At 32.2% G+C, this 40,669-nt stretch carries 31 protein-coding genes; 23 read left to right on the top strand and 8 right to left on the bottom strand.

What is annotated here, in order from left to right; all coding sequences use genetic code 11:
- Nucleotides 1-71: 71 nt before the first annotated feature.
- On the bottom strand, nucleotides 72-545 hold the full coding sequence (locus OM075_RS18740) for a hypothetical protein (protein ID WP_301192076.1): 474 nt from the start codon (nucleotides 543-545) through the stop codon (nucleotides 72-74).
- Between the two features lie 239 nt (nucleotides 546-784).
- Here OM075_RS18740 and OM075_RS18735 point away from each other — a divergent pair, with 239 nt between their 5' ends.
- Nucleotides 785-1,864 carry a helix-turn-helix domain-containing protein gene (locus tag OM075_RS18735; RefSeq protein ID WP_301192075.1) on the top strand — a complete coding sequence of 360 codons (1,080 nt, stop codon included), beginning with the start codon at nucleotides 785-787 and terminating at the stop codon, nucleotides 1,862-1,864.
- A 133-nt stretch (nucleotides 1,865-1,997) separates the two neighbouring features.
- Nucleotides 1,998-2,393: a cupin domain-containing protein gene (locus tag OM075_RS18730; RefSeq protein WP_301192074.1), complete on the top strand. Its 396-nt coding sequence runs from the start codon at nucleotides 1,998-2,000 to the stop codon at nucleotides 2,391-2,393.
- 108 nt (nucleotides 2,394-2,501) lie between these two features.
- On the opposite strand, the gene OM075_RS18725 is transcribed toward OM075_RS18730, so the two are convergent.
- The 4 genes from OM075_RS18725 to OM075_RS18710 all read right to left on the bottom strand — a co-directional run bounded on the left by OM075_RS18725 (nucleotide 2,502) and on the right by OM075_RS18710 (nucleotide 6,479).
- Complete coding sequence (locus OM075_RS18725; protein WP_301192073.1) at nucleotides 2,502-2,729, bottom strand: hypothetical protein; 228 nt, start codon at nucleotides 2,727-2,729, stop codon at nucleotides 2,502-2,504.
- Between the two features lie 103 nt (nucleotides 2,730-2,832).
- Nucleotides 2,833-3,486, bottom strand: coding sequence for a nitroreductase (locus OM075_RS18720; RefSeq protein ID WP_301192072.1), 654 nt, complete (start codon nucleotides 3,484-3,486; stop codon nucleotides 2,833-2,835).
- Between the two features lie 392 nt (nucleotides 3,487-3,878).
- A complete protein-coding gene (locus OM075_RS18715; RefSeq protein ID WP_301192071.1) occupies nucleotides 3,879-5,762 on the bottom strand; it encodes a serine hydrolase domain-containing protein in 1,884 nt (627 codons plus the stop codon).
- Between the two features lie 315 nt (nucleotides 5,763-6,077).
- The gene (locus OM075_RS18710; RefSeq protein ID WP_301192070.1) at nucleotides 6,078-6,479 is read right to left on the bottom strand and encodes a MotA/TolQ/ExbB proton channel family protein; all 402 of its coding nucleotides are present in this window, start codon (nucleotides 6,477-6,479) and stop codon (nucleotides 6,078-6,080) included.
- Nucleotides 6,480-6,642: 163 nt separating this feature from the next.
- Between OM075_RS18710 and OM075_RS18705 the strand changes: the two genes are divergently transcribed.
- The 20 genes from OM075_RS18705 to OM075_RS18610 all read left to right on the top strand — a co-directional run bounded on the left by OM075_RS18705 (nucleotide 6,643) and on the right by OM075_RS18610 (nucleotide 34,550).
- Nucleotides 6,643-7,794, top strand: coding sequence for a sensor histidine kinase (locus tag OM075_RS18705; RefSeq protein ID WP_301192069.1), 1,152 nt, complete (start codon nucleotides 6,643-6,645; stop codon nucleotides 7,792-7,794).
- Complete coding sequence (locus OM075_RS18700; RefSeq protein ID WP_301192068.1) at nucleotides 7,794-8,495, top strand: LytR/AlgR family response regulator transcription factor; 702 nt, start codon at nucleotides 7,794-7,796, stop codon at nucleotides 8,493-8,495. Before OM075_RS18705 ends, OM075_RS18700 begins: the two co-directional genes overlap by 1 nt.
- 25 nt (nucleotides 8,496-8,520) lie before the next feature.
- Nucleotides 8,521-8,913 (top strand): putative peptidoglycan-binding domain-containing protein, encoded by a 393-nt coding sequence (locus OM075_RS18695; RefSeq protein WP_301192067.1) that lies wholly within the window; start codon nucleotides 8,521-8,523, stop codon nucleotides 8,911-8,913.
- A gap of 89 nt (nucleotides 8,914-9,002) precedes the next feature.
- Entirely contained in the window at nucleotides 9,003-11,282 is a 2,280-nt protein-coding gene (locus tag OM075_RS18690; RefSeq protein WP_301192066.1) for an NERD domain-containing protein, read from the top strand.
- Between the two features lie 60 nt (nucleotides 11,283-11,342).
- Nucleotides 11,343-12,230: a viperin family antiviral radical SAM protein gene (locus tag OM075_RS18685; RefSeq protein WP_301192065.1), complete on the top strand. Its 888-nt coding sequence runs from the start codon at nucleotides 11,343-11,345 to the stop codon at nucleotides 12,228-12,230.
- A gap of 361 nt (nucleotides 12,231-12,591) precedes the next feature.
- Nucleotides 12,592-13,965, top strand: a complete 1,374-nt coding sequence (locus tag OM075_RS18680) for a site-specific integrase (RefSeq protein ID WP_301192064.1) — start codon at nucleotides 12,592-12,594, stop codon at nucleotides 13,963-13,965.
- Between the two features lie 117 nt (nucleotides 13,966-14,082).
- Nucleotides 14,083-14,832: a hypothetical protein gene (locus OM075_RS18675; protein ID WP_301192063.1), complete on the top strand. Its 750-nt coding sequence runs from the start codon at nucleotides 14,083-14,085 to the stop codon at nucleotides 14,830-14,832.
- A gap of 162 nt (nucleotides 14,833-14,994) precedes the next feature.
- Nucleotides 14,995-15,285, top strand: coding sequence for a helix-turn-helix domain-containing protein (locus tag OM075_RS18670; RefSeq protein WP_120271268.1), 291 nt, complete (start codon nucleotides 14,995-14,997; stop codon nucleotides 15,283-15,285).
- Nucleotides 15,285-15,467 (top strand): hypothetical protein, encoded by a 183-nt coding sequence (locus OM075_RS18665; RefSeq protein ID WP_301192062.1) that lies wholly within the window; start codon nucleotides 15,285-15,287, stop codon nucleotides 15,465-15,467. The genes OM075_RS18670 and OM075_RS18665 overlap by 1 nt, the downstream gene beginning before the upstream one ends.
- Before the next feature lie 17 nt (nucleotides 15,468-15,484).
- Nucleotides 15,485-15,799 carry a DUF4406 domain-containing protein gene (locus tag OM075_RS18660; protein WP_301192061.1) on the top strand — a complete coding sequence of 105 codons (315 nt, stop codon included), beginning with the start codon at nucleotides 15,485-15,487 and terminating at the stop codon, nucleotides 15,797-15,799.
- A 71-nt stretch (nucleotides 15,800-15,870) separates the two neighbouring features.
- Nucleotides 15,871-16,161, top strand: a complete 291-nt coding sequence (locus tag OM075_RS18655; RefSeq protein ID WP_301192060.1) for a hypothetical protein — start codon at nucleotides 15,871-15,873, stop codon at nucleotides 16,159-16,161.
- Nucleotides 16,162-16,164: 3 nt separating this feature from the next.
- Nucleotides 16,165-19,383 (top strand): DNA primase, encoded by a 3,219-nt coding sequence (gene dnaG, locus OM075_RS18650; RefSeq protein ID WP_301192059.1) that lies wholly within the window; start codon nucleotides 16,165-16,167, stop codon nucleotides 19,381-19,383.
- 370 nt (nucleotides 19,384-19,753) lie between these two features.
- Nucleotides 19,754-20,644, top strand: a complete 891-nt coding sequence (locus OM075_RS18645) for an Rpn family recombination-promoting nuclease/putative transposase (RefSeq protein WP_301192058.1) — start codon at nucleotides 19,754-19,756, stop codon at nucleotides 20,642-20,644.
- A gap of 409 nt (nucleotides 20,645-21,053) precedes the next feature.
- Complete coding sequence (locus tag OM075_RS18640) at nucleotides 21,054-21,287, top strand: DUF4248 domain-containing protein (RefSeq protein ID WP_301192057.1); 234 nt, start codon at nucleotides 21,054-21,056, stop codon at nucleotides 21,285-21,287.
- The gene (locus OM075_RS18635) at nucleotides 21,284-21,634 is read left to right on the top strand and encodes a hypothetical protein (protein WP_301192056.1); all 351 of its coding nucleotides are present in this window, start codon (nucleotides 21,284-21,286) and stop codon (nucleotides 21,632-21,634) included. The genes OM075_RS18640 and OM075_RS18635 overlap by 4 nt, the downstream gene beginning before the upstream one ends.
- 209 nt (nucleotides 21,635-21,843) lie before the next feature.
- The gene (locus OM075_RS18630; protein ID WP_301192055.1) at nucleotides 21,844-22,983 is read left to right on the top strand and encodes a cysteine desulfurase family protein; all 1,140 of its coding nucleotides are present in this window, start codon (nucleotides 21,844-21,846) and stop codon (nucleotides 22,981-22,983) included.
- A gap of 58 nt (nucleotides 22,984-23,041) precedes the next feature.
- Nucleotides 23,042-24,808, top strand: a complete 1,767-nt coding sequence (dptF, locus tag OM075_RS18625; protein WP_301192054.1) for a DNA phosphorothioation-dependent restriction protein DptF — start codon at nucleotides 23,042-23,044, stop codon at nucleotides 24,806-24,808.
- 2 nt (nucleotides 24,809-24,810) lie between these two features.
- A complete protein-coding gene (gene dptG, locus OM075_RS18620) occupies nucleotides 24,811-26,325 on the top strand; it encodes a DNA phosphorothioation-dependent restriction protein DptG (RefSeq protein WP_301192053.1) in 1,515 nt (504 codons plus the stop codon).
- Between the two features lie 8 nt (nucleotides 26,326-26,333).
- Nucleotides 26,334-31,595, top strand: coding sequence for a DNA phosphorothioation-dependent restriction protein DptH (gene dptH, locus OM075_RS18615; RefSeq protein WP_301192052.1), 5,262 nt, complete (start codon nucleotides 26,334-26,336; stop codon nucleotides 31,593-31,595).
- 48 nt (nucleotides 31,596-31,643) lie between these two features.
- Nucleotides 31,644-34,550, top strand: a complete 2,907-nt coding sequence (locus tag OM075_RS18610; RefSeq protein ID WP_301192051.1) for an ATP-binding protein — start codon at nucleotides 31,644-31,646, stop codon at nucleotides 34,548-34,550.
- Between the two features lie 6 nt (nucleotides 34,551-34,556).
- Here OM075_RS18610 and OM075_RS18605 read toward each other — a convergent pair whose 3' ends face one another.
- Genes OM075_RS18605 through OM075_RS18595 form a run of 3 tightly spaced genes read right to left on the bottom strand, consistent with a single transcriptional unit; the run spans nucleotide 34,557 to nucleotide 39,797 of the window.
- Nucleotides 34,557-35,741 (bottom strand): phosphoadenosine phosphosulfate reductase domain-containing protein, encoded by a 1,185-nt coding sequence (locus tag OM075_RS18605; protein ID WP_301192050.1) that lies wholly within the window; start codon nucleotides 35,739-35,741, stop codon nucleotides 34,557-34,559.
- Nucleotides 35,741-38,950, bottom strand: coding sequence for a P-loop NTPase fold protein (locus tag OM075_RS18600; protein WP_301192049.1), 3,210 nt, complete (start codon nucleotides 38,948-38,950; stop codon nucleotides 35,741-35,743). Before OM075_RS18600 ends, OM075_RS18605 begins: the two co-directional genes overlap by 1 nt.
- On the bottom strand, nucleotides 38,943-39,797 hold the full coding sequence (locus tag OM075_RS18595) for a DUF4007 family protein (RefSeq protein WP_301192048.1): 855 nt from the start codon (nucleotides 39,795-39,797) through the stop codon (nucleotides 38,943-38,945). The genes OM075_RS18600 and OM075_RS18595 overlap by 8 nt, the downstream gene beginning before the upstream one ends.
- A 299-nt stretch (nucleotides 39,798-40,096) precedes the next feature.
- On the opposite strand from OM075_RS18595, the gene OM075_RS18590 reads away from it, so the two are divergent.
- Nucleotides 40,097-40,669, top strand: a 573-nt coding sequence (locus OM075_RS18590) for a hypothetical protein (protein WP_301192047.1), incomplete at its 3' end; no start/stop codon positions are given.

The raw sequence follows: 40,669 nt of genomic DNA, 5'->3' as shown, positions 1-40,669 counted from the left end.
TTTTGTAAGATACTGAATATCAAGGTTTTAAACAAGAAAATTCACCTTTTAAATCATTGATTTTCAATTATTTATAGTTTTGTCATGTACTGAAAACTGGCAGACAACAGACTCGCTTTAACTTGCTCACCTATTTTCGGCTCCAAAGTACTATAGGTTCCTGTTATCATTACTGAAAAAGTAGAGTCTCCAAAAACCACATTAATAGCTATTAGATTTGCATCTGCCTTCAATACTACTAATTTTGCTTCATAACCGTCAATCTTTAATTCCTCAAATTCAGAGACGATCAATCCTTTTGCCTCAAATGTTTCTCGCTTAAAACTTGCAGCATTACTATAATAATTACCTCCATTTAAGTCCATTACATTTATTATGGCCTCCTCCCCTTTTTGATACCCTGTAAAATTTTTGGCTTTGATAAAATCTTCAGGTGGAGTTAACATCACATGTGTTCCGGCGACTATTTCTTTTGTTGTTTGTGCATTTGTTTCAATGCTTAAAGTCAGTGATAGTGTAAAGATTAATAAGGTTAGTGCTTTCATTGTTTGTTTATTTATTATCATTTATATATGATTTGTATATACAGTTTAAATTCAATCAAATACATTAATTACAATCTATCTAAATCCGTTAAACTAAAATCCTGATTTCGAAGATACATCTTTAAATTCCAAAAGTTTGAAAAACAACAATCCTTATTATCTGATTCTGTATTGATCTTATTAATAATAGTAATTAACTTGTTTACTTATTATAATCTGATTTAGATATGCCCATTTATATGTTTCAATATAAAATATCAGACCTTCCTGAAATTACTATTGATACATTAACCTATAAGCTAATAAGTAACGAGACAAAATATAATTATCATTATTTGTCCAATTGGGTTGATCTGGAATTGGAAAGGATTTTCTACTTATTTGAAGCCCCTAATATTGATACAGCTAATTCTATAAACAATTTTATTAATGATGTTAGCCTGCAAATAATTGAAGTAAACAAATTATTTACAGATTGCTATTTTCATCAAATACGTAGTAATAGACAAAATCTACAAGATCAATTATCTCCTAAAATAATAGTAGCCTTTTGTTTTAATTTTTTAAGTAATAAGGATGATGATAATATCTCTTTAAAAACCCTGAAGTATTTTAAATATACCGAACACCTAATAACAAAGCACAAAGGTGTAATAATAGAAAAACATGAGAATTCTATGGTATGCTTATTTAATTCTGCTAAAGATGCCTTAAAATGCACTCTTAAAACAAGAAATGTATATATCAATGATATAAATGACAACACGTTTCCGCCTATTATTAAAATTGGTATTGGTATTAGTAATTCTAAACTAAATCCAGAAAACGATCAGGTTTTTATTAACGACATAGACCATACAAAAAACTTATGTTCCTTTTCAATAGAAAACCAATTAATAATTACTGGAGCGTTTATACATCTGTTCAAAAAAGAAGCATATAAACTCATTGACCATAGCAAAGAAATTAGGTTTTTAAGTTTAGATGAAGAAAACTTCATACTTCAGTTGATACCAATTCTAGAAAAGAGTTTGAATACCCCAAAATTTAGTATACGAAAACTTACGCTTTCAATGGGGCTAAGTAAATCTAAATTTTATAGAACCATTGTATCTATAACAGGTATATCTCCACAGGATTTTATAAATGAATATAAATTATTTAAGGCTATGAACTTAATAATTAGCGAGAATAAAAATATTTCTGAAATAGCCTATGAAACTGGTTTTGGGAGTCCCTCCTATTTTTCTAAATGTTTTAAAAATAGATTTTCAATAACCCCATCCAAACTAAATGATATATACAGTAAAAACAATTAGTTGTATTAGCCTGGTATATGATCCCTATATACATATATTTGACTTCTATTTAATAGTCCGAATAGTGATTCTGCCTTAATTTGCACTATAAAGATTTGAAGGTCTTTTATTATTCTAACTAAAATTCAGTATTATGAAAATAGCAAAAGAAGATGTACCGGTAAGAATAGATTCACCGGCAGCAATAGCGCGACAGAAAAGAGATTTTGGTGATTCTACTGGATATGGAAAAATGGCAGGTGAGTTTTTTACTCTCTCAAAAGGAACTGATATTTCTCCATTATTGGAAGGATTAGAAGATAATATGTGTCAATCACCACATTGGGGTTATGTATTGAATGGTAATATCACTGTGAGATATACCAATAAAACGGAAGAAAATAATGTTACCGGCGATTTATTTTACTGGCCTCCTGGTCACACTGTAATTGCAAATGAAGATTCAAATATTATATTATTTAGTCCTCAGGATGAACACTGTCATGTTGTAGATCATATACTGGACAAAATGGGTGTACATCACGAATAAGAATTCACATGATAAATAAAGGGTAAAAGGGTTTATACATAAAAGGTGTATTATGTAAAATGTTATAATACACCTTTTATGTATTTTGCTTGCTTAATACTTTTAAGCCTAATGCTCAAGTAATTTAATATCTCTTAGATTATTAAAAGTGAAGGTTTTTACAGCTCCATGATCCGTGTATATACAAAAATCAGTAAGTTTTTCTGAACTTTCATTTTCTGTATTATAACTTATAAGCTTTCCCTTAAATGTAAATACATCATCTTCATCTCCCAACTCAACAATAACTTCTTTGTGCAATAACTGATCTAATGTTTCTTTTGTAAATTCATTCATAGGTATATTTTTTCAGAATAATGATTGTTTAATACACGATAAAATACAAAATATTTTTACGTATTTCAATTTAACTTAAGCAGATATAAATATTAAAGCAGCACTATTCTATAATTTTAACTCTATTTTCAAACCGCTTTTTAGTAACAGGCTTTTCATCTGCATAACCTAAGGATACGTTTATAGCGACTTCATAACCTTCAGGAATATCTAATTGTTCTAAAATATCTTTGTTTTCAGGTAAATTTAATACCGGAACCAGTGAACCAATAGGACAAGTTCCTAAACCAATGCCATGCGCACTAAGCAATATGTTTTGCAATATAATTCCGCAATCCAGTGTGCTTGTACCTATGTTTACATCACGAGCAATTACAATTAAACTTGGAGAATTATGAAAAATACTGAACCCTGGTTCTCTATATCTGGAAGCACTTCCCTGAAATTCTTTTCCCTCAGCAAAGTTTAAAAAACGTTGATTGATTTCATCCAATAACTTTTTATTTTGAATCACTCTTACTTGCCATGGTTGTCTGTTTAATGCACTTGGAGCATAGATAGCGCATTTTAATATGGTATCCAGTTGTTCTTTACTCACCTGTTGATCCGTATATTTACGAATAGCCCTTCTGGTTAACATGTTATCTATAATTACGTTACGCTTAGTTGTTTCACTAACATCCTGTTTCTGCGTAATTGTTGGCTGACAGGCAATAATTAAAAGCATAATAATGACTACGAAAAAATGTCGTTGCATAAGTTTTTATTAATTTATTTTTTAAAATTTCTGAGTCGGATATCCACAATTATTATTCCTAAATATGGGAAATATTAGGATCAATAAAGCATTTATAAGGAGGTAGATTCTCAAATACCTGAAAATAAGTCAGTGAACAGAAATAAAATATAACACTAAAAGGGTCAATCTGGTAGTAATAAAAACTCCTGACTAAAATAATCAATCAGGAGTTTCTGATCCATAAGCAGAGAAACTGACAATGGACAGGTTATGTATTTATACAAGATTTGAAAAGGTCACAAATAATGGATGGCTACAAGCAGGCTCTTGATATTTTTAAGCCTAACGCCATGATTGATATTCCAGTAATAACTGTAATTTTTAAATGGTTCTCAAAAGCTCTCCACTCATTAATAATTAAATCCAATTAAATTATAATACTGTAACCAGGGAATAAAAAGTAAAGCTGCAACAAGCATCAAAGATTGGTAGGCTATATCAACCGGTTTTAATTCTTTAAATCGAATAGCTTTAATCAAAGAATAGATGGCAGCACACTCCAATGGTATAATAATAAATGGTATTACTAAGGTAATTTTAAGTAGCAAGGGGATACCAAAGAAAAAATCGTTTAGCTCTGTTTTTGTTAAGGTATAAGCAAGCAGCCCTATAAAAAGAGCAATGGTTAAGGCCAATGCGAAGTTCATTTTTTTAATCAGATTACTTTTTTTGTGGCGACTAAATAGTTTACGTTCAACACTTGTAATAATGTATATCAACACAATAAGGATAATACTCCCTATCCAATACATCTGAAATGTAACAGGTTCGTACCATTTTAATTTTTGGTAGGAATAGATCTGAGTAAAGAAATAAAAAATCTCTCCTCTTGTATCTCTGTCAAAGGCAAAATGACCATATTTTGTATGGAAGGTTAAATCCGATACGGGCAGTAATTCCAGGTTCCAGTCAAGGACTTTAAGTATACTATCTTGTGAAACAATGGTAATTTCCGGAACTAAACCAATTAATACACCTAATTTACCTAAAGTTTTATGTGCATAAGCTGTTAATCTGTACTTACCTGCGAATTTATTCAATGGTTCGTCAACAGATCCACGCTTAGGGGTAACTTCTGCCTGTTGCTTTTCAATAATGCTCTGGGGCATCATTCGTTCTACAAAGCTATCAGCAAATTCATTAATAAACCGTTGACTATTACCTTTGCTACCCTCTGAATTAACATCAATAAAAAAACCGATGTTTTTATCGGGAAACAGAGCTAACCTACTTTGAAACCCCTGCCAGGAGCCATCATGTCCGTAATATTTAATTTTGTGGGATTGAAATTCATATAGGCCAAGCAGCCATCCATATTCAGCCTTTTCGTACTGCTTAAATGGGGAGTAAAGCATTTTAGCCACAGATGTAGAGTCTAAAATTTGTCTTCCTTTAAAACTACCATTATTCAAAAACATAGAAATATAGTTTCCCATATCTGATGCTGTTGCAAATAATCCGCCTGCCGGGTAACAAAGTAAAAAATCTGGTTTAAAAGGGATGAATCTTTCACCGTTATGCACATAACCAGTTGCATAGTTTTCGTTTAACTTAGAAGCTCGTCTATAACTACTGGAATTCATTTCCAATGGATTTAAAATATTCTGACTTACATACTCATAATAGGGTATCCCGGATACTTCTTCTACAATAAAACCCAATAAAGCATACCCCTGATTGGAATACATCATTACCTTACCTGAGGGCCTTATTTGTGGCGGCAACTTTGTTTTTAAATATTTATCCAGAGGAATTAAGTCCTTTTTGCTACGAACAGACATACCAATAATGCTATAATCTAAACCTGCAGTATGCGTTAAAAGATTCCTTACTGTAATGGAATCGTTAAATTTATATTTCAATTTAAATGAGGTTAGATAGTTGTTTACATCCCTATCAAGATCTAACTTTCCTTTTTCATATAGTTGCATTATAGCAGTACCTACAAATGTTTTTGAAATAGAGGCTATTCCGAATATCGTAGAATCAGCAACCACCGATGTATTGGTTTCAATATGAGCCATGCCATAACCATTCATATGAAGAACTGAATCGCCTTTCATTACTATAATGGTAGCTCCCGGAATATGATATTCATTCATAGCTTTTGTAAATGAAGAATCGATCCAGGCACACAAATCAGTTTTTATAGGATTTGTATTTAATGAATACGCTACTTTATTGGATAAGAAAATGGAAAGTAGGATTAAAAATATGCAGATTTTGAGTTTCATATAAGGGAAATTTATTTTCATTGATAATATAAATCTTGCCAACGTCATTTATACTGATGTATGAGTAGAGTACATACTATAGCTCGTTTCATGTGTTTATTTTTTCTTCAAATTGCCACATGGAACTCGCCGAAAAAACAATCATTCTCCTGTGTTAGAAGTTTTTATCTTGGCTTATTTCATAGTATTAAATTTAAAACCATAAGGTTATCAGCACAATTGTAATAACCTCAATACTTCGTAGATTATATATTGAGGTTATCTTATGTAAGGAGCGTGAATGTATAATGAAATATTATAGCCTGTATTTTTTTCTTACTGGATTATAGCTCCGTTTTGAGAAGGGTATTTTTTTAAATTACCGAGTACAAACCAGATAATAGCTGTTATTATCAGAAATGTGATACCAAAAAGCGGGGCAATAAAAGTTACTTTTAAACCACCAGCGAGCATATCGGGTTTAATACTGGCGTTACCCAAACACTGAATAGCATCAAAAGCTGCTATAAGACCAATCATTTGTCCGGTTATACCAAATAGAAAGGATAAGCTGCCAAAAAATAAAATACTGTTATTGATTCTTATAAGTTTTTGAGGATTTTTAATGCCTCGATATAAAATAATAAAACGGATTGCCTGTACAATTGCAAGTATCCACATGGAATAGACAAGTGACATAAAAAATGTTCCACCTTCGAAGAATAATCTGATTATCATGATTTAGAAGTTTAAATTAATAATGGAACAATTGTAAATATTCATGATAATCTTTAAAAATATATTATGGAAACAACACATATGCCATCCTTAAAAACAAATTTAAAACAATAAATAGCAATTATGCCATTCGGGGTGCATTTTATGTCGTTGGCATAAAAACATGATATTAAGTAACATTGAAACTATATTCGTTTTATATTTGTTAGCTATGGCTAACAACAGAAACATAAAATCCCCCGGCAGCCAGCTAATTGCGAAGGGCGCTAACAGAAAAAACGTTTTTCCTTATTGGGAAATCATCTATTGGATCATAGCATGCCTATTTATGTTTTTTGTTTTTAGTAACAGGCACTATGATATTCAAATACGTACAAATGTATCCATCCTGCTATTACTGATTAGCTTTGCAAGTGCAAGAATTATCAATAAAATATTAATTCCAAAGTTCTTATATAAAGGTAAAACAGGGTTATTTATTTATTCTATCTTTTTCTTAATTATTATATCGTCATGGTTAATTAGCATAGCACTCTTTTTAATTACTTTTTATAGCAACATTGCTTTTGAAAATACCATTTTACCTTCCAGAGAAGATGTTATTATTCTTCTGACCGGTACCTATATCATTGCACTAGTATCATCTATGTTTTATTTTACAAGGGAATCTTATCAATCAAAAGAAGAAAAACTAATTATTGAAAAGGAAAAGAATCAGCTGGAATTAAAATTTAAGGAAGTACAGCTACAGTTACTTAAAGAGCAAATTCACCCGCACTTTATCTTTAACATGATGAATAACCTTTATGCCCTTGTAAATGTAAGCACGGAACTTTCAAGAGAAGTTATTGTACGCTTATCAGACTTACTGGAATATATGCTTTATAAATGCAATACGGAAAAGGTAGCATTAAGCAAAGAAATAGAATTCATCAACAACTATATTGAACTTGAAAAAATACGGCACGACGATAGTTTTAACGTAAAAACTGATTTCCCCGAGGATTTAACAGGAATAGAAATTGCTCCATTAGTTTTATTCCCCTTTGTTGAAAATGCTTTTAAGCACGGACTAAAACAAACCCATAACGATTTTATTACAATGGAACTAATGGTTACTGCAACCAAAATACAATTCAAAATAAATAACTACATACATAATATTAATGTTTCTGAGGCTAGAACTAAAAAGAGTAAGGGTTTAGGACTTAAAAATGTACGCGAAAGACTTGAACTATTGTACCAGAACAGATATGATTTGCAAATATCAACAGACAACAATAACTTTAACGTTACTCTAAAAATTATAAGATAATGCCCCCTAAAAATAAATATACTTGTCTGATTATTGATGATGAACCTTTGGCCATAAAAGTGATTCAGGAACATCTTGAAAATTTTAGTGAACAGTTTGAGTGTGTAGGAATTTACACTAAACCTATTGAAGCTATTCCTCAATTAAACAAAGGAGGTATTGATCTATTATTTTTAGATATTAATATGCCATCCATTTCGGGCATTGAATTCTTAAAAGCCATACCTAAACAGCCTTATGTAATCTTCACCACTGCCTACAGAGAATATGCTGTTGATGCCTTTGATCTTAATGCACTTGATTATCTTTTAAAGCCTATTTCTACCGGAAGGTTCTTAAAGGCTATCAACAAATTTCTTTCATTGGAACAGACTAATCATGCTAAACCTAAAGAAATCATTCATGTTAAGGCAGATAAAAAGCATTATAATATTCCTACCGAAACCATTCTTTATATTGAAGGCCTAGATAATTACATTAAAATTAAAACAACAACGAACAGCCTTATTTGCTACGATTCACTTTCTGGTATGGAGAAAGAACTATCTTCTGATATATTTTTACGTATCCACCGTTCTTTCATTATTAATATTAATCAAATAGAACACTACACATCATCATATATTAAAATAGATGACCGAAGATTTACTATTGGCAGAAATTATAAAGAGCAGGTATTAAACAATCTTGAAGGACAATAGAGCTTTAGTCGGAATATTTTGATAAATGAAATACAATGATTATAATCCACTACTGACTTCATTGTTAAAAAAATACTATCGTAATACATTCTACGATAAATACAAAATCGGAAGCATTAACTCCGGCTCGTTACAAGAAATTATTTTTGATTGGTGTGTAAATAGTGGGTATTGGGGAAGTTGTGGTACTCAAAAAGTATTAAACCGATTCTTTGATTATGAGCTAAAACTTGATGGGATTATCGGCAAACAAACTATTAATGCCATCAATTCCTGTCCTCCAGAACCGCTATTCAATGCCATAAAATCTGCTCGCATTCATTATTACCACATCATTGCACAAAAAGGTCAGAATCAGAAATTTTTGAAGGGGTGGTTGAGAAGGATTGATTCCATAAAATTCGTACAATCAATATGAATATTTTATTTGTGGATATTATTTTTTAATTTTGAAGCATATATTTAAACATTATTAGCCATGAGCTAACTCTTATATAATGTTTAAATATGAATAAAACTAAATTAAAAGAAGCGTTAGCAGCATTAGAAGGTAATTCATTTTCTGATGTAGAATACTTATTCCTGAAAGTAAATACTCCGTTTAAGGATAAGAAAGTATCAGATACTTTTTATAAGTCTGATTTTGCGTCAAATTTCGTAAAGGATTTATCTCAAACCGACCTATGGGATGAGATTTTATATTATTACTTTTCTAGAGGAGTAAATGCCAGTACAAGGTTTTTAGAAGCTGTTGTGGGTATTGATTTTAAATCTGCACAAGGCTTCATTTTACTTTATGAAAGCTATAAGTACTCTTATCACTGGGATACATTTGAATCCTTTAAATCATCCAGAGATATAAAGCTAAAGCAATTCTACAGAGAATTAGAATTTCTGAAAAATAACAAGGAGTATTGGGATGCTCAAGATAATTTACATCAAGAAGAAATTTTAAAATTCAGTTGTGAAGATATTATCATTCAGGCAATATCGTTTTTTCAGAAATTTAAAAACTACTCTCCCCAGAATATTAATGACAACAGCAAGATAATTAGTTACAGGCTTAATTTGATACATATCCTAAACAAGTTCATTAATGCAAAAAGAAAGGATAATTCTAATAATAATTTGCATTCTCAGCCTAAATATTGCATTAAAACATTTTCTGAAATATTGAATCAAGAATTGCCACCATTAAGGACAAAAGAATATTTTGAAAACAACTTTGATCCTAAATTCCTACCAAAGGAAAATGTAAGTGATATTAAAGAACAAATAAGGGGTATTATTAATTTCCAGTTTGCGAAAGCGGAGAATGAAAATATTGTGAATTCCATTTTAACTGGAAATGCTCACTTTGAAATGATAGATGGTAATGAAGCTGAAATTTTAACAAATAAGAGCTACATGGATTACCAGACTAGCTTAAAAAAAGACAAATACAATGAGCATTATCTAATAAACAAAGTCATTCGAGGAAATATAGATGAATTAAAGGGAAAGGGTAATGACGAGAATGACATGTGGAGAAGAGAGTACATAATAAAGAAATATTCTAGTTTAGAATATTTTAAGTTTTTCAATATACCTTTCGCTTTTAAACCGGAATCAACCGAAAGTAAGGTTGACTTTGAAAAAGCTATCTTATTACTTCAAGTATTTGCGGCTAATTTATTTCCTCAAGGTAGATTCTTTGGTATTCAAAATAAGAAAGTAGACTATGTATTTAAGCGCCAACTTGAAACTGAGTTTAAAAATGTATTTTCAAAAAGAAGGCAAATTGACTATGTATCAGTATTTGAAGAAAACGAATTAATTAATAATTGTATCCAATATTTTCAATGGAGTAAGGATGATGTGACTGGTATTATTAATTATCTTACTATTGACTTGAACTTAAAGAACGGCCAATTAATTAACATTGAAGATACTCCTTTTATAAAGATAGGTGATTTATATTTCTGGTTATCTGCATTAAACAAAGACTTGAAATGGGAAGTAGTACTCCATCGAAGATTTGTTAGAGATGAAATTTTAGCACATAATAAACAAACTGAAGATACAGAAAGGGATATAGCAGTGCTTTTTGAAAATGCAGGATTCGAATCTAAGCCAAGTTATAAGTATAATTACACCATTGATAATAAAACAAGGATTAGTGGGGATATTGACACGTTGGCATATAAGGAAAAAACAATATTCATTGTAGAAGTAAAAAATACATATGTAGAGGAAAATCCCAAACGAGACCATAAATATGTATTGGAAAATTTTAAAATTCATGCTGTAAATCAACTTAAAAAAGGAGAAAAGTACATAAGAGATAATTTTCCTGAAATTAAAAAGGAACTTAAAATTGATTGTTCTTTAGATGAATTAAACATCCAACCATTAATTGTTTCAAATGTATATGTGGGAGACGAAAATATTTTCTATGAGAAGTATTTAAAACTAAGTCTGTTTGAATTGACGATTATTTTAAGAGACGATTTGTATTCAATGAGAACAACGCAAATGTTTAAAACACTGCTTGAAATAAATGAATTTGAAGGATTTAATATTGACAATGTTAGTCATCATAATCCTTCTGGGGTTCCAGAGCCGGGTCAAGATAGAATTTTAAAGAAAGAGGATTTGAAATTATGGAAAAATGATAATAACTGTTCTCCATTTGATATCATATCAGCAATAAAGAAAAATAAAATATGGAAGCATTTAGAGTTTGACAATATCGTGTATTCATATTCTCTTGGGGAGTATAATTCAGAAGCAGATTATCTAGCGTAATTAATTGTTCACAGAATATTCATGTTATAGCTATAAGCTAACTTTTTAAACGTGAATATTATGAACAAATTAGTTAATGCAATTGAGATTATCCCAAGTGTAAACTTTCACTTATGGGAACCATGTAACATGAACTGTGGCTTTTGTTTTGCGACATTTCAGGATGTGAAAAGTAGTATTTTACCGAAAGGACATTTACCAAAAGAAAAAGCCATTGAAATTGTAAAACAATTGGCTGGTTTTGGCTTTGAGAAAATAACTTTTGCAGGTGGAGAGCCTACGCTTTGCCCTTGGTTACCTGAGCTAATTATATTGGCAAAGGAACTGGGAATGACAACTATGATTATTAGTAATGGTACAAAGCTTTCAGATGACTTTCTAAAAAAGAACAAAAAGCATTTGGACTGGATTGGATTGAGTATTGATAGCTTAAACGAATTTACCAATATTAAAATTGGCAGAGCATTACAGGGTAAGAGGCCATTACTGCGTGAGCATTATTACTCATTAATTGAGAGAATTAGAGTAAATAATTACAAATTGAAATTAAACACGGTAATAAACATATTTAATTACAACGAAAGTTTTGTTGACTTCATTGAGTTCGCAAAACCCAAAAGATGGAAAGTAATGCAAGTTTTACCTATTGAAGGGCAGAACGACAATAAAGTAGATGAGTATCTCATTTCTAATAAGGAATTTGATTTATTTCTGGGCAAGCATAAACATATTAATGGCTTAGTATCAGAAGACAATTCACAAATGATTTCATCGTATGCAATGATTGACCCATCCGGAAGTTTTTTTGAAAACAGCTCCGGGAGACATAAATATAGTTTACCAATATTAGAAGTAGGGGTTCAAGATGCTTATAATAGCATGAAGTATAACTATGGAAAGTTTTTAGAAAGAGGTGGTATCTATGATTCGTTGATGAAACAGGAATAGACCAGTTTAAGAATATTGATATCGAATCATCAGTGCCTAAAATAAAAACTCCCGACCAAAATAACTCAGTCGGGAGTTTTTCTGTGCCCAAGGCGGGACTTGAACCCGCACGTACGTAGTACACACGGCCCTCAAACTTGTAGGATACAAATATTATTGTAATCAAATTTACAATCAATTTTATAGATACCTGTATTTACTAGCTTTTTCTCGCATTTACTCCGATTTAGTGCGATTTATTCGAACCCATATTTACAACAAATACAATATTTGTTTCCGAATTGTTTCCGAATAAATATTGGTCGTTATGAATTGTTTCCGAATAGCTCTAAAGACTGCCATAGCACAAATTTATTAAATTATGGCAAATGCTACAGTAAGTATTTTTTTAGACAGCTCGTACACAAAAAAAGATGGTACGTCTCGTTTTTACATTAGGGTTACTCTAAACCGAAAAACAAAAAAGATTCCTTTAAATCTTTTTCTTAAACCTGATTACTACAATCCCAAAACCAAAAAGATTAAAGAAATCAGGGAAGTACCTGATGCGAAAAAAAACAATCTCTATTTAAAAGATAAAGAAAGCGAGGTTGAGCAAATCATCATCGAATTAGAGAGAAGAAAACAACCTGTAACCTTTGAAAGTATTTTAAGCCTTTACTCAAATAGTGAAGTTAACGGAAGCTTTATCGAATTCGCAAAAACAAGACTAAAGGAAGAGAGAAATAGAATTAAAGCATCCACATATAAGGGCTTAGAATTCGGTATCATTAAACTTGAAAGATACCAAGCTAATGTTACCATTTATGAAATCGATGAGAATTGGCTTGAGAAATATCGAAACTATCTGATAGAACACCTCAATAACAAGCCAAACACAATTTATGATAGCATGTCAATGATAAGAAAATTCATAACCTATGCTCATAAAAAGAATATCATAGACAGAAATCCATTTAGCAATTTTTCATTCCTGAAAGAAGATGGTAAAAAAGACCATCTTTCATTAAAGGAATTGGATATGCTTCATGATTATTACAACAGCGAACAATTCTTGAAAATCTACAAGAAGGATAATCGAGGGAAAACTTACCTAACTGGAATGAAATACCAGGAAACACTTCAACACATTTTAATCAGTTGCTATTGCGGATTAAGGCTCTCTGACCTGAAAAAATTAAGATTCAAACATATTGAAAACAACATGATTATTATGCCGATGGAAAAAAGCCGAAAGGATAAAGAAAAGATGCTCCGAATTCCAATTACAGAAAGGCTTAAATCGGTTCTTGATTTAGATGGCGATAAGAAGCCAAACGACAAGATTTATCAAGGCTTTGTGCGAAATAGCTCCGATATAAATCCCATGTTACGCTTTATAATGAATGAGGTTGGTATAAAAAAACGCCTCTCTTTTCATTGTACAAGACACACTTTTGCAGTAAGTGCATTAACATTAGGTATGTCTCTTGAGACTGTATCTGATATTATGGGGCATAATGATTTAAGAACTACTCAGATTTATGCTAAAATCATTGATGACAAGCGAAAGGAAGAAATGTCGAAATGGAATAGGTTAAATAACCTCAATAATGAAAATATAAACCACGCTAGAGCCATTTGCCCGAACTGCGATAATGAAGTATTCAGTTTTGAAAAGGGAGTGATTAAGATTAAAAAGCTCACACTTCAATGTCAATCCTGCTCCACAAAATTCTCTTATGTAGTTGAATAATAAAGAAGACAAGAAATGAAATCATATACGAACACAATATTAAATCACAAGGGAACATACGCAGTTCTTTTGCACGTTGATAATTATTTTTTATTAACATTTTCAAATTAACACATAATGTTCGTATATGATTTTATAGAGAAGATTGGAAAGATTGAGGTGAAATACTCAAGGAAGTTTAGAAAGCGGTATTTAACATTTACTGAGGAATTTTCTTCTGAACAGGAATACAATCAGCAGTTGGATGAGTATCTAATTGAGTTTAGAAAAGAAATTCAAAGCTTACCTTTTAGTTTAAATTCAAAACAGTCAAGAAAAGTATTTTTGCATAATATATACGATGAGTTTCTTTATACCAGGGAACGCCTTAACGAGCAATTTATTCAATTAGTATCCCAAAGTCACGATTGTATCACTTTGCAAAAAGTGCGGTTTAAATGTTGCTTTCCTAAATACTTCCAAAAGAAGTATTTGAAAAAAGCTAGAACTGCATATCGCCAACTACATGTTGTATTCACTTTACGTATTGATAAAATTGAAACTGCGGTTGATATTTTAAAGCTGACAGCATTGAATGATGGGATTGAAATGGATATTTCGGATAAGCAAAGCCCTGTAAGATTTAAAACCAATCTTTCAAGTCCAGAACTTGCATATCTTTCATTTAGGATAATGAATAAAGTGTCTGTAGACCCAAATTTCAATCGCACTCATTTATCCAGGATATTAGCAGATAATTTTTCTACAAAAAGAGCTGAGTTTCCAAAAGCAGAACAAATTAGAAAACAGTTTACAGATGTTAATGACAACGTAAAAAACAAGGTCGAATCACTACTTGAAGAATTGGCAAATGCCAATACTGTATAGCATTTGTAATTTTTTTTCAAAAAAATCATTTCTATTACATCTTGATTTAATGATTGTTACCAAAAGGGGACAAAGGGGGACATCCCCCTCTGTCCCTTTTTTCGTGTTTGCAGCAAATGTATGTTCGCTTACAAATTGATGTAGAAATAAAAACATACGATTATGCAGAAAGAAGATTTAAACAATTTAGTTACCGTAGCTGACTTAAACAGTTTTTCTGAGAAAATTATAAGCGAGATTCACAGGCTATCGGAAAAAGACAAACCTGAATTTTACACACCCAATCAATTCAGCAAACTGACAGGTATGCCCTACACTACTGTTATTCATTATTGCAAGAAAAACATGTTAAAAGCAAGACAGGAATTTAAAGGAGGTTCTTGGCAGATTTATGCGAGCGAGATAAATAGGCTTAAAGAGGAGGCAAATACAAACCATTTAACATTCAGATAATGGAAAACAATGAAAAACCAGTCGCTCAAAGCAAACATCAATTAACAAAGGCATACAATGTAAGCTATTTAACACTTCAACGCTGGCTTGAACCAATTAAAGAAGAACTTGGTGAATATCGAGGCAGAGCATACACCCCAAAGCAAGTTCAGATGATTTATGATTTATTAGGTCGCCCATAAATAGAATATCGAAAGCAATGACAATATATCTCTCCGGAATCCATTACGAAACCGATGCAAATTTCATTCAAAGCTTAAAAAGGCAATTGTTGAATCTAGGATGTACCATAGTTAATCCCGATGAAAAGTTAGATGATAGGCTTGGTTGGTCTAAAAGCCTTACTCTCCGTCTGAGTTTAATTCTCGAAAGCGACACCATTTACATGTTACCTAAATGGAAAGAAAGTACTACTGCAAGAATTGAACTTACGGCAGCAATGAAGGAGAAGAAAAACCTCTGCTTTTCAATTGATGATATAAAAGATTTAATAACCACCCTTGACGGCTATTAATGGTTTCGGCAGGATTGAACAAGGGCAATCCTGCCTTTTACACAAAAAGTTCATTTTCAAAACAAATTATAATGACAGCATTAGCACCAAATACGTTATCGAAGTTATATTATTTCGATAACCGCATAAAGAGTTTCTATGAAAAAAACGGCTATACCAACATTCCGTTTGATGGCAATAAAATTCAAAAAATGATTGAAGATTCACAATTGGAGTTGAATGCTCTCTTTTACAAGATTTGGGGTTCAGATATGGGCTACCACCTGTTAGATAAGTTTTACGATTTCAGGGGTAATGTTTATGAGTTCTTTATGAGCCTTGACAGCAGCAATCGTGAGTTATTGACAGGAAAAGATTGGTAGCCGATGGATGCAAAAATGGTCATAGAGCAAATCAATGATGAAATTTACGAGGTTGTCTCAAATTTTGTCACACTAAAGAAAGCAGGGGTTAATTACAAAGCTTGTTGTCCGTTTCACAATGAAAAAACTGCTTCGTTCAGCGTTAACCCGGCAAAAGGAATTTTCAAATGTTTTGGTTGTGATAAAGGCGGTAATGCCATTGAGTTTATAAAGGAGCATGAAAACGTTGAATTTAAAGAGGCAGTCGAAATTGGCGCAAAGCTTTTGAACCTCAATTTTGAATGGAAGAAAAGCACCAATTGGGATGAAGCTAAATTCAAACATGAAGAAAGCCTGAAAATAGCTTGTAATATCATTGAAAGGTTCTTCTTAGAACAGGTCAATCATAAGAATGCACAGGATTACATAAAGCAGCGAAACATTGTCATTCCTGAAAACAGCAGCTTTAATATTGGCTACGCTCCAAGTGGAAATGCTCTGCTTGCCCATGCCAGGGAGAAAGGTGTAAAAACGGAAATACTTGAAGAAATAGGTGTATTGAAAAGCAACGACAAAGGCATTTATGACTTTTTCTACAACCGATTGATGTTTCCTGTTTGCAATTCCAAAGGTCAAACCATTGCTTTCGCCGGGCGTGATTTGAACGAAAACCCAAAGATTAAGTATCTGAATACACACGAGAGCTGCATTTACACCAAAGGCAATGAATTGTATGCTTTAAATATTGCAAGATTCGCCATTAAAAACGAAGACCGGGCATATATAGTAGAAGGTTATACCGATGTGCTTCGGATGCACTCCATTGAAGTAATTAATTCAGTTGCAACAGGCGGAACTGCATTAACCAACGCACAGGCTAAGCTCCTGAAAAAATACACCAATAAGGCTACGCTCATATACGATGGCGATAGTGCCGGACGAAATGCCATGTGTCGGAATGCTGAAATACTGATTAAAAATCAGTTCCATGTTTCGGTAGTTGTACTACCCGAAAAACAAGACCCTGATTCTCTTTTTATAGACAATAAAACGTTTCTTCAGTACGATGAACAACAGGAAGATTACATCATATACAAAACGGCTGAATACGCTGAACGATTTGCCAATGACCCGGTTAAGAAATCGGAAGTAATTAAGCGGATGGCTGCCCTGATTAGTTGCTATGATAAAACCAACCAGGAGGTTTATCTTGACTTTGTTTCTGAGCAGATTAAACCGAAAAAAGCTTGGCAGGATGCTTTAAAGGAAAACAGCCAGCCAACAGAGAAAAAAGTCAAGAAGAAGGAGAACATTAACGACATTATAAAACTGAAAAAAGAGCAACAGGAAAACCTCTTGGAAAATCAGTTTTATGAAGAAAAAGGGGCATACTGGACTGTGGAAGGTAAGAATCCTAAGCAAATATCCAATTTCACATTTGAAGCTTTATTCTGTGTTTTCCATAGGGATGCACAAGGGCGAACCGACCTGAAATACATTCTTAACCTGATGAGCCAATACGGACGGAAGCGACTTGCCACCATATCATCGGATGACTTTTGTACTCCTGCATCGTTTAAAAAGCAAGTTCACCGTAGGCATGGTTTCTTTTGGTATGGCAACGACACACAGCTAGATAGTATTAAAAACGTGAAGCTATTGGGCATACCCGAAGCAAAGGAACTAGAAAGGGTTGGCTACAATGAAAAGAACCGCTTTTGGGTATTTGCCAATGGTTTGTATTACGATAAAACATTCCATGAGATTGATGAGTATGGTGTTACCACCCATGCAAAACGAATAAACAGCATGGATGAGTTTAAGGATATTCCTCCCGAAAGTCAGATTCGTATTGGGGACACCTTTCACGTATTAAATACAACCGCAGAGTTTGTTGGTAAATATGGTGCAGATAACCTGAAAGATAAAATTAACCAGGGCCAGGTAAATCTTTTACATTTCTTCTTTCTGCCCTATGGTAAATTATTGAGAATTGGTACAAGCGATAGCGGAAACCCATTTAAGGAAAACTCAAAGTATATTCAACCACCAAAGAATAGCAAGTGGGATTTTGGTAAGTGGGCATCATCCATGAACAAGGTTTATCCGGGTAATGCAGAGTTACTAATTGCCTACTATATAGCCACCGTTTTCAGCGATGTAATTTATAAAGCCAATTTCGGGTACTTCCCATTACTATTCCTGTTTGGGAAACGCCAATCAGGTAAAAGTACCGCAGCTCGAAGTATCATGTATATGTTTGGCAAGCCACCTATGGAAGACGGTATTAACCTTGCTTCCGGTAGTACAAGTACAGGTATGCAGCGAAGTATGGACTCTACAACCAACCATCCGTTTTGGGGCAATGAGTATAAGAACAGCATCCATAAAAATACCATCGAGGCGTTAAAAGGTATTGCCGACCGCAATGGAAAGCTTACAGGGGTAAAGTCTGGCGGTAACGAAACACGTATTGCAAAGCCCAGGGGTTCGGGTATTATTAGCGGTCAGGATTTACCAACACAAGACCCGGCTCTCTCAAGTCGCAGCTTGCTAGGAGAATTTGATGATACCAATCGGGGAAACTATGAAGACCTGAAAGAGTTCAAAGCTGCCGAAGAAAGTTTGCAGTTTACCAATATTACCTGTTCAATATTCGACAATCGACATTTAATTGAGGAACACTACGCTAAAGAAGAACCTGGTATTAGTTCAGAGGTTATGGATGAACTTATTAGCGAATTTGGGAATGTTGACCGCAGAACCGTTTTGAATATTTCATCGGTACTCACTCCTATGAAAATACTAATGGAACAATCTGATTTGAAATTCCCTTTTGATTATCAAACAGCAAAAACAGCCTTAATACTTTCTGCAAGACTTACCATATCAGTACAAAACCAAAGTGATGAAGTGGAGCAATACTTTCATGTGCTACAATCCCTGCTTAATCTTTATAAAATATCGGATAATACACATTACAGAATCGTTGTAGCTGAAAATAGCGTAAAGCATCTTTATATAAGAGTTGGAGCGATACATGGTTTATACAGGGAACAAGCTCGCAAAGAAGGGATAACCGTATTAGACCAGGCGGTGATTGGTGAATACCTAAAAAAACATCGTTCATTTATTGACTATCGCAGAAAGAACGTACAGTTCGGAAGCAATAGAACAAGTGCTTACATACTGAACTATGATACCCTGAAAGAACAAGGTATTGAGCTTGAACGCTTCATCTAAATATATAAATCAAAACACATTATTAAAGCTTATTAATGGTAGTATTGCAAAAACCGTCCTCATTTCCTCACTTACTAAGTATAGAGTATAATAATATACTGATATATAATACTATAAACTTTTCTATTCTAATAATAAGTGAGGACGACTGAGGGAAACATGAGGGATTATTGAGGGACAAAAGAGGACAAAGCATACTCTTTCCCTCACTCCTCCTCAAAGTCCTCAATTTATGTAACTGATATTTAATAGCTTAAAGCAAAAATGAGGAATGAGGACAGTTTTAAAAAAATACCATAGGCTCTGAGAACCAAAGAATTTTCAATAAAACAAGAAGAATATAAATATACATTTAAACATTTTTAATGCGATGAAAAAGAACAGTAACGTACAGAAAAACAATAATATTCACGACAATTTCTTTAAAAGCCTTTTCTCTGTAAAAGAGAATCTTGAAGATTTGCTATTAGGCACATTGCCCAAAGAAGTTCTTCAAGGTTTGAAGCCCGAAACACTTGTTTATGACCCAACCGAATACGTTGACCAGGAACTTGCTCCCTACTTTAAAGATGTGTCATGCAATATGTTTTATGGGAATACCAATATTAAAGTATCGCTTCTGTACGAACACAAAAGTTATCCCGATAAAAACATACACTTACAGTTACTTCGCTATATTCTGAATGTTTGGGAAAATCAAGCAGCTAACAAACAGCCACTTACTCCTGTAATTACAATGGTATTCTATCATGGAAAACCGAAATGGACGGATTCGGGTTTTGTTCAGGTTCCGGAGGAACTAAAACGCTTTGTACCATTATTTGATTATGCCCTATTCGACACAAAGGATATTGAAGACCATGCTATCATCCGCCACTTTAAGCGACCAAGTGTAAAAGTAGCCGTATGGTTTATGAAACGGAGTGACAATCTGATTGGCTTTATCAAGAACAACCCTGATTTGGCACGAGAAATGTTCAGCCAGTTAAAGGAAATTGACGAAACTATTTTCCAAAAAATAGCGTTATATTTGTATAAAGTTTCTGGTTTAAAACCTGATAAAATTGATGAGATTATGGAAACAATTTCACCACAAATTAAAGATGCTTTTGCAGAGGCAGCTAACGAACTGAAATACCTAGGTAAGAAAGAAGTTGTTGTAAAAATGATTGCAAAAGGTTATTCGGATAAAGAAATATCCGAAATAACAGATATTGCTATTGAGGAAATTCAAAAAATTCGGACAAACAACTCTCATTAAGAGTAGTTAATCTACGATATAGCCCGGTATCAGTTTTGGTATCGGGTTTTTTATTGCTTTTTTTTAAAGCAAGACTAAAAAAAGCTATCTTTACATTCATAGCTGTCAAGGGTATAATTATATAGATTATGCCCAAAAATCTTCATTACATTCTAAATGCAAGTCTCGATTCGAGGTTTTTGTTGGTTACAAAGCGACCGTTTATTCAATTAATAGTAGAAAGTCTCCTCCAAAAAAATCAATATTCAAAAAAGTCTTTAAGATTTTGTCTTAAAGTCCTCAAAAGCAGTCTGTATAAGCTAAAAAGTTCTCAAAAGCCCTCAAAAGCAGTTGAAATATACTCTACAAGGCTGCTTTTCTCAATAATTCAGGTGCGTTATCGCTCATTTTTCAACCCAAATCCAACACTATGATAGTACGCAGAACCATATTAAAGCAGGATTTGGTAAAGAAATTGTACCCCGATAGTATTTCTATTAAATCAGCAATGCAGCAACTTCGGAACGAAATTGATATTTGCCCTACACTAAAGCTAAAGATAGAAAAGGCTGGAAATTTAAAACGCCACTATTACACAAAACAACAACTCCTTATAATCCTTGAACATTTTTGTATAACACTTGAAGAATTTGAACTGCTATGAAGTATTTCTTAGACATAACCGATATTGAAGAAGCAAAAGCACGTTACCGAAAATTGGCAAAGCAACTACACCCTGATGCTGGAGGGATTGCCAATGAATTTCAAAATATGCAGAATGAATACCATTCTCTTCTTCAAAAATTACAACAAAATAATTATTCCTCTACTCTGCCACAAAATGTATCACCTGAAAATGAGCTAATTAAAGAGTTAGGTAAATATGCCAGAACTCTGATAAAAAAGCAAGTGCCTCAGAATTATTTAAGGAAGAAAATTGAGGCAACAGACTCCACCATTAAAAAGAGTTTATTTGAAGATCTTGTAAGCCTGTTAGATAGTATTAAATAAAAATAGAATATAATCAATAATTTTAGAATATATCTTCACTGAAATGTCTCATAACGCCCTGAATACTAACGCATATATTGTCTCACACCAAGAGAATGTTTGATTCAAGAATGACACTAATACCATGTATTACAACCTTTTCTTTTAACAAAAAATAAAAGAATGAGCAGAAAACTTTATCTTCGTGTACACACAAGGTAATCGTTTTTATGAATATATCGGAGCACATATATCTTGATTATGCCGCATCAACTCCCACTTTACCTGAAGTTGTTGAAGAAGTACTCCCATACATGGTAGAAAATTTTTCAAACCCTTCAAATGGGATACACAATGGAGGAAAAACTGTAGCGCAAGCAATAGAAAAGGCAACCACACGAATACAGAAGCTAATTGGGGCATGGGATTACGATGTCATATATACAAGTGGAGCAACCGAAGGTTTGAATATGACTTTAAAAGGTCTTTATTTAGAATCTGGTCATCATAAAAAACAAATAATCACATGTAAAACTGAACATAAAGCTGTGCTTGCTGTATGTGATTATCTTACAGAATTAGGAGCGGAAATATCGTATGTTGATGTTAATATAGATGGAGAACTTAATTACGATCAACTCAAACAGTTAATAAGTGAAAATACTCTTGCCGTTTGTTTAATGGCTGTAAATAATGAAACTGGAGTTATTCATGATATTGATACTATTTCATCAATTTGTCTTCAGAATAACGTAAAATACATTTGTGATGGTACACAAGCTGTTGGAAAGCTTCCATTAAATATTGAAAAGACACCAATTGATGCCTTGATATTTTCCGGACATAAAATGTATGCTCCTAAAGGAATTGGAGCTGTTGTATTAAAAAGAAGCTTCAAAATCCATCCATTGATTCATGGTGGTGGTCAGCAGAACGATCGTAGATCAGGAACATTAAATGTACCAGGAATTGTAGGTCTAGGTAAAGCTGCTGAAATACTCACAGAAAGGATTACTATAGAAAATGATAATATTCGGAGACTACAAAAATTGCTTGAAGGGCAATTAACTAAAGAGCAAAAGTCAAAAATAATAGGAGCACAAGCAAAAAGGTCTCCATATATCTCCAATATTTATTTTCACTTGAATGAACATGAAGAAATTATTTTTCCATTAAGTTCGAAAATATACTTTTCAACAGGTTCTGCATGCACTAGTGAAATTATTGAACCTTCGCATGTATTAAGAGCTATGGGAATGGATTCTAAAGAAGCAGATCGCTGTTTGCGGTTTAGTTTCGGCATACAGACTACAGAAAATGAAGTTAAAGAGGCAATAGATTTAATTAAAAAGGAGCTTAATAAAGTATAGGCAACAAACTCCTAAGTTACATGAAAAATAAATAATTCTTAAAGAGTACAATTAATATATGACCCAGTTCACCTCATTTAAAACGCTTATAGAAAGGCTCTTTATAAGCTCCAAAGATTCAGTTGTTGATGGCACAAAAGACAGTACCAATGAATTCATGGAATATTTACACGTTCAAAGACTTGTTGAACGTAAATTGAATAAACTAGTTGAAGGTAGTTATAAGAGTGAAATTCCACAATTGATACTTGTATCAGGGAATGTAGGTGACGGAAAATCTCATTTACTTGCTAATTTATTTAAACTCTATCCTGATGAAATGAAGGAGTTCATCGTAAAAAATGATGCAACTGAAAGTCAAAACTACGAAAGAAGTTGGCAAGAAGAACTTGCTCATTTTTTACAGGATTTTACTGATGAAAAATTAAAGGAACCCCAACCTAAACCAACAAAAGCAATTTTGGCTATTAATTTAGGAACTCTAACAAACTTCTTTGAAAATAATGGAAATGAATTCACAATGCTATCGCAGTTTGTTGAAGAATATCAACTCTTAGAAAATAGCTATAAGCATAAAGAATTCAAGGAAAATTCTGTTTTCAAGCACATCAACCTAGCTGATTATCAAATCGTAAGTGTAACTGAAAATGGAGCTAATTCTGAAATAATTACGGATTTAATAAAAAAAATTACTACTCATAAGGACAACAATCCTTTCTATAAAGCTTTTATAGAGGATTACGAAGATTTCGAGTACAAGAACTATTGCCCAATTTATTTGAATTATTTATTCCTTTCGGATTCTAAAAATCAAGAAGTTATATTAGAAATTCTTATAAAAGCCATAATTAAAGATAAACTTATCATTTCGATAAGACAGCTATTAAATTTCATAGCTCAATTAATTGTCCCAATTAACCTACAGAATAAAAATATGGAAGAAGTAAAACAACTCGCCATTAAGAATTCTACAAATAGAGAATGGGAATATACTTTAGAGGGGCTTATACAATACATGTTATTCGAAAGAAAGGACAGCTATATATTTCAATCACTAACAAAGCAGGATCCTTGTAGAAATAGAAGTCAGAAGCTTGATAAAGCAATCTTAAAATTGAATGTCGCAAATAATATCCCTGAAGTATATAAAGAGTTTGGTGTTCAATTACCCAGCTGCATTAAAGAAAATATAACTAACTCCATTGATTTAGAAGAGCGAAAGACTGCAAAAATCATTAGACTTCTCATAAGGGGAGCTTATTTTACAAATGAAAGTCTAAAAGGAGATAAAATCTTCGAAAGCTTCCTAACTTACTTATTCTATAGCTATTCTAACCCCCAAAGTGACAGAATTAAAGTAACAAACCGGACTATACTAAATGGAATATTTAATTGGAACGGAAGTGTTTCAGGTAATCAAAGCATAAATATTAAAGCAGGTCAAAAGCAAAATACTTATCTAATTAGTCAAGAATTAAAGATTAAACCTGTCCTTGAGAAGTTAGGGGATATTGAACAAGATGGACAATTACATAGATATTCACCAGCGATAACAATGGCGTTTATGACCAAAAATAAATATAAGGTTGAAACTACAATTGATTATAGCTTATTTGAATTACTAACCCAAATAGGACAAGGTTATCGTCCAAATCGAGAGGATAGACAAGATCATTTAAGTTTTGAGCATTTTATTACCAAGATAACTAGAGATGCAGGCAGATTAGAAGACTTATCATTTCATCACATAGATGGAAGGTCAAAAGATCGATACACATTGAGTTATACGGATGGTATAGGTTATGAATTTTGCAAAGAAGAATAGTTATGGTTTTAACATTTGACAAAAATAAAATAAAGGGCTCGTTTAGTAAGAGTATTAAAGATGTTGAATCAGATTGCCTAATAGCTTCAAATAACTTTCAACACTGTAAAGGTAAGATTATAAAGGTATTCCCATTTGCAACAGATGAAACGGGACTTAATGCTAGTGAATCTGATTTTAAAACATTTAACGGCGTAATCGGAAATGTTGTTAGAAAGGCTTTTTCTTGCCCTAGTAAGAACGTTATCGTTGATAAAGATTTTATTTTAAATGAGATAGGCAAAAAAGATGACTTTATTGGCAATGAGCAAGTTAAAATACTTCAAGACATCATTGAAAAATTATTATTTGACAAAAATGGAGATATTTTCAAATTTGATTTAAAAGTCTTAAAATACTTACAATTTGAAAAAGAGAATGCTAAGTTAAAATCTATCGCTGAATTTGTGACTGGCACTTTAATAACTAATGATATACAAAAGATGATAAAGGATGTCGATACTCCTAGTAACGAGCACCTTTTATATCGTCTAGTTTTAGATGTTTTGCAAGATGCAGAAGATAATAACGGTAAATATGTTGACAGCCAAAATGGCTTTTATGAAGGACTACTAACAAAGAACTTAAAAGAACAGCTCAAGAAAGATATTGAATCGCTTTCTGTGGATGAAAATGGTTTTATCGAAAATATTAATCAACTAATTAAGTTTTATTTCTTTCAATTAATTGTTCAATTATGCCTGGCCTTTGATCATTTTATTTACGCAAAAGAAAAACGTAATGTACCAAAGTTATTCTTTACGTTTAATTGGGAAAAGGTAAATAAAAGTCGCTTAGGAATTGTAAATGGGTGGCAGCTTTTAGAAAGTCATACTGAAGATTTATTTGTTCATGCTAATTGTCTTGAGTTTCTGAATACAATCAATTGGAAAACAGAAGGTTTAAAAACATACAAAGAGATTGAGGTAGAGTTAGAGGAATTAGATGAGGAAGAACTTTTCACACTGAATACAACTATACAGAGTATCATTCACATGTATAAAACAAACTTTTTGGAGGATATACAATTCAAGGAAGGAAAAACTTGGGAGGATATTGATAAAAAGAACTTTACAACACTAGATACTACTGATAATAAAACTCTAGTAATTGACAGCATAAAAGAACTTTTTCATACGATAAAATTTCAGTTTAAGTACGGCAAAGGAGGAACTGCGCAAAAGGCATACAGTAATTGGTTCAAAAGATTTAGTCTTGTTAATTATCTCCGTCGCAGAGGTCCACTGGGGATGGCTTTAAGTATGGATAAACAATTATTATTACTTCTAACAAGCTTATCTATTGGCAATAAAGATAAAATATTAGTAAAACATTTATGGGAAGAGCTAGAAAATAAAGGCGTATATCTAGATTTAGAATCAAAAAAAGAAGCGATCAAGTTATTTGAGCAAATAGCAATTTTAGAAAAGAAAAGTGATAGTGGTGATGCTCAGTATGTTAAAAAACTTACCAATTAATAAATCGAATGAAATCAGATCTTATATATAATTTTTTAGCGCAGGGAATAATAGAGTATTTTAAAAACACCACTTTAACTTTCGGTGCTTCATATCATGCAAACTTTGAGGAGGCTGATGATGTTGCTGGTATCTACAAAGCTTTGTTTAGAAAAGCGGGGTTGGAAAATATCAGAGAAATATTCCAACACAATAAGTACTCAACATTTGCAATCGATTTTAAGAATGCAAAGTTGCTAATTGCAGGCAACTCTCATGACGTAGGAGATCACGGATTAACACCTGATATTCATGAAGATTTTCTGACTGCAATAAGAAATTATATTAAAGCTCAAGAAGAACTGTACAAAGGTTATTCTGTTTTATTCTTACATAATACTGAGTTGGATAGTATTATTGGTGGAGCACAAGACCTTGCTACAAAAGAATACCCATTACATATTGCATCTGTAAAGGATGCTATTCAAAGAAACATAAAAAGTTCAAACAACAAATTACCTGAACAAGAAAAAAAGGTTCTTACTTATTTGATTAAGCATCAAGGAGAAACTAGTTATGATATAGATCGTTCTATTTTTGATTATGGGGTTTATTTAAAGGTTTTAGAGAACCAAAAGATTGAGGATAAAGATTATCAAGAACTTGGAATTTTCAAAGATGAATCAATTTTAAAAGGAATAGAATCAGATACTGAAAATAAGAAAAGGCTAAAACACAATATCGAGCTTCATGAAGAGATAAGCAATGGACATCAATATGGTAATATTGATCAAATTGTTGAGAGGAAATATGATGAAAGCATACAAAAGAAATTAAAAAATAGAGAGTTATGTTTCTATGTCACATATGATCAATTAATCAAATCTATTGAGAGGCGAAAAAACATAAAAGGTATTGAATATAAGCCCAATGAGACAGGATATAATAAGGAATGGCTGAAATGTAGAGATATTGCTCAAGGAAATAGCTCTAATCAGCAACGAATAAGAAATATCATATTATTTAATCCTGACAAAAAAGATTTGGTAACAGCTTCACTTGAATTTAAATCAAAACCAAGTGATAAAAAATTGCAGTTCAAAAAAGACTCCTTAATTAATCCCCAAATAGAAGGTAATACTATAGAGTTAGTGATAACTTTTAGTGAAGAACAGAATATAACGTTTTTTGAAAAGTTTGAGTATGTTGAAGAAATAGAAGGAAAAATACTTAAACATCAATTCAAGCTATTGATTCTGCCTTTTGACCAGTCCATACTAGAGGAACATATTGATGATATTAAGGTAACTAGTAAAGGAAGTATTGAAATCACCTCCAGTGATCTAATTACCATTAATCCGGGACATGAATCAAGTGAACGAGTTGCAATTGTAGAGGGGCGTAACTATAATCTTGAAAGCAAAAAGGTTTTACATTTATTTAATGGAGAAGAAACATATACCGAAACTGGTAAAATTTCTTTTTCAATTTTCTATGAAGGAAATAAAGTACCTTTTGAATTCAAGCTCGGAGACACCATTCCTAGAGAGTTAAATAAAAGTGATCTTTTTAATATAAAATACTGTAATAAAAAAGAACACCTTTTTTATTCAGAAAGAATTGATGAAACTAAGGATAAAACCATACAAACGATTTATCACAATGCAAGTAAATTCTATCCTGCTTTAAAAATGCGTAAACAGCTTGCGCAGGAGTATCGCATACTGACCAAGCTAGATGATGAGCAAGGAATATTTTTTGTCGAAGCTCTTGATGGAATTACATTATTAGATAAAAAAATTGATTTACCAATTGAAATTGAAGAGGCTTATTCTGACATTATTAAATACTTAAATCAAGGAGATAAAGTTCAATTACCGTCTATTGCTTATATTGATGAAAAACTAACAGAGCTGTATTTAAAATATCTTGAATCAGTAAAAAAAATTATAGATAATATAGAGTATGGAACTGAATTAACATCTACCCAAGAAAATATTTTCAAAATCGGAACCGTAATCAGTAGCGATAGAGATAAATATATAAAATACACTTCTTTGCACCCTCTAAATGTTGCTTATCAATTACATTTAAAAGATGAGATTGACACAGAAGTTCCAAAAGAAATAATAGAGAGATTTAATTCTAACAATCTTTTGCCCTATTTGCGTGGAGTTAAGAAAGATTTTTATCATGTTACAGATAGTGAAGAAGCATTGTTTTGGACTCATTATATTAAAGAAGAAACTGATGGGCAAATAGCATCAAAAAGGTTTGTTCCAAGACTGGTACGTGAAAAAGTAATTGAATTTACCGAGCATTTTTCCTATTTGTTTTTAGATAAAAATGCACCGATCAAGATTAATTTAGTAAATCAAGGGGATTGTGGAGAAATTCTGCAAGGTGTTTTTAGTTACTTCACAACTCTTGTTGCAACAAAAGGGAAAGCTCCTGATGAACTCTCTCCTATTGAAGTTAATATTTATGGTTCTGAAGATTACATAACTAAATTCGAACTTTTTTCTAAATATGATGAGCCAGATTCAATTAAAGAAGTTTTCGGTATTGATTTATATGCAACAGCTAATAAAATGGAACCATATGACTTGCTCAAATTATATAACGAAAAAGTAAACTTCTATAATAGAGAACAGTGTGATGCAACGTATGAGTATGCACACATTACTTTCTTCCAGTTTTGTCATGATCACAATGATAACAATCAAGTGAGCTTTACGCAGAACAATATGGATAGTATGGACAGTGGAATCAGTTTAAATGGCTTAATGTCTGATCCTGCTACCAATTATGAAGGAGGAGCCTACTGGACAAGTTTTGGAACACGAGAAACTTCGATGGACAAACCATTAATAAGTTTAGCAAAGCAATATAATGAAGTTGTTAATATTCTAAATACTCCAGGTAAATTAGAAAAGGATAAAACGATTGCTTTAACTGTTAAGAAAGAAGTTAAAACACAATTAAATGAAATCTACAAATCATCACAATGGACTACATTTATTGATCCAAAAGTAGATCTTTCGTTCTTTAAATCAGATAAAGATGTAGTAATTATACATTATAGTGACTTATACACTTCAAGCGGAAATTATGATGCAATAACTGTTACAAAAAAGTGGGAACAATACAGAGATGTTATCTATAACTACTTAAATCAACAAGGTATAAATGTAACAGAAGAAGATGTTATCCCAATAATTAACATATTCAATGCAATTAATGGAGATTGGTTACTAAAGATTGCTTCACATTCAAAAAGACTTCAATTCGATAAAGAGAAAATAAGCATACTAAGCGCTGTAAAAGAGATGCTAGCAATACTATATCATGATGATATTACTTGGGTACCTATATCGCTTGAAGAAATACTAAGAGTTGCAGGAAGCATTGCTTTACCAACGAAAGAAGGTATATTATCTACTAAAAATCACGGCAAAGAGGGGAAATTTAGTGATGACATCCTAATGATTGGGATTGAATCATTCAGCCAAGAAACTATTCTTCATTTCCACCCAGTAGAAGTGAAAATTGGTGTGACTGATCAAGAAAGAAAAGGAAAAGAGCAAGGAGCTAAAACTGCTGAATTCCTTGAAGAAGTCTTAGGTGATAGCACTATTAAAGGAAAAGTTTACCGTAACTTCTTTGCTAAACAATTGATTTCTACTGTTGAAAAACTTATCCTCTATGAAATATGGCCTGCCAATGATGCCAAATGGGATATAGTTAATAGGCTTAAGGTCGCATTGTTGAATGATAAATTTAAAATCGGCACTCATCTTCAAAAACATATCGGAAAATACTCCGTCCTATCCTTTAGAGCAAATGAAAACTTTTCGCCAAGAAAAGTTAACTTAGAAGGAAGTGCTCAACTAATTCAGCTACTAGAAACAGATGGATTACGAGATTTAAAACTCTCTGTTGAAGATTTAATTACTCGTGTACATTCTGAAATAAGCAGTATCCCTGCTGACCATCTATTGAAAAACTCTTATAAAAGCAACGAAGCGATCATTGAAAATCCATCAATGTCTGAGTGTACAGAAGAGCTTGGAAACCTTAATGATGATACAAACGATTCTTCCCCATTACAAAACGAAGTATTAGAGCCTTTGGTCAATGATAATAATGAAATGAAGGTATTGTTTGGAACAGAAGTAAATTCACAACAAAAAATGAACTGGTACCCAACTTCTACTGATAAAGTTATGCATACCAATACAGGTATCATCGGAACAATGGGTACAGGGAAAACTCAATTTACAAAATCATTAATCACGCAACTGGTTCAAAACAGTCATGCTAATGTGGATCAGAAGCAAATTGGCGTACTGATTTTTGATTATAAAGGAGATTATATCAAATCTGAATTCACAGATATTACTGGGGCAAAAGTTTACGAGTTACATAAACTCCCATACAATCCACTTGCTTTAAGTATCGATAACAACCCAAAACCTCTATTACCTTTACATACCGCAAGCACGTTAAAAGATACTATTTCAAAAGCTTTTAATTTAGGAAATAAGCAAAAAGCATTATTGAGAGATTTAATATTAGAATCATATGAAAATAAAGGTATTCATAAAAATATACCTGATACATGGAGTAAATCTGCGCCAACCATTGCTGATGTTGCAGAATTATATTTAAGTAACGAAGATTCTAGTATTGATAGTTTGCATGCTGCACTTACAGAACTTTATGAATATGAAATTTTTGAACCTGTAGGCAATAAAGCAATTCCATTATTTGAATTACTAAAAGGTGTAACGGTAATCAATTTAAGTGGTTATAGCCCCGAGATCCAAAACTTAGTTGTAGCAATAACGCTAGATTTGTTTTACTCTCAAATGCAAAATAATGGACATAGTAAGATAAAAGGGAACTACCGACAGCTTAACAAAATGATTTTGGTTGATGAAGCTGATAATTTTTTAAGCAAGAATTTTGAATCACTTAGGAAGATTTTGAAAGAAGGAAGGGAGTATGGTGTTGGTACAATTTTATCTACTCAATTCCTGAACCACTTTTCTACTGGGGATAATGAGTACTCGAATTATATATTGACTTGGATTATTCATAGAGTGAATGAAATTAAAGATAAAGAAGTTGCATCTTTATTTGATATTCAGAGTAAGGCAGAAAGAGATGAATTAATAGGTGTGATCAAAAGCCTTGAAAAGCATTATAGTATTGTAAATTTAGCAGGATCTGCACCTATTAAAATAAAGGATAAAGCTTTCTGGGAACTAATTAAGGAAAAAGTTTAAAGGGGAGACCTACACCGAGGGTTACTTTTAACAATTGATATTTTTCACATGCCTGAATCAAAGAAGGATTTTTTAAATGATACAGAAGCTGCGATATATTTAGGTATCACAAAAGAGCTACTTTACGCTTATGTTAGAAATGCTCCTAAGAAACACTTGGGGCATGAAAGAAAGTTAGGTACTATACCTAATAAGGGAGAGAACTTCTTTGATAAGAAAGAGTTATGTGATTTTGATAATTATCTTAAAGAACCATGGGCAAATCCACAAGATAAAAGACCTAATATTCCAACATATATAAAAGAATATTTAAAAACCGAAATTGGAGGAAAATGTCCAATTACTGGTAAAGGATATCCTTTGGAAGACGCGCATATTGTTCCTTATGCAGAAACCCTGAATCATCATCATCATAACTTAATTAGGATTGCTAAAGATGTTCATACCAAAATTGATAATAAGGCTTACCCAAAAGATGTACTTGCTTTAACTAAAGCTAGACTAATTGATGAACAAAAACGAATTCTTTCGGAGAGTATAACCAGTCCAAGGGCTTTTCCGGTGCCAAAACCGCATCCAATATTTATTGGACGACAACTTGAGTTGGTCGAGTTGGTAACATTAATGGAGAGTGAAAAATTAATTGTAATTGAAGGTATTGGTGGTGTTGGAAAAACACAACTTTTACTTAATGCTATAGACAATGTAAAGTATCACTGTCCTTTACTTTGGCTTGATGTTGAAAAGATAAGCTGCCTGGATGATTTAGTATTGGTTTTGAGAAATACAATTTCAGAAAACAAATCAAATGAAGTTGGGATTATAGAACTAATAAATGGCCAGACAATATCTATTGTTTTTGATGGTTTAGAGAAATTGTTAATTAAAGAAGGTGATGAAATAGAGGATTTTATAACTGAACTAATGACTCAAACAGAGAATGTTCAATTGATTATCACAAGTCAAATTGACATATCGAATATAGATTATAATATAAGTAAAGTTCAGGTTAAAGGAATAAGTAAAGTAGAAAGTAAAGAGCTTGTGTATTCTCAGCTTGATAATTTAAGTCTACTTTTAAAAGAAGATGAGGATTGGCTTTTAAACTTTTGTAGTGGTCATCCTCTTACGATAAAGATTGTATCATCACTTCTTAACTTCTACAAGTCTTCTAAAAAAACTATTACTAAACTTATTGAAAAGAAAGAGCTACAAAACCCTAGACGATTAAAGCATAATAAGCAAACATCATTAGAAGTGTGTTTTAATGCCACATATGAATTATTAACAGAGAGTCAAATTAAGATTCTTCATTATTTGTTGCTGTATCCTGGTGGGCTCAAGGAGGTTTATAGTACACAAGTTTTAGGGGAATGGGATACATTTGATGAAGATATCGCTTGGTTAAAAAGTTTTTTCTTCGTTAATGGAAAGGAGGATAGTCTTGGGTTTAACCGTTTATTTATTTCGCCGTTTATACTGTATTATATTTCTAATAAAGTTTCAGAAGATCATGATGATAAACTTTATTTAGATGTATTAAAACACATATCCATGGAGGCATTATTTATCAGTCATTTATATATTGAGAATGGTGATGAAAAGAGCCTGCCATATGGATTATTAAGATTTGATGATGAATTACCAAATATAATTTCCGCATTACGTATTGCAGATAGTAAAACAAATTGGAAATCAACAACTCAAGATATAAAAAACAATGATTACTTATTGGTTATAGGTAGTATCTGTGAAGCGGCAGGTAAGTATTTTTTTATTAGAGGTAATTTTAAAAATGGTTTATATTTTTCTGAATTAGGCATTAAGACTAATATAGTGTTAGGAGACCTTGAATCAGTTGCTATTCAATTCATGTACTTGAGTCAAATACACTACCGTAGGCATGACTTGGAACAAGTTGAATTTGTGCTTAAACAAATGAAAGAGCTTTATTTGGAAAAGGAAAATCAAACCATACAGTTTCATTATGAATGGATGAAAGGAAGGCTAGAATATAAAAAAAGAAACATAGAAGAGGCAATTAGTCACTTTAATATTGCCCTAGAAATTATTGAACTAAAGATTAAAATTAAAGAAGATAGTAAAAATCAAGAAGAATTTAGACAAGGAAGAGAGTTAAGTGAATTTACCAAGCAATTGATAGGTAATCGCGCTCTATTATGTTCGGAAATTGCACAGGCGTATGAGATAATTGAAGATTATAATAACTCCGCAGAGTATCATGAAAAGGCATTATATGGACTGAGCCAGATAAATGAGCTTTTTAATTTACTATGTTGTTATAACAACTATGCTCATACTTTAATTAAGAAGGGTGATATTGATAAGGGTGTTGAATATTTATTTCTTTCAATTGATGGTTTTGTGACAATTGAACATTACGAGTACGTAGCAAATAATATAGCAGATTTGGGTGAGTTAACTATGCAAAAGCCAGAAATTACTATAGATAACCGTTTAGATGAAGATGTTTTATTTAATTCACTAGATAGTATTGGGGAGCAAATATTAAGATTTATCCCCAAGGAGGAAAACTCTTCATTTACAGGAGATAATATACCACTTGAGATTATTGGATTATTCTTTAGGCACATAAAATTCATTAGCTTTTCGAATAGAAAGGAAGTTTTACTTAACTGGATATCTCAATTTTCAGAAGAAATTAATTTAAAGAATATTGAAATTGGATTTCTTTTTGCTTTGCTTAATTTAGGACATGCTATTGGTGGAGTTGAGCATTGGCGAACTCAACAAGAAAGTACAGAAAGGGTGCTAGAAGCCATCTTACAAAGTTGCTTAATTCTTAATGCAGGACCAGATGTTCACAGCAAAACACAAGTTTTTCAGTGGCTTTCAGCTTGGTTAAAACATGTGGATCTTGGTTCAAAATCCCCTGAGGAATTATTTCAAGATGCCGTAAAAAGTTGTAAATAAAACATCTTAAATAAAACAACTAGCACACCCATCTCCTTCCGCATCTAATAGTTCGTCAAGCCAACTTGGGTCGGAAGTATTGTTGTTTTTTTTAATCCCTAAGATTTCATCTTGCCAACTCGTTTTAGTTTGTAAATTCTCATAACGCCTTTTCATTCGTTTAAGATGCTCTCTCTTTATGCTCTTAACGCGTTCTGGATTAGATAATTGCTCAAGACTTTCTCCTTGTATCCAGGAATATCCATCTTTCTCATACTTCTTAGCTTCTTCAAAAAGAGCGGGATGCTGTTCCATTAACCAAACCCACTCTATTTTTTGTTGGTAGAAACAAAAAAAGCAACCTGATCTACTTCTAAAATATTTACCTTTTTCCCCATCAATTTCATATTCTCTGGGCAAGTAGTAATTAGGTAAATCAACATTACTTTCTTCAATTAAGTTAAAGATGTCTTGGCGAACAAGAATGTCATCATTCTCAACTAACGGAAAATAATCAAGCTTTCCTACAGGGTATTCAGTAGTTTTCAGCCACTCAAAGACAACTTTATTAAATGTTTTCACATTAATATCAAGGAGGTCATTTAGTTTTTGATTTATCGAGTATGAAAGTGAAATAGATTTATTAACTAAATCCATAACTTTTTCAAAAGATTCATTGGAAGTAATATGTTCTTTATAGTACTTAGCTAGGTTCTCTACATTATCATTACTCAATACTTTTTTGATAACATCAACACTCCAAATATTTTTTCTGAAAGGAAAAATCGACTGTATGTTTGGTCGAGTTGAAATATATCCTTCCCTATCTTCATCCCCCCTAATGCCTACATATGAAATAGCTAAAGAATCACCAATTTCAGCCTCGAATGGTGCAAGTTTTAGGTTTTTTGTACACCAACGAGCATTTTGTGCCGGTAAAAAACCGCCATATCTTTTCCAAAAATAATCAAAAGGGTTCTCCTCATTAGTACTTCTGTAATTCTTATCTTGATACTTCTTAATTGGCTGCTGTAATTCATGCTCCAACTGTTCAATTAACACATAGGTTTCTGCCAATTCACGACCTGTATCACATGTGTAATATTCAATAGGTAACACATCCTTGCTATATAGTTTATTGAGATACAATGCCAAAGCAGCACTATCCTTTCCTCCACTTATTCCTAAAACATGTTTTACTTCTTCTGTCATTATATTAATTGTTGAAGTGTTTTTACTAGTAATGCCTTTTGTTCTTCCTTCGATAATTTTGAAATCAATTCATTAATTAAAGATTCTGATTCCTTGTATTTTGATGACATTTTAACAGGTAGAATAATATTTTCGTTTTTAACTTTCCCCCTTTCATCTATTATATCAATGGAATAAACTGATTCATTTGATCGACTTTTATTCAGCTTATGTAGGTCTACAAGTCTTTCCAATTCTTTAAAAGAACTTTTAAACTTAGTTATAAATACAGGAATCTCTTCATCTACAATTTTATCAAATCCTTTATTTAACAAGCTGTTAAAGAGTCCCTTTATCCATTCTGACTTTCTACTAGAAGGCATCAGTATACGACTTAATAATCGCTTTTGCGTTGATGAAATAATTTCAATATTCACTTGACCAAGACGTTCTTCTAAATTCTTCTTGTACTCTGCGAAGTTTGCTTTCGGAGCTCCAATGATTTTCTTTATTGTTTGCTCTAATTGATTTATGAGGTCTTGTTCACATTCTCTTAGCTCTCTTATAACATCTTTGAGTTGCTTAAGATATTGCTCCAAGTCTATACTCTCATTTTTTAAATCAATTCCTGAATAACCAAGTGACTTTGGTATATCAACAAAGAAGGCTGTTTCTGGATCGGACGCATTATGAATTGCATTTCTAAAGTTTAAAGCCTCTGAAGAAATATTTTTGGTTTGCTTTGTATATTCAGGTAAATCCCTATAAAAAACAAATAGGGGTCTAATTGTTTCTATATATACTGACCTATCTCCAATTTCTTTTGGTGATTTATTAATCAAAGAACGATATGTGTTGAGTAAATTTAATTTAATACCATCAACTGAAAAAGTCTTAATTGTATAGTCTTTATATGTTTTAGGGAATACTTCTATCACCTCTTTTGTCAGAAAAGGTACATATCCTTTATCGTTGAATAAGGCGTAATTATCTTGATTGATATGAAGAAATGTAGGAACCCAAAATGACAAGAGACCGTCCTTAAGTTTAAATGGTGCTATGGATAATTCATCATAAAATGTTTTTACATTTATTCGCTCTATCTTACCTCTATTGAGAATTTCCATAGACTTTTCCCATAAAGAATAAATTGGACTGCTTTCATCAGGAACAACAAATCCCCAGCGATCATCTTTATCCTTCTTATGTAATCCTGTATTCTTTAACAGGCTGAGATAAATCGTCTTTTCAGCAGGGTATTTATCTTTTTGAAAACCAATGTCCTCTTTGTCAGAATTATCAAGTAAAGCAGTAAAGAAGTTTTTTCTTGCACTTGAAATTGCAGCACTTAACTTATGCTTATTCAGAAGCTCATTCCTCAATAACGGTGTTGACGAATATACATTCTGACAAATTTTAGATAATCTCTTATTTAATTCTTTTTGAGACCGTATTCTTATATTTTTCCCATTAGAAAACCATTTAACACCGCTTTTTCCTGAAATTAGATTTGTTAGAATTTCTGTCGATAATTCATTAAGTGTAGCATCCTTCAATTTATTCAACTCACTTAATGCTACTTTATCATCCGGATTCTGTTGTATTACAAACTCAATTCTATCAATTTTATTAAGCAAATTTTTAATTTTACCAGTCCTTTCAAAATATGCGTATAATATAGCATGTTCCGATGCTGATTGGTTTTGTACCTCTTCAGCAGTTATTTCCTCAGAAAAAACCAAGTTTATATAACCATCTAACTCTCCCTCGGGTCTTATATTTACAGGTGTTTCTGAAATAATATATTCAAAGAACCTTGGCGTTCCTAACTGATAGCTAATTGATTTAGCTAAGATATATGGGAGGTTATAAATTTTCTTGATTGCATTAGCAACATTCTTGTTTGAAGTTACTTTTTTCTTTGCATCTTCCAATTCTTTATCAAAATCCAAGTCTGTCCCTTCAAACAATATATATCGAGAAGAGTAAGAGCGAAATCTAATAATTTGTTTTTTCTCTAATTGGTCAACTACAGAATCAATTACTTCAGCAGAATATTGTGGCAAATAATCAATTATTAAGTTCTTATCAATTTTACCACCCTTTGGTGCGAAAATATTAAGTAAACCTATCGCTTTTATAATTAATTCAGCTATATCAAATTCTCCATTAAAATTTGTTTCAATCTTTTCTAGAGCTATCCGAATAGCATCCCATCCACTCTTATGTGGGTTTGAGCTACTAATTATGAAACCATAAAAGTTTTCTATGATGAAATCATGTACCTTTCCTAGATGGAATCTATTTCCTGTTTCTGCATGCTCATATAAACTATTAAATCCTTGCCTATTAAGAAATGTAAAAAGAGACCTTTCATTTTGACCATATAATTGAAGAGCTAGTGTTAAACAACTTGCTGACGATAGGTCTAAAGGGAAAATCTTATTTCCAAATTCTATATCAAACGCAGATGCATTTTTAATAATTTTTGCATGAAGAATTGCTTTGTTAACCTCATTAGTGCTAGGCTTTTTGAATCCCCATTGTTTTATTCTTTCACCTGCTAAATATAGAAGTTGCTCAACAGGCTCATTAAAGGTAAGATCAATAAAACGACCATTTACCTTGTTCCACTCATTTTTCTCTTTAGTATTGAGCCCCGAACCATATTGAGCAAAATTCTGATGAAGAGAAGTCATCAATACAATATTTCTCTCCGGCAAATTAATATATTCTGCTAATTGTTGAATAAAATAAATACTCTCTTCTGAGCTGTTTTTTGCAGCATACTCAAGAAACTTACCATATTCATCAATTACGACAATAAGAAACTTACCTTCTTGTTTTATTTTCTTGTAATAATTATCAATTCCTTCAATTACATTATCAGGGGTTATATTACTGACACCAAACCTTTTTCCTAAACTTTCAAGAATTGAACTATAGGAACCAACTAGATTTATAAAGTCATAACTGTCCGCATTATTAAATGCATTTCCATCTTCATAGAAAAAATCTTTTTTCCTATTAAGACTTTGTTCCATCGCCCAAATAAAACTTGATTTTCCAGTACCATATGAACCAATAATATTAAAACAATGTCCTGTAGTTTTATAATGGTTAACTATTGATTTTGCAATTTGAGTTGCATTTGGTGTAACTATATAGTTTAATTCTTTATCATAGTCACGAATAATATTTACTGAAGGGGTATATTGCTGTTTACTCATAATAGCCACTTAAAACATTCCACTTATCGTATTCTTTACTAATTTGAAGCTCTCTAACCCCTGCATTCTCTGAAAAAGTAATACCTTGGTATTTCTCCTCAATCATTTTTAATTTTTCAATAATACCATGTTCGGTCATACAGAAAATTTTTCCGGGACTATTGGTAGAAGTAATAATTTCTTCTGCTGAGATAGAATTCCGTTCTTCAAAACGGTCTAAAATTGAATAGAGAAATAATTCAATTGAAATATCCTCTCGATCAGTATTTTGAACAACAAGACTTTTTTTTCCTATTTCTTCAAACAAGTGTAATTCTTGTAAAAGCCCATTGAATTCATCCTCAATATTTACAGACTTTCTTGGTTGTAAATAATTAGACCGAAATACTCTAATGTCATTGTCCAATGTTTTAACATTTGGAGTTTCTTGTTTTGCAGACTCTGTAAGATATGTGAGACCTCGTAATATTTTTTCGTTTGAAAATTCTTTGTCTCCGTTTTTCAATTTATTAAAAAACAGGGTATAAATAGAAGCCCACCCTTTCTTTATTAAATGATAATGAAGCAACCAAATTGAATTTATATCCTCTAAATATGGATCCCAAGATTCATCTTCAAATAGATTTGTCCCTAGATCGGTTGCAAACTTATTATCTTTAGTTTCTTCTATAATATCAAATGCACGTAACCAAAATCGTATAGAAGTAACCATATTTTTACCTACACCTAACTTAGTAACAGCATCAGGATCATTAAAATTATTACCCTCTTTTAGGAAATCATATCCTTTTTTTAACCAATAATGACGACAATAAAATGTTTCGTGTCCTGAGAAAGTATATTTCATTTAAGTTTCTTTTACTGGATGAAAATGCCCAGTAAAGATACTCCTTTCTTTTAAAAAGTTAATATTTCATCTTAACAATCGAAGTTTTTCACAAAACACCCGTCTTGTCACCTTATACATTTAACACTATCTATTAACACATTACAAACTTCACATGAAGTATTAATTCAATAAATATCATTGCATTTTAATTTTACATATAAAATATCAAAAAATAACCAATTCCAACCAATCAAACCAAATCATAACCAAATACAACCAATCCCCCTCCATAAGCCTACTATATGTTTGTTTCCAATATGGAAGCAAGCACAAAGAAAATATTAGGCACATTAGCAGCAGTAGCAGCCGTTGGCGGTGGTTTCTACCTGATTAAAAAAGGCAAAAAGCTTCTTGCTGGGGCAAAAATAAACTTTGCCCTTTTAGGATTCCGCATCCACAAGATGAACTTACAGGAAGTTCAGTTTGCCGTAAAGCTTCGTTGCTACAATCCCACCAAAGCCCCCATCACATTAGCCGTTAACCAGGTTGTTGCAAATTACAAAGGTTCGGCAGTCGCTTATTCTACCCCCGATATTAAAGGACTTACCATTGGTGCAGGCAAAACACAAGAGCCTGAAATCGTTTTTCAAGTGCCATATCTGAACCTTATGGGTAAAGGTCTGACTCTTTCCGTACTTTCCAATACTCAGCAGCTTAAAGCTGATATGACTTTCACCATGACCATCAGCGTTAATGGCGAAACTCTTACTACCACGCAATCATTATCAGAGGAACAAAATATGAACGGATTAGCATTGGGCGAATTGGGCATTGTATCCGGCCCACGAAACACCCAAAACGGTAAACGTTTCAACCACCTTATAAAAAAG

The sequence above is a fragment of the Plebeiibacterium sediminum genome, assembly GCF_026013605.1.
Lineage (GTDB): Bacteria > Bacteroidota > Bacteroidia > Bacteroidales > Marinilabiliaceae > Saccharicrinis > Saccharicrinis sediminus.
The sequence above is the reverse complement of the archived record's forward strand: the minus strand, read 5'-3'. Positions and strand labels throughout refer to the sequence as shown.

What these genes read in the sequence shown, in the direction of transcription:
- OM075_RS18740 (WP_301192076.1), bottom strand. Translation starts at nt 545, where the DNA reads ATGAAAGCACTAACCTTATTAATCTTTACACTATCACTGACTTTAAGC.
- OM075_RS18735 (WP_301192075.1), top strand. Translation starts at nt 785, where the DNA reads ATGTTTCAATATAAAATATCAGACCTTCCTGAAATTACTATTGATACA.
- OM075_RS18730 (WP_301192074.1), top strand. Translation starts at nt 1,998, where the DNA reads ATGAAAATAGCAAAAGAAGATGTACCGGTAAGAATAGATTCACCGGCA.
- OM075_RS18725 (WP_301192073.1), bottom strand. Translation starts at nt 2,729, where the DNA reads ATGAATGAATTTACAAAAGAAACATTAGATCAGTTATTGCACAAAGAA.
- OM075_RS18720 (WP_301192072.1), bottom strand. Translation starts at nt 3,486, where the DNA reads ATGCAACGACATTTTTTCGTAGTCATTATTATGCTTTTAATTATTGCC.
- OM075_RS18715 (WP_301192071.1), bottom strand. Translation starts at nt 5,762, where the DNA reads ATGAAACTCAAAATCTGCATATTTTTAATCCTACTTTCCATTTTCTTA.
- OM075_RS18710 (WP_301192070.1), bottom strand. Translation starts at nt 6,479, where the DNA reads ATGATAATCAGATTATTCTTCGAAGGTGGAACATTTTTTATGTCACTT.
- OM075_RS18705 (WP_301192069.1), top strand. Translation starts at nt 6,643, where the DNA reads ATGATATTAAGTAACATTGAAACTATATTCGTTTTATATTTGTTAGCT.
- OM075_RS18700 (WP_301192068.1), top strand. Translation starts at nt 7,794, where the DNA reads ATGCCCCCTAAAAATAAATATACTTGTCTGATTATTGATGATGAACCT.
- OM075_RS18695 (WP_301192067.1), top strand. Translation starts at nt 8,521, where the DNA reads ATGAAATACAATGATTATAATCCACTACTGACTTCATTGTTAAAAAAA.
- OM075_RS18690 (WP_301192066.1), top strand. Translation starts at nt 9,003, where the DNA reads ATGAATAAAACTAAATTAAAAGAAGCGTTAGCAGCATTAGAAGGTAAT.
- OM075_RS18685 (WP_301192065.1), top strand. Translation starts at nt 11,343, where the DNA reads ATGAACAAATTAGTTAATGCAATTGAGATTATCCCAAGTGTAAACTTT.
- OM075_RS18680 (WP_301192064.1), top strand. Translation starts at nt 12,592, where the DNA reads ATGGCAAATGCTACAGTAAGTATTTTTTTAGACAGCTCGTACACAAAA.
- OM075_RS18675 (WP_301192063.1), top strand. Translation starts at nt 14,083, where the DNA reads ATGTTCGTATATGATTTTATAGAGAAGATTGGAAAGATTGAGGTGAAA.
- OM075_RS18670 (WP_120271268.1), top strand. Translation starts at nt 14,995, where the DNA reads ATGCAGAAAGAAGATTTAAACAATTTAGTTACCGTAGCTGACTTAAAC.
- OM075_RS18665 (WP_301192062.1), top strand. Translation starts at nt 15,285, where the DNA reads ATGGAAAACAATGAAAAACCAGTCGCTCAAAGCAAACATCAATTAACA.
- OM075_RS18660 (WP_301192061.1), top strand. Translation starts at nt 15,485, where the DNA reads ATGACAATATATCTCTCCGGAATCCATTACGAAACCGATGCAAATTTC.
- OM075_RS18655 (WP_301192060.1), top strand. Translation starts at nt 15,871, where the DNA reads ATGACAGCATTAGCACCAAATACGTTATCGAAGTTATATTATTTCGAT.
- dnaG (WP_301192059.1), top strand. Translation starts at nt 16,165, where the DNA reads ATGGATGCAAAAATGGTCATAGAGCAAATCAATGATGAAATTTACGAG.
- OM075_RS18645 (WP_301192058.1), top strand. Translation starts at nt 19,754, where the DNA reads ATGAAAAAGAACAGTAACGTACAGAAAAACAATAATATTCACGACAAT.
- OM075_RS18640 (WP_301192057.1), top strand. Translation starts at nt 21,054, where the DNA reads ATGATAGTACGCAGAACCATATTAAAGCAGGATTTGGTAAAGAAATTG.
- OM075_RS18635 (WP_301192056.1), top strand. Translation starts at nt 21,284, where the DNA reads ATGAAGTATTTCTTAGACATAACCGATATTGAAGAAGCAAAAGCACGT.
- OM075_RS18630 (WP_301192055.1), top strand. Translation starts at nt 21,844, where the DNA reads ATGAATATATCGGAGCACATATATCTTGATTATGCCGCATCAACTCCC.
- dptF (WP_301192054.1), top strand. Translation starts at nt 23,042, where the DNA reads ATGACCCAGTTCACCTCATTTAAAACGCTTATAGAAAGGCTCTTTATA.
- dptG (WP_301192053.1), top strand. Translation starts at nt 24,811, where the DNA reads ATGGTTTTAACATTTGACAAAAATAAAATAAAGGGCTCGTTTAGTAAG.
- dptH (WP_301192052.1), top strand. Translation starts at nt 26,334, where the DNA reads ATGAAATCAGATCTTATATATAATTTTTTAGCGCAGGGAATAATAGAG.
- OM075_RS18610 (WP_301192051.1), top strand. Translation starts at nt 31,644, where the DNA reads ATGCCTGAATCAAAGAAGGATTTTTTAAATGATACAGAAGCTGCGATA.
- OM075_RS18605 (WP_301192050.1), bottom strand. Translation starts at nt 35,741, where the DNA reads ATGACAGAAGAAGTAAAACATGTTTTAGGAATAAGTGGAGGAAAGGAT.
- OM075_RS18600 (WP_301192049.1), bottom strand. Translation starts at nt 38,950, where the DNA reads ATGAGTAAACAGCAATATACCCCTTCAGTAAATATTATTCGTGACTAT.
- OM075_RS18595 (WP_301192048.1), bottom strand. Translation starts at nt 39,797, where the DNA reads ATGAAATATACTTTCTCAGGACACGAAACATTTTATTGTCGTCATTAT.